This is a genomic window from Fumia xinanensis, from assembly GCF_014384905.1.
Taxonomy (GTDB): domain Bacteria; phylum Bacillota; class Clostridia; order Oscillospirales; family Ruminococcaceae; genus Fumia; species Fumia xinanensis.
The window spans coordinates 115,344-173,014 of sequence record NZ_JACRSV010000001.1 but is presented as its reverse complement, the minus strand read 5'-3'; the positions used below and the strand labels follow the sequence as shown (position 1 = coordinate 173,014).

General features: G+C 49.2%; 57 protein-coding genes and 1 riboswitch (2 of these 58 cut by a window edge). Of the genes, 9 read left to right on the top strand and 48 right to left on the bottom strand.

The features are described from left to right. Positions 1–463, bottom strand: partial view of a nucleotide exchange factor GrpE gene (gene grpE, locus H8710_RS00840; RefSeq protein WP_249293494.1) — the 5' portion only. 95 nt of this gene lie to the left of the window's left edge; only the first 463 of its 558 coding nucleotides appear in the window; its start codon is at positions 461–463; its stop codon lies off the left edge, out of view. A gap of 43 nt (positions 464–506) precedes the next feature. Further along, complete coding sequence (gene hrcA / locus H8710_RS00835; protein ID WP_249293493.1) at positions 507–1,592, bottom strand: heat-inducible transcriptional repressor HrcA; 1,086 nt, start codon at positions 1,590–1,592, stop codon at positions 507–509. 574 nt (positions 1,593–2,166) lie between these two features. Here hrcA and H8710_RS00830 point away from each other — a divergent pair. Beyond that, on the top strand, positions 2,167–3,039 hold the full coding sequence (locus H8710_RS00830) for a MurR/RpiR family transcriptional regulator (protein WP_249293492.1): 873 nt from the start codon (positions 2,167–2,169) through the stop codon (positions 3,037–3,039). Between the two features lie 10 nt (positions 3,040–3,049). Continuing rightward, positions 3,050–4,276, top strand: coding sequence for a BaiN/RdsA family NAD(P)/FAD-dependent oxidoreductase (locus H8710_RS00825; protein ID WP_249293491.1), 1,227 nt, complete (start codon positions 3,050–3,052; stop codon positions 4,274–4,276). Positions 4,277–4,297: 21 nt separating this feature from the next. On the opposite strand, the gene H8710_RS00820 is transcribed toward H8710_RS00825, so the two are convergent. From H8710_RS00820 to H8710_RS00795, 6 genes are all read right to left on the bottom strand, one after another. Beyond that, positions 4,298–4,540, bottom strand: coding sequence for a hypothetical protein (locus H8710_RS00820; protein ID WP_249293490.1), 243 nt, complete (start codon positions 4,538–4,540; stop codon positions 4,298–4,300). A gap of 147 nt (positions 4,541–4,687) precedes the next feature. Beyond that, positions 4,688–5,857, bottom strand: coding sequence for a [FeFe] hydrogenase H-cluster maturation GTPase HydF (hydF, locus tag H8710_RS00815; RefSeq protein WP_249293489.1), 1,170 nt, complete (start codon positions 5,855–5,857; stop codon positions 4,688–4,690). A gap of 16 nt (positions 5,858–5,873) precedes the next feature. Beyond that, entirely contained in the window at positions 5,874–7,322 is a 1,449-nt protein-coding gene (gene hydG / locus H8710_RS00810) for a [FeFe] hydrogenase H-cluster radical SAM maturase HydG (protein ID WP_249293488.1), read from the bottom strand. Between the two features lie 52 nt (positions 7,323–7,374). After that, positions 7,375–8,382 carry a [FeFe] hydrogenase H-cluster radical SAM maturase HydE gene (gene hydE, locus H8710_RS00805; RefSeq protein WP_249293487.1) on the bottom strand — a complete coding sequence of 336 codons (1,008 nt, stop codon included), beginning with the start codon at positions 8,380–8,382 and terminating at the stop codon, positions 7,375–7,377. Between the two features lie 3 nt (positions 8,383–8,385). Then, positions 8,386–8,631 (bottom strand): TM1266 family iron-only hydrogenase system putative regulator, encoded by a 246-nt coding sequence (locus tag H8710_RS00800; protein ID WP_249293486.1) that lies wholly within the window; start codon positions 8,629–8,631, stop codon positions 8,386–8,388. A gap of 301 nt (positions 8,632–8,932) precedes the next feature. Further along, complete coding sequence (locus H8710_RS00795; RefSeq protein WP_249293485.1) at positions 8,933–9,607, bottom strand: M48 family metallopeptidase; 675 nt, start codon at positions 9,605–9,607, stop codon at positions 8,933–8,935. Between the two features lie 209 nt (positions 9,608–9,816). On the opposite strand from H8710_RS00795, the gene H8710_RS00790 reads away from it, so the two are divergent. Genes H8710_RS00790 through H8710_RS00780 form a run of 3 tightly spaced genes read left to right on the top strand, consistent with a single transcriptional unit; the run spans position 9,817 to position 12,048 of the window. Next, the gene (locus tag H8710_RS00790; protein ID WP_249293484.1) at positions 9,817–10,383 is read left to right on the top strand and encodes a hypothetical protein; all 567 of its coding nucleotides are present in this window, start codon (positions 9,817–9,819) and stop codon (positions 10,381–10,383) included. A 25-nt stretch (positions 10,384–10,408) separates the two neighbouring features. Then, positions 10,409–11,164, top strand: coding sequence for a DUF8091 domain-containing protein (locus tag H8710_RS00785; RefSeq protein WP_249293483.1), 756 nt, complete (start codon positions 10,409–10,411; stop codon positions 11,162–11,164). Continuing rightward, the gene (locus H8710_RS00780; protein WP_249293482.1) at positions 11,161–12,048 is read left to right on the top strand and encodes a LysR family transcriptional regulator; all 888 of its coding nucleotides are present in this window, start codon (positions 11,161–11,163) and stop codon (positions 12,046–12,048) included. Before H8710_RS00785 ends, H8710_RS00780 begins: the two co-directional genes overlap by 4 nt. 232 nt (positions 12,049–12,280) lie before the next feature. On the opposite strand, the gene H8710_RS00775 is transcribed toward H8710_RS00780, so the two are convergent. The 4 genes from H8710_RS00775 to H8710_RS00760 all read right to left on the bottom strand — a co-directional run bounded on the left by H8710_RS00775 (position 12,281) and on the right by H8710_RS00760 (position 16,757). Next, on the bottom strand, positions 12,281–13,417 hold the full coding sequence (locus H8710_RS00775; protein WP_249293481.1) for a DHHW family protein: 1,137 nt from the start codon (positions 13,415–13,417) through the stop codon (positions 12,281–12,283). An 18-nt stretch (positions 13,418–13,435) separates the two neighbouring features. Continuing rightward, positions 13,436–14,815 carry an MBOAT family O-acyltransferase gene (locus H8710_RS00770; protein ID WP_249293480.1) on the bottom strand — a complete coding sequence of 460 codons (1,380 nt, stop codon included), beginning with the start codon at positions 14,813–14,815 and terminating at the stop codon, positions 13,436–13,438. Positions 14,816–15,389: 574 nt separating this feature from the next. Then, complete coding sequence (locus H8710_RS00765; protein ID WP_249293479.1) at positions 15,390–15,977, bottom strand: DUF4358 domain-containing protein; 588 nt, start codon at positions 15,975–15,977, stop codon at positions 15,390–15,392. A 114-nt stretch (positions 15,978–16,091) separates the two neighbouring features. Next, entirely contained in the window at positions 16,092–16,757 is a 666-nt protein-coding gene (locus H8710_RS00760) for an HAD family hydrolase (RefSeq protein ID WP_249293478.1), read from the bottom strand. A 202-nt stretch (positions 16,758–16,959) separates the two neighbouring features. Between H8710_RS00760 and H8710_RS00755 the strand changes: the two genes are divergently transcribed. After that, a complete protein-coding gene (locus H8710_RS00755; RefSeq protein WP_249293477.1) occupies positions 16,960–18,345 on the top strand; it encodes a sodium-dependent transporter in 1,386 nt (461 codons plus the stop codon). A gap of 730 nt (positions 18,346–19,075) precedes the next feature. Here H8710_RS00755 and H8710_RS00750 read toward each other — a convergent pair. Further along, on the bottom strand, positions 19,076–19,255 hold the full coding sequence (locus H8710_RS00750; RefSeq protein WP_249293476.1) for a hypothetical protein: 180 nt from the start codon (positions 19,253–19,255) through the stop codon (positions 19,076–19,078). Between the two features lie 381 nt (positions 19,256–19,636). Here H8710_RS00750 and H8710_RS00745 point away from each other — a divergent pair, with 381 nt between their 5' ends. Further along, on the top strand, positions 19,637–20,500 hold the full coding sequence (locus H8710_RS00745; RefSeq protein WP_249293475.1) for a pyridoxamine kinase: 864 nt from the start codon (positions 19,637–19,639) through the stop codon (positions 20,498–20,500). 42 nt (positions 20,501–20,542) lie between these two features. Then, a complete protein-coding gene (locus tag H8710_RS00740; RefSeq protein ID WP_249293474.1) occupies positions 20,543–21,124 on the top strand; it encodes an ECF transporter S component in 582 nt (193 codons plus the stop codon). Positions 21,125–21,312: 188 nt separating this feature from the next. Here H8710_RS00740 and H8710_RS00735 read toward each other — a convergent pair whose 3' ends face one another. The 30 genes from H8710_RS00735 to infC form a co-directional block, all read right to left on the bottom strand. Next, a complete protein-coding gene (locus H8710_RS00735; protein ID WP_249293473.1) occupies positions 21,313–23,121 on the bottom strand; it encodes a Na/Pi cotransporter family protein in 1,809 nt (602 codons plus the stop codon). A 397-nt stretch (positions 23,122–23,518) separates the two neighbouring features. Beyond that, positions 23,519–24,130, bottom strand: a complete 612-nt coding sequence (locus tag H8710_RS00730; RefSeq protein WP_249293472.1) for an ECF transporter S component — start codon at positions 24,128–24,130, stop codon at positions 23,519–23,521. 24 nt (positions 24,131–24,154) lie between these two features. Continuing rightward, positions 24,155–24,283: a hypothetical protein gene (locus H8710_RS13300; RefSeq protein ID WP_283242740.1), complete on the bottom strand. Its 129-nt coding sequence runs from the start codon at positions 24,281–24,283 to the stop codon at positions 24,155–24,157. After that, positions 24,268–24,387: riboswitch (FMN riboswitch) on the bottom strand. (Overlaps the previous gene by 16 nt.) 9 nt (positions 24,388–24,396) lie before the next feature. Further along, positions 24,397–24,819, bottom strand: coding sequence for a CD1247 N-terminal domain-containing protein (locus H8710_RS00725; RefSeq protein ID WP_249293471.1), 423 nt, complete (start codon positions 24,817–24,819; stop codon positions 24,397–24,399). A 69-nt stretch (positions 24,820–24,888) separates the two neighbouring features. Further along, entirely contained in the window at positions 24,889–25,446 is a 558-nt protein-coding gene (gene efp / locus H8710_RS00720) for an elongation factor P (RefSeq protein ID WP_249293470.1), read from the bottom strand. A 251-nt stretch (positions 25,447–25,697) separates the two neighbouring features. Beyond that, a complete protein-coding gene (gene aroQ / locus H8710_RS00715) occupies positions 25,698–26,132 on the bottom strand; it encodes a type II 3-dehydroquinate dehydratase (protein ID WP_249293469.1) in 435 nt (144 codons plus the stop codon). A gap of 34 nt (positions 26,133–26,166) precedes the next feature. Next, positions 26,167–27,024, bottom strand: coding sequence for a TIM barrel protein (locus H8710_RS00710; RefSeq protein WP_249293468.1), 858 nt, complete (start codon positions 27,022–27,024; stop codon positions 26,167–26,169). Positions 27,025–27,050: 26 nt separating this feature from the next. After that, positions 27,051–27,554: a YqeG family HAD IIIA-type phosphatase gene (locus H8710_RS00705; RefSeq protein WP_249293467.1), complete on the bottom strand. Its 504-nt coding sequence runs from the start codon at positions 27,552–27,554 to the stop codon at positions 27,051–27,053. Between the two features lie 253 nt (positions 27,555–27,807). Beyond that, on the bottom strand, positions 27,808–27,984 hold the full coding sequence (gene rpsU, locus H8710_RS00700) for a 30S ribosomal protein S21 (RefSeq protein ID WP_249294676.1): 177 nt from the start codon (positions 27,982–27,984) through the stop codon (positions 27,808–27,810). Positions 27,985–28,209: 225 nt separating this feature from the next. Beyond that, on the bottom strand, positions 28,210–30,621 hold the full coding sequence (gene leuS, locus H8710_RS00695) for a leucine--tRNA ligase (protein ID WP_249293466.1): 2,412 nt from the start codon (positions 30,619–30,621) through the stop codon (positions 28,210–28,212). 53 nt (positions 30,622–30,674) lie between these two features. After that, on the bottom strand, positions 30,675–31,031 hold the full coding sequence (gene rsfS, locus H8710_RS00690) for a ribosome silencing factor (protein WP_346727079.1): 357 nt from the start codon (positions 31,029–31,031) through the stop codon (positions 30,675–30,677). Positions 31,032–31,130: 99 nt separating this feature from the next. Continuing rightward, positions 31,131–32,195 (bottom strand): LCP family protein, encoded by a 1,065-nt coding sequence (locus tag H8710_RS00685; protein WP_249293465.1) that lies wholly within the window; start codon positions 32,193–32,195, stop codon positions 31,131–31,133. Further along, complete coding sequence (yqeK, locus tag H8710_RS00680) at positions 32,173–32,769, bottom strand: bis(5'-nucleosyl)-tetraphosphatase (symmetrical) YqeK (RefSeq protein ID WP_249293464.1); 597 nt, start codon at positions 32,767–32,769, stop codon at positions 32,173–32,175. Before yqeK ends, H8710_RS00685 begins: the two co-directional genes overlap by 23 nt. Continuing rightward, on the bottom strand, positions 32,766–33,359 hold the full coding sequence (nadD, locus tag H8710_RS00675; protein WP_249293463.1) for a nicotinate (nicotinamide) nucleotide adenylyltransferase: 594 nt from the start codon (positions 33,357–33,359) through the stop codon (positions 32,766–32,768). Before nadD ends, yqeK begins: the two co-directional genes overlap by 4 nt. An 8-nt stretch (positions 33,360–33,367) precedes the next feature. After that, entirely contained in the window at positions 33,368–33,661 is a 294-nt protein-coding gene (yhbY, locus tag H8710_RS00670; RefSeq protein ID WP_249293462.1) for a ribosome assembly RNA-binding protein YhbY, read from the bottom strand. 17 nt (positions 33,662–33,678) lie between these two features. Continuing rightward, the gene (gene rdgB, locus H8710_RS00665) at positions 33,679–34,257 is read right to left on the bottom strand and encodes an RdgB/HAM1 family non-canonical purine NTP pyrophosphatase (protein WP_249293461.1); all 579 of its coding nucleotides are present in this window, start codon (positions 34,255–34,257) and stop codon (positions 33,679–33,681) included. Between the two features lie 55 nt (positions 34,258–34,312). After that, a complete protein-coding gene (gene ftsY, locus H8710_RS00660) occupies positions 34,313–35,218 on the bottom strand; it encodes a signal recognition particle-docking protein FtsY (protein ID WP_249293460.1) in 906 nt (301 codons plus the stop codon). Positions 35,219–35,239: 21 nt separating this feature from the next. Continuing rightward, complete coding sequence (locus tag H8710_RS00655; RefSeq protein ID WP_249293459.1) at positions 35,240–35,599, bottom strand: ASCH domain-containing protein; 360 nt, start codon at positions 35,597–35,599, stop codon at positions 35,240–35,242. Positions 35,600–35,680: 81 nt separating this feature from the next. Beyond that, a complete protein-coding gene (gene smc, locus H8710_RS00650) occupies positions 35,681–39,259 on the bottom strand; it encodes a chromosome segregation protein SMC (protein ID WP_249293458.1) in 3,579 nt (1,192 codons plus the stop codon). 38 nt (positions 39,260–39,297) lie between these two features. Beyond that, entirely contained in the window at positions 39,298–40,311 is a 1,014-nt protein-coding gene (locus H8710_RS00645) for an elongator complex protein 3 (protein WP_249293457.1), read from the bottom strand. A gap of 9 nt (positions 40,312–40,320) precedes the next feature. After that, complete coding sequence (rnc, locus tag H8710_RS00640; RefSeq protein WP_249293456.1) at positions 40,321–40,998, bottom strand: ribonuclease III; 678 nt, start codon at positions 40,996–40,998, stop codon at positions 40,321–40,323. 20 nt (positions 40,999–41,018) lie between these two features. Continuing rightward, complete coding sequence (plsX, locus tag H8710_RS00635) at positions 41,019–42,026, bottom strand: phosphate acyltransferase PlsX (RefSeq protein WP_249293455.1); 1,008 nt, start codon at positions 42,024–42,026, stop codon at positions 41,019–41,021. 33 nt (positions 42,027–42,059) lie between these two features. Beyond that, on the bottom strand, positions 42,060–43,376 hold the full coding sequence (gene trmFO, locus H8710_RS00630; RefSeq protein ID WP_249293454.1) for a methylenetetrahydrofolate--tRNA-(uracil(54)-C(5))-methyltransferase (FADH(2)-oxidizing) TrmFO: 1,317 nt from the start codon (positions 43,374–43,376) through the stop codon (positions 42,060–42,062). Between the two features lie 46 nt (positions 43,377–43,422). Next, positions 43,423–45,507, bottom strand: coding sequence for a type I DNA topoisomerase (gene topA, locus H8710_RS00625; RefSeq protein ID WP_249293453.1), 2,085 nt, complete (start codon positions 45,505–45,507; stop codon positions 43,423–43,425). A gap of 113 nt (positions 45,508–45,620) precedes the next feature. After that, the gene (gene dprA / locus H8710_RS00620) at positions 45,621–46,832 is read right to left on the bottom strand and encodes a DNA-processing protein DprA (protein ID WP_249293452.1); all 1,212 of its coding nucleotides are present in this window, start codon (positions 46,830–46,832) and stop codon (positions 45,621–45,623) included. A gap of 13 nt (positions 46,833–46,845) precedes the next feature. Continuing rightward, a complete protein-coding gene (locus H8710_RS00615) occupies positions 46,846–47,307 on the bottom strand; it encodes an S-ribosylhomocysteine lyase (RefSeq protein WP_249293451.1) in 462 nt (153 codons plus the stop codon). A 22-nt stretch (positions 47,308–47,329) separates the two neighbouring features. Next, positions 47,330–48,112, bottom strand: a complete 783-nt coding sequence (locus tag H8710_RS00610) for a TrmH family RNA methyltransferase (RefSeq protein ID WP_249293450.1) — start codon at positions 48,110–48,112, stop codon at positions 47,330–47,332. Between the two features lie 102 nt (positions 48,113–48,214). After that, the gene (gene rplT, locus H8710_RS00605; RefSeq protein WP_249293449.1) at positions 48,215–48,568 is read right to left on the bottom strand and encodes a 50S ribosomal protein L20; all 354 of its coding nucleotides are present in this window, start codon (positions 48,566–48,568) and stop codon (positions 48,215–48,217) included. A gap of 40 nt (positions 48,569–48,608) precedes the next feature. Continuing rightward, positions 48,609–48,806, bottom strand: a complete 198-nt coding sequence (gene rpmI / locus H8710_RS00600; protein ID WP_249293448.1) for a 50S ribosomal protein L35 — start codon at positions 48,804–48,806, stop codon at positions 48,609–48,611. Positions 48,807–48,857: 51 nt separating this feature from the next. Next, on the bottom strand, positions 48,858–49,391 hold the full coding sequence (gene infC / locus H8710_RS00595; RefSeq protein WP_249293447.1) for a translation initiation factor IF-3: 534 nt from the start codon (positions 49,389–49,391) through the stop codon (positions 48,858–48,860). Between the two features lie 498 nt (positions 49,392–49,889). Between infC and H8710_RS00590 the strand changes: the two genes are divergently transcribed. Further along, the gene (locus H8710_RS00590; RefSeq protein WP_249293446.1) at positions 49,890–50,921 is read left to right on the top strand and encodes a CAP domain-containing protein; all 1,032 of its coding nucleotides are present in this window, start codon (positions 49,890–49,892) and stop codon (positions 50,919–50,921) included. 104 nt (positions 50,922–51,025) lie between these two features. Here the strand turns inward: H8710_RS00590 and H8710_RS00585 are convergent, their stop codons facing one another. The 5 genes from H8710_RS00585 to H8710_RS00565 all read right to left on the bottom strand — a co-directional run. After that, on the bottom strand, positions 51,026–52,024 hold the full coding sequence (locus H8710_RS00585) for a GGGtGRT protein (protein WP_249293445.1): 999 nt from the start codon (positions 52,022–52,024) through the stop codon (positions 51,026–51,028). Positions 52,025–52,043: 19 nt separating this feature from the next. After that, a complete protein-coding gene (locus tag H8710_RS00580) occupies positions 52,044–52,733 on the bottom strand; it encodes an iron-sulfur cluster assembly scaffold protein (RefSeq protein WP_249293444.1) in 690 nt (229 codons plus the stop codon). A gap of 135 nt (positions 52,734–52,868) precedes the next feature. Continuing rightward, a complete protein-coding gene (gap, locus tag H8710_RS00575; RefSeq protein WP_249293443.1) occupies positions 52,869–53,882 on the bottom strand; it encodes a type I glyceraldehyde-3-phosphate dehydrogenase in 1,014 nt (337 codons plus the stop codon). A gap of 205 nt (positions 53,883–54,087) precedes the next feature. Next, positions 54,088–56,007: an ABC transporter ATP-binding protein gene (locus tag H8710_RS00570; protein ID WP_249293442.1), complete on the bottom strand. Its 1,920-nt coding sequence runs from the start codon at positions 56,005–56,007 to the stop codon at positions 54,088–54,090. Beyond that, positions 56,004–57,671 carry the 3' portion of an ABC transporter ATP-binding protein gene (locus H8710_RS00565; RefSeq protein WP_249293441.1) on the bottom strand. 540 nt of this gene lie beyond the right edge of the window, so 1,668 of the gene's 2,208 nt are visible here — the last part of the coding sequence; its start codon lies beyond the right edge, outside the window; it ends in the stop codon at positions 56,004–56,006. Before H8710_RS00565 ends, H8710_RS00570 begins: the two co-directional genes overlap by 4 nt.

Genomic DNA, 57,671 nt, shown 5'->3' with positions numbered 1-57,671 from the left:
GGGTTTCGTCCTCGATACGACTCACCGCATAATGGAGTTCGGGGTCGAATGCCTGGCCTTCGGCTTCAATTTCCTCAACGCCCATTTTGCCCAATGTATCTTTCAGAGAAGTAAAAATCATCTCAACGCCTTTTTTAAAGTCGGCGTCCCCGCATTCCGCCTGCAAGGCCCGCTCAAAATTGTCCACAACGGGAAGAAGCTCTGAAATGCACTTGGTTTTAGCTACCGCGCCGATTTCCTCTTTTTCTTTTAGGGTCCGTTTACGGAAATTATCAAATTCCGCCATCTGCCGGAGCAATTTATCCTCCAGCTCTTTGTTTTTTTCCTTCAGAGTTTCCGTTTCATCGGCCGTTTGCTCTTCGGTGGCCGATTCCTCCGCAGTAGTTTCCTCCATCACGGTCTCCTCGATTTCTTCCACCTTTGTCTCTTTTGCTTTCTTATCCTGCTTAGCCACTTGAGCCATCCTTCCTTTCTGCCGCAGCGCTGACCGCCGCTTACTGTCTATCTTATACGTGATCTTCCGGGCCAATCACAATGTCTCTTCTCACTCCCCGGCTCGGTTTGTCACGGTCAGCTTCAAACGCTTCTGTCATCAGTCTGGACACAGTGTCCGACAAGTATTCCACATAGGGGATAATTCTGCTGTAGTCAAGTCTCAGCGGCCCCAACACACCGAACGAGCCCGCCGGTCTATCTCCCTGATTATAAGAGGATAATATCAAACTGGAATTGGTAATAGCAAAATCCCCGTCTTCCTCGCCGAATATAACGTTGATACCATCAAAGGCCTTGTCTAGCACCGCTTCCAAGTCGTCCTTACGACTCAAAAGCGCTGCCACATCGCGGTTTTGGAAATCGCTTCTCGCCAAGAGATTTGACTCGTTGCGGATTTCTACGCTCTTTTTACGAAGCTCGTTTGTAATGTCGTAAACGCCGTACAAAAGTGGTGCCAAGCCCACCATATAACTTCCCAGTGCCACGCCCAGCTCCAAAACCTTTTCGTTTGTCAAATCCTCCACCCGAAGCCCTGTGATGTTGGCCTGAATGAAGTTGACGAAATAATCGATTTGTTCGTGGCTCAAATCGAACTCCAACCGGCAGACCCTGTTTTCCACCGCACCGTTTGATGTGAGCATCAAAAGGGCGTACAGCCGCCTCCCTGCTGGAATGACTTCCACGTGGGTAATAACCGAAAAGCTCATCTGTTCCGACTTGCTGATGATGGCACAGCCGGTCAGGTCGGCCAGCAGCTCCATAGCGTTACTGATGACGGTTTTTGGGTTAAGGTCACCTTTCACGATTTTCTGATCGATTGCCGCCTTCTCTTCCTCTAACAAAGGAACCTTTTTCATGAGATGGGAGATGTAAAACCGATATCCACGATAAGAGGGAACCCGTCCCGCCGACGTGTGGGGCTGTTCCAAGTACCCCAGCTGTTCCAAAGCCGCCATGTCGTTTCGAATGGTGGCGGAAGAAACCGTGTTTTTGAATTCCTCAGCGAGAACCTTAGAGCCAACCGGCTCCCCAGTTTTGATATACCGCTCCACAACTGTTTTGAGAATCTGAAGCTTTCGCTCATTCAGCGCTTTCACGGTATCACCTCTTTTCGTTTTAGCACTCTTTGTCTTTGAGTGCTAAGTATAATTTAACACGGATTTCCAGAATTGTCAAGGGTGGTTTTTAAACGATTTATGAACTTTCATTGCCAAATTTATTTTTCTTTATTGGGAAGTTTAAAAAGCCTGTATCCTTTCAAGAATTTTTGCAATCTCCCCTTTTCCTTCTTGCAAAAATATGGGAACATGGTATAATTAACGCAATAGAAGCTGTCGCCGGCGAAAATCGCCGACCGTATAAGATGCGGTTTGTGAAACTGCAGTCATTTTAACATTATGTTTCCTGTATCACCATTGGGGCTTCCCGGCGAAAAATCAAAGCGGATAAATTCGCTCATGAGCCATTGTAAGCGGTATACAAGTCCTTTAAGGCGTATAGAAACCTCGCTGGCAAAAGGCATACTTTTAAAGGACGCCCATCCCTAACATCAATAAAACAAATTCTAAAGATCATTTCTCTTGAAGAAAAATTGTCCCATTCAATTATGAGCAGTTGAGATAGAACCGAAAATATCAGGCGGAAATCCGCCGGAAGAAAGGCTGTACTTTTATGGATATTCTCGAACAAATTACAGCAAAATGGCGCAACTTCTCCAAAGGGCAGAAGCGCATTGCAAACTACATTCAGGAGCATGCTGACAAGGCGGCTTTCATGACGGCGGCGAAATTAGGACAAACAGTAGGCGTCAGCGAATCAACAGTGGTGCGCTTTGCCTATGAGCTGGGGTTCAACGGCTATCCGGAAATGTCCAAGACCCTCCAGCAGACCATCAAGACGCAGCTCACATCGGTGCAGCGGATTGCCGTCACCAAAGAGCGGATCGGAAATGACGACATTTTAAATAAGGTATTGCAGTCCGATATGGACAAGATCAAACGGACGCTGGAAGAAACTTCCCACGAGGATTTTGAAAAGGCTGCTGCTGCTATTGCCAACGCCCGAAACATCTACATAATCGGCGACCGGAGTGCCTCCGCATTGGCCCGCTTTATGGAGTATTACTTTAACCTGATGTTCAACAATGTCCGAATGGTTCACACTTCCAGCTCCAGCGAGCTATATGAACAGATCATCCGCCTGGGGAGCAGCGACGTTCTCATAGGCATCAGCTTTCCTCGGTACTCCAATTTGACGGTGAAGGCCTTTGAGTTCGCCTCAAAAACTGGAGCACCCGTCGTCGCCATCACAGATGGTCCCAGCTCCCCCTTAGCCAAAGACGCAACCGTTCTGCTGGCCGCCCGCAGCGATATGACCTCCTTCGTCGATTCCCTGGTGGCGCCTTTAAGCCTCATCAACGCTCTCATCGCCGCTGTAGGACTGCAAAAACAGGATGAAGTCATGTCCACCTTCAACCATCTGGAAAACATCTGGGCGGAATACCATGTCTACCAGAACAGCGAAAAGAAAGAATCCGCCGAATAGAAAGGATTTTATGAACTACGATCTGATTGTCATAGGCGGCGGCGCCGCAGGAATGACGGCGGCCTGTATGGCGGCTGGACGGTATGGAAAATCCGTCCTTTTGCTGGAGCGGAATCCCCGGCTGGGAAAAAAACTCCTGATCACCGGTAAAGGGCGCTGCAATATCACAAACAACTGTGATGTAAACGGCCTTATTGCAAATATTCCCAGAAACCCCCGGTTTTTATACTCGGCTTTTAACAATTTCTCCCCGCAAGACACGATTTCTTTTTTTGAGAGCCTCGGCGTCCCGGTCAAAACCGAACGGGGCAACCGGGTGTTCCCCCAGTCCGACCGGGCTTATGACGTAGCAGCCGCCCTGGAGCAGGAGCTTCGCCGCCTCAAAGTGGAAGTCCGCACCGAACGGGCTCTCCGGCTGCTTCTGGAGGATGGCCGCGTCACCGGCGTCCGCTGTGAAAGCGGCGTGGAATATCTCGCCCCCTCAGTCCTAATCGCCACCGGGGGGAAATCCTATCCCTTAACCGGTTCTACCGGTGACGGCTACGAGCTCGCAAAGCAGGCCGGGCACTCTGTCGTTCCCCCTGTCCCCTCCCTCATTCCCATCCTCACCGAGGAAAAAGACGTGAAAGATATGCAGGGGCTGTCCCTCAAAAACGTCACCCTGACGGTTTCGGAAAGGGGCAAGCCCATCTACTCCGAGCTGGGGGAGATGCTCTTTACCCATTTTGGAGTCAGCGGGCCCCTCATCCTGTCCGCATCGGCCCATATGCGGGAGCCGGACAAGGGCCGGTATCTCATGGAAATCGACCTAAAGCCCGGCCTCACCGAAGAACAGCTGGACAAGCGGCTGCTCCGGGACTTTTCCCAAAACCTCAATCGGGATATTATCAACAGCCTGGGCGCCCTGCTCCCCCGCAAAATGATTCCGGTGGTTTTAAAACGCTCCGGCATTCCGTTTGAGACGAAAATCCACGAAGTCACAAAGGAACAGCGGCAGACGCTTCTCCGGGCCGTCAAGGCGTTTTCTCTCCACCCCACCGGCTTTCGCCCCATCGAGGAAGCCATTATCACCAGCGGCGGCGTGGACGTGAAGGAAGTGAATCCCAAGACCATGGAGTCGAAACTACTGGAGGGCCTGTTTTTCGCCGGCGAGGTGCTGGACGTGGACGGCTATACCGGCGGGTTCAACCTGCAAATCGCCTTTGCCACCGCCCATCTGGCGGCGTTATATGCGTAAATGAAGCACCCCGACGTCATTTTATAGGACGCCAGGGTGTTTTTTCCGTTCTTCTATCTCCTGATTTGGCAGATGCTCAATAATGGTATTTTTGATGCCGTATTCCAGCATCCGATTGATTAATTCATTTCGGGAACAATGCACCTCGTCAGCAAGCCGATCTAAATGCTGAATCAACCCTTCCCTGACCCGAATCTTCGTCACCCGATAACCATCCTCTCCACGAATTTTGATTGTCAACGGCTCTCTGCTGTTTTCACTCATTTTAAAAATCTGTCCTCATAAACATCACCGTTTTTATTATATTCCCTTTTTCTTTTAGTGCTAGGGGTATTCTGACCTAATGGAAAAATAAATATGAAACCCGGCAGGCGACGATTTTCATCGTCACCTGCCGGGTGTTAATTTCTTCTACCAGCAAATTCGCTCCAGTATCCCGTTCATATAGGCGATGGCAACGCCGAAGTTCGTCATCGGCACCCCGTACTGCTCCGCCTCGCTGATTTTGGAGAGCATGTTTTTCCGGTTGACCATGCAGCCTCCGCAATGGAAGATGAGCTTGTACCCCTCCATGTCGTGGGGGAACCCCTGTCCCGAAAACAGCTCGATTTGAAGCTTGCCTCCCACATATTTTTCGAGCATCCGTGGAAGCTTTTCCCTTGCGATGTCGTCGGGCAGGGCGTGATGAGTGCAAGACTCCATAATCAGCACCCGGTCGCCGGGCCTCAGCGATGCAATCGCCTTCGCTCCCTCTATAAAGCTCTCGATATTCCCCTTGTTTTCCGACAGGAGCACCGAAAAGGAGGTGAGGGGTATTTTCTTGGGAAGCATTTCATCCACTGCTTTGAACACCTGAGAATCGGTGATGACCAAAGCGGGCGGTTGTTTTAAAAGTTCCAGCATAGGCTTCAGATCGGCGGGCTTGAGCACCACCGTCCTGCAATCGTTGTCCAACAAATCCCGGATGGTCTGTACCTGAGGCAGGATGAGCCTCCCCTTGGGCGCTTGGATATCCTGGGGCGCTACCAAAACGACCAAATCGCCCGGCTTTACGAGATGTCCCGTAAGGGATGGCATCTCGAAATCGCAGCCGGCGTGCTGGATAAGAAATTTTTTAAACTTGCCCATCTCGGCTGGATCAGAAGCGTCGATGGACAGAGTGGGCAGTTCAAAAGGCAGAGCAAATTCCTCTCCTTTTCCAAACCGGTTCACCACGCAGACGGTTTTGACCTTATGCTCCCGCAAAAGGTTCAAATACCGCTGCTCCTCACCGAATTCTTCCCGTTCCGACGAGACTACTAAGACCGCCAGATCGGTTTTCCGCACCACCTCACGGGTCTTTTCAAGCCGCTGTTCCCCCAAAGCGCTGTCGTCACAGAATCCCGCCGTGTCAATGAGCACCACCGGCCCGATGGGCAGCAGCTCCATGGCCTTATAGACAGGGTCGGTGGTGGTTCCCGCCACGTCTGAGACGATGGAAACCTCCTGTCCGGCCAGTTGGTTTACGAGAGTCGACTTTCCGCTGTTGGTGCGGCCAAAAAAGGAAATATGCAACCGGTTGGCCCGGGGCGTATCCTGCATCTGTTTGTCCTCCTTTTTAGAACCGGAAGTCCCGCCGGTTAGACGCCTTGATATCTTCGATATTCTGGACGGCGATTTCTCTCACCTTGTCCTTTGGAATTTTTGTGAGCTCTTTGCCGATCAGCTCAAAACCGATTTTTTTCGTCTCCTCCGAAGCGTAATCGACCAGATACTCGGTCAGGGTCATCAACGCGTTTGGATGGCAGCAGTTTAAGATTTGCCCATTCTTACACAAGCTCATAAACCGGTCCCCTGTCCGGCCTTCCCGGTAACAGGCGGTGCAAAAGGACGGAATGTGCCCGTTTTCCATGAGCCAACGGACCACTTCGTCCAAGGTGCGCTGGTCGGAGACGTCGAACTGCTCAGAATCGTGAGGGCGTTCCTCCTCGGTGTAGCCGCCCACCGAAGTACGAGACGCGCCGCTGATCTGAGAGATACCCAGATTAAGCACCTTCCCCCGCACCTCTTCCGATTCCCTCGTGGAAATAATCATGCCAGTATAGGGCACCGCCAAACGGATGCAGGCGATGATTTTCTCAAACATTTCGTCGGGAATCGAGTTGTCGAATACATCCGGGTCGATGTCGTCGGCGTGCTTGACCCGGGGCACACTGATGGTATGAGGACCGACACCGTGAACGGCCTCCAGATGCTCGGCATGCATGATAAGCCCAGCAAACTCGTATTTATAAAGCTCCAACCCGAACAAAACCCCCAGTCCCACGTCGTCGATGCCGCCTTCCATCGCCCTATCCATGGCCTCGGTATGGTAGTCGTAATCGTGCTTCGGTCCAGTTGGATGCAGTTTTAAGTAGCTCTCCTTGTGGTAGGTTTCCTGGAACAGGATGTAGGTGCCGATGCCCGCTTCCTTCAGTTTGCGGTAATTTTCCACTGTGGTGGCGGCAATGTTCACGTTTACGCGTCGAATGGCCCCGTTTTTATGGTTCACGCTGTAAATGGTCTGAATGCAGTCGAGAATATACTCGATGGGGTTGTTGACAGGGTCTTCCCCCGCCTCAATGGCCAGCCGCTTATGCCCCATGTCCTGCAATGCAATAACCTCCTGCCGCACCTCCTCCTGGGTGAGCTTTTTCCGGGCGATGTGCTTATTTTTCAGGTGGTAGGGGCAGTAGAGGCATCCGTTTACACAGTAGTTCGACAGATAGAGCGGCGCGAACATGACGATCCGGTTACCATAAAAACTGAGCTTGATTTCCTCCGCAATGCGGTAGATCTCCTCCACCTTTTCCGGAATGTCACAAGCCAGTAGCACCGACGCCTCCCGATGGGTCAGCCCTTTGCAGACGGTGCCGCTCTCGGTTTTCTGAGGCCGCGCCTTGTTGAGGATCTCGTCGATCAGCTCAATATTGTTTTTATTTTTTTCCGCGTATTCCAGCGTCTCGAGGATTTCCCCGTCGTTGATAAATTCCTCCGCCCGGAGGGATTTTGGATTATATACTGCCATTTTGCTCGTCTCCTTATCAATTGTAACAATAAACTTTTGAAAATATTAAGTCTTACACACCTGTTCTTCCCATCTGGGCCAAGGCACACTTCAAATCGTCCAACTGCTTTTTAAAGTCCATATCTTTCGTCTCCCTGCCAGGATAGATATCGTACAGCTCCCGATACTGGTATGGAGTCACCTTCTGCATGATGACGTTGGCCCCGCAATTTAAGGCATCCCGCAGGCCGCCTTTGATGTTCAGAGCCGTCGTAGAAGGCAGATACGCATCTTTTAACACGATACGGGACAAAGCTACCGCCTTGAGGGTCAGCTCAGCGCTGCCGTCCCGGCTGCCCCGCAGCCTAGTCCCAGGATGGCAAATGTAAGGCCCAATACCCGCCATAGTCACCCTTAGCTCCTTCAAATGAAGAATATCTTTTGCAAGAGTCTCCACTGTCTGTCCGGGCAAACCAACCATAAACCCGCTCCCCAGCTCGTAACCAAGCCGGCTCAGCTCTTTTTGGCAGCTGAATCGCTGCTGGTAATCGCTGTGGGGGTGATACCAGTCGTAGAGCGCCCGATCCGCCGTCTCATGCTTGATGAGGAACCGGTCGGCGCCGCAACTCTTCCAATAGGCATAGTCGTCAAAAGGCCGCTCCCCCACGCTCAAGGTCAAAACGAGCCCGGTTTCAGCCTTGATTTCTCGGATAATCTCCCCCATGCGTTCCTTGCTGTACCACAAATCCTCCCCGCTCTGGAGCACCAGCGTCCGGTACCCGGCCTTTGCTGCCAGCTGTGCTGCCCCGACGATTTCCTCCGGCGTCATCCGAAAGCGAGTGAGATTTTTGTTTCCAGCGAACAACCCGCAGTAGGCGCAGTCACAGCGGCAATGGTTTGAAAACTCAAGAATCGCCCGGATGTGCACCGTGTCCCCGCAATATTGCCTCCGCACCTGGTCGGCGAATTCAAAAAGTTCACTTAGTTGTGAACCCTCCGCCTCCAAAACTGGGACAAGCAGGTCAGGTGTCAAATTTTCTGTTTCAAAAATCTTCTCTAAATTATCGGTAATACCGCTCATATCCTATCCTTTCGAAATGGCCGATTTGACCGAAACACCCGAAAGTTTCCCCAGCTTTCCAGTCATGGCGCTGATCTCGTCCATCGTCCCGTCAACGATGAGGGAAATCACCGCCACCTGCCGTTCCCGATAGGGCAAGCCCATTCTTCCAGCAATGATTTTGCTGTACTGATGAAGCAAATTGTTGATTTCATCGGACATGCTGTTGTCCTCCACTACGATCCCAACGACCCCCAGCCGTTTTTCCATAAAGTTATCCTTCCTTTCTGGAGCATTCCGTCACCGCACTCCCCGGCCAACGCGCATTCATCCTGGTTTCCGATCAAAAAATAAAAACTCCTTTTTGCCAAAGCAAAAAGGAGCGTACAATCATATGGGCAAAAATCCCCCTATTATAGGAGAAATCCTATGACGATACTGTTCCGTTTGCTCGGACAATCCTTGCAATTGGGTCAGAAATCAAAATTTTGAAAGAACCGACACACAGATGAAATCCATCCGCCCGTTTGTTTTTATTTTAACGCAAAAAAACTGCATTTGCAAGCCCTTTTTACCAATCTTCCATGACAAGGCGCTTTTGCAGTTGCCGTAGAAGCTTTTCCCGCTCCTTGTAGTCCGGCAGTACCCGCCCTACTTCCTGCCAAAATCGTGCCGAATGGTTGTGCTGTAAGATGTGGCAAAGCTCATGGACGACGACGTAATCCACCGCCGCCTCGGAAGCCAAAATGAGCTTCCAGGTAAAATTCAGGCTGTTTTTACCGGAACAGCTCCCCCATCTGGTATTGGCGCTCCCCACTTTCACCGCCGACGGCGTCACACCGACCAGTTTGCTGTAAAACCTTACTTTTTCGCCGATGCAGCCCTTAGCGAGGCTTTTATACAGCCCAATTATCAGCGGTTTGTTTTCGGAAAAATCCTTTTGGGGCAGGAGAAACCGCTTTCCATCAAAAAAGGGACTTTTGTGCTCGGATGACAGATATACCGGATATTCCTGACCGAGATACAAAAGCGCACTCCCATCTCCTACCGAAAATTTTGTCTGCTTTAAAAGTTCTCGCTTTCGCTGTTCTAAATGGTCCCGAATCCACGGTTCTTTTTCGGCAAGGAATCCTTCGATAAACGAAACGGAGGCCCGCATCGGCGCCCGCACTTCCACCCGAGCGTCTTTTGTAATGGAAACTGCTATGGTTTTTCGTTTAGAGCGAATCAGCTGATAAGGGATCATAATGGCACCTCTGTATTTTAGTCTTCCATCATTGTACCACAATTCCTTCGTTTCTCCAATTGCCGATTATGGGAATACATGGTATAATAACCTCACAAGCAAACGGAACAATTGCCTTTTTGACTGTCAACAAAGCTTTTAAAATCTTCCTTCTGAAAAAACCTGTCCGGTCAAATCGTTACCTATATAAAAGAAAGGCGGGTTTGACCATGAAAAAAGCTATTTGTGTTTTTATTGGCGCTCTGTGTTGCGTCGGAATGACCGCATGTTCCATTATAGAGGATTTGTCATCTTCCCTCTCCGATACCCAAAGCTCTGTTTCACAGATCGAATCGGGGGAATCCTCTAAACAACAAAAAACTGCTGGGAACCAAACCAGCATTTTCCGCTCTATTACCGCAAAAAATGGAGATCCAATCACCGGAGCCTTTGATGTATCCCTTTCGGAAACCGACGCGATATTCTTGTATATTGAGGCGCAGGAAGAAATGAATGTGAGGATGAATTTTACTTATACCACCCACGATGAGCCGGGCGTCACACTGGGATATTGCATGGAAGACGGCGAAAGGACCACCTTTGATTTAAAAAGTGCGACCGATCCGGCTTATGAGGGCCTTTGGACCACAAAAGAAGTGACGCTTAAAAAAGGGATGAACGTGTTTTACTTATCCGGAGACGACGTGAGCTGTAAAATGCGATTTAAAATCAGCGGAATCGATCAAACCAAGGTGACCTATATCGGCGCTTTCCCCAGGGAAGAATTGGTGGCGTAACCATCACACACAGAGAGGGATTTGGATGAATGAAGAAACATTTAAACAAGCCTGCCGGCGGGTACGGGACGGCAATCAGCAGGCTCTGGGCATCGGAACACTAGGGGAAAAAACGCTCCACGCCGTACTGAAATACGGTTACGAACCTCAGGAGGAAAACCACGAGACGAAAATTGGAGGATACGTGGCGGACATCGTGGGGGAAAACGGAATCATCGAAATTCAGACCCAAGGCTTTGACAGGCTCCGCAAAAAACTTTCCGCATTTCTGGAGGTCTGCGATGTTACAGTGGTCTATCCAGTGGCGGCTGTCAAATGGCTCAGCTGGATCGATTCGGAAACTGGCGCTATCTCCCCCCGTCGGAAATCTCCCCGCAGGGGCAAGCTCCAGGACTCCTGCACTGAGTTTTATAAAATCCGTAACTTTTTGGGACATCCCCGCCTTCATCTGAAAATCGTCCTGCTGGAATTGGAGGAATACCGCTATCAAAACGGCTGGGGAAACGGCGGGAAACGAGGATCTGCCCGCTGCGATCGAATCCCCATTTCCTTTTTGGGTGAAATCTCTCTCGATCGGTTGGAGGATTATCGCATTCTCCTGCCGAGAGGCCTGCCAACACCCTTTACGACAGCGGATTTTCGCAAAGCTGCGGCCATCCCGCCCAAGGCCACCCAATGTACCGTCAATCTGTTGTATCGGCTGGGTATTATCCAACGCGTCGGCAAACAGGGACGCTGCTTTTTATACGAAATCACTGCCAAGAAGGAGGTAACACCATGACCCTGCGGCACTTAAAGATTTTTGTCGCCGTCTGCGACCATAAGACCATCACGAAGGCATCGGAGGCACTTTACATTGCCCAGCCATCGGTCAGTCTCGCTATCAGCGAACTGGAAGAATATTACGGCGTCCGCCTCTTTGACCGGATTTCCCGCAAACTCTACCTGACCAAAGCAGGGGAACAGGTTTTGGGATATGCCCGACATATTACCGCTCTCTTTGACGAAATGGAAAAAGGCGTTAAAAATGCCGAGGCCTCTGGTATTATTCGAGTAGGAGCCAGCGTCACCATCGGCACCTGCCTGCTGCCCTTCTACGCACAGAAATTTGAAAATACTTTTCCTCACCTTTCCCTGTCGGCAACGGTGGAAAACTCCGACATTCTTGAGAAAATGGTCTTGGGCAACGAATTGGATCTGGCCCTCATCGAAGGAATTCCCCACTCGGACCAGTTGATCGTCTCCCCATTTTTGGATGACGAGCTTTTGGTCATCTGCGCAAAAGACAACCCTCTGGGGCATAAAAAGGAGGTCTCCGCCGAAGAACTGATCCGAGAACCGTTGATCCTCCGGGAAATGGGAAGCGGGACAAGACAGCTTTTCGACAACGCCATGATGCTCCACAACTTGTCTGTAAAGCCCCACTGGGAGTGCATCAGCACCCAAGCTATTCTCAACGCAGTGATGATGAATATCGGCATCTCAGTACTTCCCTCTCGCCTGGTAGGCAGTGAGCTTAAGGCCGGCGACCTACAAAAAATACCAGTAAAAGATTTGCAGCTCAAGCGAAAATTCTCTATCATCTACCATAAAAACAAATACCTTTCCGCAGCGCTGCAGGCATTTATTGAGCTCTGCCGGGAACAAACCGATCCATTAGCATAACAAAGCGGCAGACGAACTTGCGTCTGCCGCTTTCTTTATTCATTTTATAATTTGCTTTCCTTTACCCGCATTTTTGCGGGTAATTCCATCGCAGATGGCTTCAAATGGCATTCGCCTTTTGAAAAAGCAAATTGTTAAAAAATAGCTGTAATCCGTGTTATGGATTGCATATGCCTGTTTTATCAGGCATTCTGCGGGCATTCCATGCCCGCAGCGATACTATTTTTTATCGCTAGTATTTCAGCCGGTACAAGTTGGTGTCCGACTCTAGGTTCATAAAATTGTACATAATGAGGATATCGTCGAATGGGGTGCTCTCCAAAAGCTCCGTCATTCCCTTGGGGAAGGAGCGCAGATCCACCACATACACTTCGTCATAATTGTAGGTGAGAAAAGGCGCAAAACAGTTGGAAAAAGAATCCTTTACGATTAAAATCCGAGAAGTTTCTCCATCCTGATGGTTTTGATTGTTTCCGCTTTTCAGCACCGTCACACCGTTGTTCCCATAAAGAAAAGCGGCGTATTTGTCCCGGTTTTTGAACTGTGAAGTATCTAAATATCCTTCCTTATCTACCCCGTCTATAGTCACGCTGTCCATAGGAATCTCATAATAGGCAAGGGTGTCGGGCTTTGCGGAGGTATTTTTGCTCTTATTGAAGTAGGTGCCGTAAAACCCTTCCACCTCTTTTCGGCTGAGCGTATCAACGCTTACCGGAGTGTGGCCTTTTTCTTTGCAATATTGTACGTAAGCCAGATATGCACCGTCTGTCGTCCAGTGGTGGTCGGTACGATAATAGATATAGTTTTCCTTGTTCTCCGTCAGCGTTGGATATAAGTCAACGGTCTCCATCAGCGTGCCCAAGCGGCTGTAGATGGCCTCTATTTCGCTTTTCTGGTTTACCTGTTTGAGTCCATAGGGCAGGTTTTCAGGATAAATTTCGTAGGCGCTTGGAATGACTGCAAGAGTCAGGCTGTCTTTTCCCTGGGCGAACTCTTCAAGAAACCCAAGATTCTTCTCGAGCTGAGCCGGGTCAAAAGATTGATATTTTGCAAACATCATATTCTGTCTGCCGTACACGATGCCGTTGTTCTCCACCTTGAGAAGACCGATCTCGGCCTTCGATTTTAAATCGATCCACTGGTTACGCAAAACGAACTGGTCATTGATGAAGCCTTCGTAGCCCTGGGTATAGCTATTGTCCATAAGGCCCTCCCAGCTAAAGGTTGGACGCTGCTTCAAATACCGGTTTTCAAATTCAGAAAAATTTTTGGGCGGCGTCAGCAAATCCCATACTGTAAACACCCCAATAAAAATCCCAAACAGTAAAACCAGCCAGAGGCAGGAACGGTTTTGTTCACGCTGTTTCATAAATTGGCTGCCTCCTTGTTAGAATCTGAAATATAAAAATGGGTTATAGGATGCGTCGACTAGATAGGCCACCGAAAAGATGAGAACCACAGCCAACAGCACTGTCTTGAGAATGGGATGATACTGTATTTTTTTCTCGTACAGCTTCTTCAAAAGCGGTGTCGAGAAGATGCAGCATAGTATCAGCGTTACGCCATAGTTTCTCAGGTAGTAGAGCCAGTCTACGCCCCCTGTGAAATCGAACATCTTCTGGAAGTAAAGCCCCAGCTGAGAAAAATCGGTAATGGCGAACAACGTCCAGCTGAGAAGCAGCAAAACAATGACGTAAATGTGGGAAATGCATTTGCTTTTCTCCAGGTATTTGAGCAAAACCGTTTTCTCAATGACCAACACCACAAAGAAAAATAGGCCCCACAACACGAAATTCCAGCTTGCCCCGTGCCAAAAGCCGGTACAGGCCCACACGACCAACAGGTTAAAATACATCCTCAGCGGCTTTACCCGGTTGCCGCCCAGAGGGATGTAGAGATATTCCCGGAACCAGGAACTGAGGGTCATATGCCAGCGGCGCCAAAACTCGGTGATACTGCGGGAAATATAGGGGTAGTTGAAGTTTTGCGGGAACTCAAAGCCCAGCATTTTGCCCAATCCGATAGCCATGAGGGAATACCCCGAAAAATCGAAATAAATCTGGAAGGAGAAAGCGATGATCCCCAGCCAAGCGAGTCCCGAAGAGATGCCGGCCACATTGAGGCCTTCCACTTCGGTCCAAAGGGCGCCGATATTGTTGGCGATGAGCACCTTGCTTCCAAGTCCCATTATAAACAGCCGGATGCCATCCTCAATTTGACAGAGGTTCATCCTCCGGTTCTTAAGCTCATTTGAAATATCGGAATATTTGACGATTGGTCCGGCGATCAGCTGAGGGAACAGCACAACGAACGCTCCGAAGTTTATGATGTTGGTCTCCGCTTCAACCTTGCCTCGATAGACGTCGATGGAATAACTCATGGTCTGGAAGGTATAAAAGCTGATGCCCAATGGCAGTGTCAGCGACATAGCTGGAATCGCCAAACCGAACAGCCCGTTTATATTATCGATAAAGAAATTTGTGTATTTAAAGAAGAACAGCATTCCCAAGTTGCCGGTCATGGAAAAAATCAGGAACATCCTCCTGAGTGCCTTATTGTCTTTAAACCGCCGCATACCTAGTCCACAAGAATAGTCCAGCACGATGGAAAAAAGCATGATGGGCAGGTATTTCGGTTCCCCCCAGGCATAAAAAATGAGGCTTAGGACCATCAAAGAGAAATTTTTCATTTTTTTAGGGGACAAGTAATAAATCAAAAAGGCAATCGGCATAAACCGGAACAAAAATAAAATACTGCTGAAAACCAAAATAATTCCCTCATTTATTTAAAAGTTAGTATAGCTCTGCAGAAATTTTGTCTCTCCACAAAAGCCTGTCAGGGAGTTAGAGGACGCATTCACCTGAACAGGCCTTATACTGGCAGAATTGAAGATACAAAAAACTATCACTTTTTTCAAGTGACAATAAACGATAAGTCCGCTCAGTTATTATGACACAACATTTGACAAAAATACAGGGATTTTTTGTAATTTTACAAAAATTATACATAAGTTTTTGCGGTTTGTTTGCGTTTTCCAAATTTGAGCCTTTTCATATCTTTGAAAGTTAAAGCAGTCTATTACCGTATAATAGACTGCTTTAATATGCATAAAGTTTGCAAATACAATCAATATATCGTAATTTCTAACAAAAACCAAAGCGCTAGTTTAAGTAAGAATAGCATAAATAAAAAATTTTATCTATTAAAATACATAATAAAAAAAGCGTACCCCCAACTGTACGCTTTTTTTATCTTCGTTTTCATTTTATTTTAAAAACGCACCTCCCATTCTTTCCCAGATTATCTGACCGCTGTGTACTCACAGCTTCTGTTGACAATTGTTATTTCGTTTCGCCAATTGTCTTGTTAAAGGTGTCTTCCGCGAGTTTTACGTCGCTGTCGAAGTCCAGAGCCGCATCCGGGTCGTCAGGCAGAACCCCAACCATGATCAGAGCAGCGTAGTTGCCGTTTGTTACTACCTTTGCAGCCGCTGTCCTTTCAATGTTCCCCATAACTCCATAGGATGCGAATTGTTCTGTTTGTGCTTCCTTGGCACTTTCGAGAGATGCGCGGACAGAATCAATTTTTCCGTCCTTGGCCTTTACGATGAGCAGCATATCACAGTTGGTCATCATACCGGCAATTTGGCCCTTGTAGTCCTCAACATCGTTGACATCGATTCCGAATTTATCCTTAAGGATGGTGTCATCCACATCTTGCGGCATGTTTGGAATCACCGCTCCCGCATCAGGATACTTTTCGGCAAAAACCGAATTGATCGCGTCAAAAATCTCTGAGGAGGTGGCACTGCTTACAGCTCCTCCACCTGAGGATTCATTGGACGACCCGGATTCGTTTGACGAGTTGTTGCAGGATACAAATGTGACAGCGCACAAAGCGGCCATCAACAGAGCTACTATTTTTTTCATCTTTCGATTGTTCCTTTCACCACAGCCACACCGGCCGCGTTCATACTATAAGTGTACCCGTTATTCGGATTTGTTGCGGCCATAAATGTAAACAATATATGAATAGAAGCAAATCTACTGCCAATTTTTGGTAAATATGATGTTTTGACAATCTTTTGGTGTGTCCGCCAGTGATTCCGCTCCCGTCTGCTCCAGCTCTTCCCGGCCTCGAAAGCCCCAGCAGGCACCAATAGAATGAATCCCCGCGTTCTGCGCCGTCAGGATATCCACATTGGAGTCTCCAACTAATACCGTTTCTTCTGGTCGAACATGGAGTCCCATTAATAAGGAATAAACGCCGTCGGGGGCGGGTTTTTTTGGTATCTCTGGCTTTTGGCCGGACACTGCATCAAAAGCCTGTTCCCCAAAAATCTCCTTGCAGATAAATTTTGCAAATGGTTCCGCTTTATTCGATAGAACTGCCAAGGAAATCCCCTTTTCCCGGCAAGTATGAAGCAACTCCGAAACCCCGGGATAAGGCTTTGTTGCATCCAGGCAATGAGCTCGATACCTTTCGTCAAACCGCCTCCGAAAAGATGCCATTTGCTCTTCAGTTCGCTCCTCTTCCGGGAGAATCCGTTCAATGAGCTTGGGAATTCCATTGCCTACAAAATGGCGGTAAGCGTTCTGAGGATGGGGAGGAAATCCGCCCTCCTCCAGCACCCAATTGCAACAGTCCGCCAAGTCCTTTAGCGAGTCTATAAGCGTTCCGTCCAAATCAAAAATACACAGCCGAACCATAAATCTATCCTCCTGGGCACGCAGGATCTCCTGCAAAGCAATTATCCTTACAGCATCATCGTGTCCTTCTCATTATAGGGGCAGAGAGAACGGTCTGTCAAGCGTGGCCAACAAATCTGCCTAATGTATGAATTTCATTGACAAATATAGGAGGAACCTGTAAAATAATTGAGAACGATTATCCGATGAAAGGGGTATTTTTTTGCAGAGAGAAAAATTTTCGTCCCGTTTGGGATTTCTGCTGATTTCCGCAGGATGCGCCGTTGGTCTGGGAAACGTATGGCGGTTTCCCTTTATTACCGGTCAATACGGCGGTGCCGCATTTGTACTCATTTATTTGTTTTTCTTGATTATTCTCGGTCTGCCAATCATGGTTATGGAATTTTCTGTAGGTCGAGCCAGCCAGAAGAGTGCTGCTCTCTCCTTTGACGTTTTAGAACCGAAAGGAAGTAAGTGGCATTTATACAAGTATTTCGCTATTCTTGGCAATTACCTGCTGATGATGTTTTACACCACTATCGGTGGCTGGATGCTTATTTACTTTTTAAAAACTGTTAAAGGTGATTTCGCGGGACAGACTCCCCAGCAGGTCGAGGCTGCTTTTGGAGCTTTGACCGCTAACCCATGGCTGATGCTGCTGTTTATGCTAATTGTTGTGACAATTGGATTTTTTGTTTGCTCCTTCGGCCTGCAAAAAGGCGTCGAAAAAGTCAGCAAGGTAATGATGTGCAGCTTATTCATCATTATGCTGGTGCTTGTTGTACGTGCAGTGACGCTGCCCGGCGCCGCGGAGGGATTAAAATTCTATTTGCTCCCCGACTTTAACAAGATCGTAGAAAACGGCATTGGAAACACCATTTTCGCCGCCATGGGTCAGGCATTTTTTACATTGAGTCTGGGTATCGGTGCCATTGCCATTTTTGGAAGCTATATCGGTAAAGATCAGGCCTTAACCGGCGAATCCATAAATGTCACCCTATTGGATACCCTAGTCGCCATCATCGCGGGCCTGATTATCTTCCCCTCCTGTTTCGCCTTCAATGTGAAGCCGGATAGCGGACCCAATCTGATTTTCATCACCCTGCCCAATATCTTTAACGCTATGCCCGGTGGGCGTATCTGGGGTTCTCTATTTTTTATCTTTATGGCCTTTGCTGCCCTGACTACAATTATTGCAGTTTTTGAAAACATCATTGCTATGTCTACAGAACTTACCGGCTGCAGCCGTAAAAAAGCGGTACTGATAAATGGAATTCTCATTGCACTGCTTTCCATTCCCTGTGTACTGGGCTTTAACGCTTGGAGCGGTTTCCATCCTTTGGGAGCGGGCAGCAATATTATGGATTTGGAGGACTTCATTGTCAGTAATAACCTGCTGCCGTTGGGTTCCCTTGTCTACCTGCTGTTTTGTGTCTCTAAATACGGCTGGGGCTGGAAAAACTTTACCACCGAAGCCAATACCGGTAAGGGTGTCCGCTTCCCGAAGTGGATTCGGGTTTATGTCACCTATATTCTTCCCCTTATCGTTTTGGTCATCTTTGTACAGGGATACCTAGCCAAATTCTTCCCCAGCCTTTTTCACTCATAATATAACAGCTAAAAAGGCTCCGCCTTTTGTCTCCTATTAAAAAATAGGCCATATTATATGTGAAGTTTTATTTTTCTTTTCAGCATTTTTTCAAAAGCAACTTTTTTTCACAATATAAAATATATGATCTTTCCAGTTATACGAAACAGGGCTTGGGAGTTACCCAAGCCCTGTTGTATTATTTTATACACATGAAAAGATATAAAATATACAAATTGTGATAATAAATCACAATTTACATTTTGGAATACTACTTTAAGTATATAATCGACAAATTATCATTATATTAACTGGAAATCCCCATATTTCCGTATAAAGATATAGGATTATACAAATAGTATGTCCATAAACGCGTGCAAAAGGAGCACTCTGAGAATAATAAATTTTCTTCTCAGAACAAAAGCCCTTCTCTGGATCCTTATCCACCGATACTCGCCCACCGTTTCTAACCCCCAACAGAAAGAGCCGACAGTCAAATATCCGCTTCCAAAATCACCACATTAGTGCTCTTGCCCAAAAGGAAAACTTGATTTAAGTAGCGCTTATATAAAAACACTTTTCAGCATTTTTATATGAGTGCCCCTTAACTTGCGTATATTCATAATATACCACGGACAAACCATTTTGTAAAGAAAAAATTGTAAAATTGACCAATAAAATATAAACACTGTATATAAAAGGGTGGGTTAATAGGAAAATAAAAAAGGCTGGGATACGCCCAGCCTTTTTCCTACATCATGTAAGAAATATTTTCGAAAACATTCCCCACTGTTTTCATCGCTTTGGCAGCCTTTTTTTTCATCTGCTTGCCTTTAGTTTTGCTGGTGTGTCCTGCTACATAGGCCGCAGTACCCACTAACATACCGGCTGCGATTCCTTTGACCACATTGCTCATGCCTCTTGTCATCATTACACCTCCCAGATTTTCAAACGGTAGCTGCAAATAGGCGCCTAGTTCTATTTGCATTCCGTTATTATATTGTCCCCGGAAATCTTTCTTATAGTAAAGGCGATAATTGGAAGACATTTTTCTACCTAATATATAATGTTATCATAAATATTTTTTGATTTTTTATGCAATTTATCAATTGGTTTCTTAACCAATTTTGTAATGCGGTTTTTTGCCGGTGAAATTTGCCAACAGCGGTAATTTGCAGTATAATACTCTTGTTAATTTTGTGGGATTCTATGGCAAACGAATAGTGAAATGAGCGATTTGCTTCTGTCTCCTTTCTCATTTAAAATAGATTACAGATGCTGAGGTTTCTGTAATTCACGGAGGATATTCATTATGTTAAAAAGGCCGCCTCGCGTCATTGCAATTCAAGATTTGTCCGGTTTTGGCAGATGCTCCCTTTCGGTAATTCTGCCTACCCTCTCTGCCATGAAGGTTCAGGTCTGTCCCGTCGTTACGGCGGTGCTCTCCACTCACACCGGAGGGTTGGGAGAAGTGGTCTTCCGAGACCTCACCGATTACCTGTCCCCCGCCCTGGAACATTACAAAAAGCTGGAACTCAGCTTTGAATGCGTCTACAGCGGATTTTTAGGGTCGCTGGACCAAATCGATCATTGTCTGCAGTATTTTGCTGCATATCCCGACGCTTTTGCGGTAGTGGATCCAGTTATGGGAGACAATGGCAAAGCATACCGAACCTACACCCCAGATATGTGCCGACGGATGAATGAGCTAGTGGCAGTAGCGGATATGATTACGCCCAATCTCACGGAAGCTTCCATTCTGCTGGGGGTTCCCTATCCCAATGCACCCATGCGTCAAGCCGAGGCCAAAAGCCTGGTAGCCCGCCTTAGTGAGCTCGGTCCCCGATACGTCACCGTCACCGGTGTCGAGCTTGCGGACGGGAAGATCGCAAATATTGGGTACGACAGGGAGCGGGGGCAGTACTGGCGTGTAGACTGCAATTACGTACCGGCTTCCTATCCGGGCACAGGCGATATCTTCACCAGCGTAATGGTGGGAGCGATGCTAGGCGGCGACAGTCTTCCTATGGCTATGGAGCGGGCGACGCGGTTTTTAGAAATCGCCATTCGCACTACCTTTAGCTACGGTAGTGATACCCGTTATGGCGTTATGTTGGAATCCTGTTTATCCTGGCTCACGCAGGATCAAATGCTGGATCGTTACCGCCTTCTATGATTTACAGATGCCTTCAGCCTATTGGAGAAAGGCGTGAAGGTTTTGGAGCAAAATGTAAAACAAAAAAGAAAAATTACCGTGTACGACATTGTGGTCGTGGGATTGATGGCGGCAGTATGTTATGTTGCCACCAATTTTCGAATTGAAATTCCTACACCGGTAGGCAAAATGATGGTCCATATGGGGAATATTTTCTGCTTGCTTTCAGGCCTGCTGTTTGGAGGCCTGCGCGGAGGACTTTCGGCTGGACTCGGCTCTTGTATCTTTGACCTGTTGACCGGTTGGGCTACTAGTGCACCGTCCACCCTCATTAACAAGTTTGTCATGGGATTGTTGGCTGGCTGGATTCCCCGCTTGAAGGGAAAGGACGGAAAAAGTATTCCCTTTAATATTCTGGGGGCGGCCTGCGGCATATACGGCTACACCGTCTTGTATCTAAGCTATTCATTTGTCAAAGATATCGTTTTAGGGAGTGCTGTTGAAACCGCTTGGGCCGATATTGTCTTTAAAGCGCCAATTTCTTTGGCAAACGGCACTTTGGGGCTGGTCATTTCAGTAATCCTGGCGGCTTTGCTCCGTCCGGCACTGGAGAAAGCCGGGCTTTACAAAAAGTTCGCCCGTTAATCTAGCGAAAACCAAAATAGGAGATTTTTCCATAATTTCGCAATCATTTTTATAGACATATTAAAAGCAGTTGTCGGAACACAACCGGCAAAAATTTCTTCGACAAAATTCATTTGAACCATGTATTAAGAAATGCTAGCACTCTAAAATAAATAAAGTCCCATAGGATTTTTCCTATGGGACTTTATTTATTTGTTATCTTTTCCTGCAATCTCCAGCATGTACTTATCCATGTACTGCTGCATCAGCTGGTTGTAATCTCCAGTCGCGCCCTGATGCATCTTTTTGATGTATTCGTGGCGATTTAAGGACTCCTTATCTCTCTGATGTCCGATAAGATACACGCCAATATTGGAGCAGTGGTCGGAAATACGCTCCAAATTGGTGAGAACTTCCAGAAAAACCAGTCCTGCGTCAATGGTGCACTGCCCGTTTTTCAGGCGTTTGATATGTTTTAGCTTCAAGGTGTCTTCTAGCGTGTCAATGGTTTCCTCTAACGGTTCGATATGCACGGCTATGGAAATATCTTTTGTCCGATAAGCCTCCAAAGCCATCCCGACAATCTCCTCCACCGCATCACAGATAGTATGAAACTCCCTCATAGCCTTTTCGCTGAATTTTACCTGCTTGTCGTAGAGGACTTCTGCTCGCTCCATCAAATTAATAGCATAGTCGCCGATACGTTCAAATTCGGAAACAAGGCGTAGCAAAAGGGTAACATCTTTACTCTCGTCTTCGGTAATTTCCTCTTCGTTAATCCGCAGCAGATAGTTGTTGATATTGTCTTCCATCTTGTCGATGGAGTCCTCTATCTCGTTAATACGTTCCACTGTTTTCAAGTCATATTTATCAAAGAGTGTCACCACTTCGCGGAAGTTCTTTAAAGCATAACTGCCCATTTTGTCCAGCACATTTTCACTCTGCCCGATTGCCAACGCGGGGGAAACCAAAAAGCGCTCGTCCAAAGGTTCCAGAGCGTTCTCTTCTTCTTCCGCGCCAATCTTGGATTTGCTCTGACGCACCGTCCATTCGGCCAGCCGGGCCAATCCGCCTGCGAAAGGAATAAACAGCAAAGTCACAACGATATTAAAAATTGTGTGAATATTGGCGATGCCACCCTTATCAATATTGGTATACCAGAACGGGAAGCCCACAAAATGTTGAATCAGGTAAACACCCGCCAAAAATACAACGGTACCGATAATATTGAAATAAAGGTGTACCATAGCCGCCCGCTTTGCATTTTTATTGGCGCCGATACTGGCCAGAATCGGTGTAATACAGGTACCAATATTCTGACCCATAATAATGGGAAAAGCGGAAGAATAAGTGATGGCGCCTGTAGAGGAAAGAGCCTGCAAAATACCCACCGAAGCGGAGGAGCTTTGGATAATCGCAGTGACGACCGCACCAACAAGAACGCCCAAAAGCGGAAAATCCTGAATCTGTATAAATATCGATTTGAGCATTTCCGATTCCTGGAGTGGCCGTACCGCAGCCTCCATAGAAAACATCCCCTGAAAAAGGATGCCAAATCCAATTAAAATTTCGCCCACCACTTTCCGTTTGGGACGTTTGGAAATCATAAAAATTAGAATACCGATGATGGCAACCAAGGGAGCCAGCGTCGTTGGTTTAAAAAACTGCATCAATGTGCCAGCGCTGGCGCTGTTTTCCAAATCTCCCAAGCGGAGAATCTGCCCAGTAACAGTAGTACCGATATTGGCGCCCATAATCACGCCCACTGCTGAACGCAGTTTCAAGATTCCCGCATTTACCATTCCTACGACGATAACTGTCGTCGCTGAGGAACTTTGAATAGCCGCTGTTACCAAGGCGCCCAAAAGCACGCCAGTAAACACGTTATTGGTCAGTTTCTCCAGGGTTTTTTCCATACGGCCGCTGGATACCTTCTCAAGGCCAGTCCCCAAAATGTTCATACCGAACAGGAACAGCGCCAGGCCCCCGCCCAGGCTGATGATGTTGAATATGTCCATCAGTTTCCTCCGTTATTTTCATTTTCTATTTTAATTTTCCCACTAAATATATCACATCCGCTGTAGTTGTGCTCCAACAGAATCGGATAATGATAAAGAACAAACGCAATGTCATAAATTCAGTGGACGAAATTCACGATAGCGATTTAGCCGCAATAAGGGTAAGACTTTTTGAAATTTAAGATAAAATGCTCATATTTTTCAAGAAGCAGAACAAAAGCGCTTTCAGATATTTTCTCCGTTTGCCTGTGAAGTTATTATACCATACCCCCTATTGCTTTGCAAAAGATTATGGCAAATTTTACACAGACTTTACACACAAAACAGCGGAATACTGCTTTATCTTTAAAGAATTGACTGAAAAAAACAGCGGCTCTTAATAAACCGCTGTTTTTAACTATTTATGTAGGATTCCGGAGACTTTCTTATAAAGCAACACAGTAAATATGGAATCCAGTACACATTTTAACAGATTAAATGGAACAACCATAAATAACACAAACGTCCCCAGATTGTCTATAGCCGGGTTGATAGCCGTCCCCATTTCGACAATTTGATCCAGCGGCATTCCAAAGGCCGTAGCGTATACTGGTAGCAGTACGAAGGCATTTAATAGACTTCCGAAAATGGTCATGCACACCGTGCCGATTACCATACCCATAAGAGCGCCCTTCATGGTTTTATGCCCACGGTAGATAAGTGCCGCGGGGACGATATAGGCGCATCCAATGAAAAAATTAGCAAAATCGCCAACTCCTGCTGTTGTCGTGCCCTTTAAAATGAGATGCAGCACAATTTTGATAAACTCGATGGCGACACCTGGAATTGGTCCCAGAGCAAAAGCCCCTATCAGGACTGACACCTCACTAAAATCCATTTTGTAAAATTCTGGCGTGAACCATAGGGGAACTTCCAGATACATAAGGATAAAGGAGATAGCTCCCAAAAGTCCTACCTTTGCCATTATTTTTACGTTAAAAATCCTTTTTAACCCCGCATTTTCCTGCATGCCGTTTCTTCCTTTCTGATGCTTTTAAGGGGTGCTGGAATTTTTCATCTCCAGCTTGCAAAAGAAAAACGCCCACAGATATTCTGTGGGCGTATCACGCATCTGAGTGGAACTTCCGGCAGACGGAAATCCTTTGAGATGTGTTTCTTTCATCCGGACTATACCGTCGGTTTTGGAATTTCACCAAATCGGCACGCAGAGCGTGTTCGCGGACTGTCACCGCCGGTGGAGAATTTCACTCCGCCCCGAAACAACGTAACATAAAATTATTCTTCGCAGCCGCAATGATCGTCACAGCAATCATCGCATCCGCACTCGCCAAGGTCCAGATCGAACTCCAGCGCTTCCCCGCAGTTAGGACAAGTCATTTCGCCCTCATCAAGCATTTCCTCGTCGACACAGAGAACTTCGCCGCAAGTGGGACAGGTCACTTCGTACATTTCTTCCTCAAAGTCGTCCTCGTCTTCGTCGCCGAAAACAGCTTCCTCGACTTCGCCCAAATCCTCGTCCAAAACGTCGATGAGTTCGCACATTTCGTTGGTCTCTTCCTCCAAATCGGTAACGGAAGCAGCCAAATCGTCAATTACATCGATCATCGCAGTGATGAGACGGGTTTCTTTTTTATCGGAATCCAAATCCATGCCGTTGAGCATGCCTTTCAAATATGCAACCTTTTCCAATAATTCCATCTTACAGACCTCCTTATATTATATAGTATGACTCAGCTAACCATGCATTAATCAGCTGGGCTTTAAAAATTATGCACGGGACATATATTCACCCGTGCGGGTGTCCACGTTGATCATCTCTCCCTCATCAATAAACAGGGGCACCTTGATCTCAGCCCCGGTTTCCAGAGTAGCGGGCTTGGTGGCATTCGTCGCGGTATTGCCTTTTAAGCCCGGATCGGTCTTGGTGATCTGGAGGGTGACGAAGTTGGGAGCTTCTACACCGAACACCTTGCCTTTATAAGATAAAACCTTAACCGTCATGTTTTCTTTGACAAACTTAAAACTGTCGTCGAGATTTTTGGCATCGATAGCTTCCTGTTCATAGGTTTCGGTATCCATAAAGTAGTACAGATGCTCGTCATTGTACAGGTACTCCATCTCTCTGCGCTCGACAAAAGCGGGAGGGAATTTTTCCGTAGGGTTAAAGGTTCTTTCCGTCACTGCACCCGTAACAACGTTTCTGATCTTGGTGCGGACAAAAGCTGCTCCTTTACCGGGTTTTACATGCTGGAACTCGACAATCTGCATGACTTCCCCGTCCATATCAAAGGTCAAGCCGTTTTTAAAATCACCTGCTGATATCATTGATAAACCTCCATTTTGTTTGAATCTCTATGGGTTAGCAATCCCCGCAGAGGCAGGGCGCACCTATAAACAAAGAAAAGGGTTTCGAGCCGCAAGGACAGAAACCTCTGCATTTAACAGTTTACCGTAATTCCGGCGTTTTTGCAATAGAAAAATCAAAAAAAGTCCCTCAAATCCGTTGTTTTGAGAAAAATTACCGATTTTTTTACAAATTCCGCCCTCAATTGAGGTAATGAGCTGGAAAATTGAGGCTAGATCAGCTTATTAAGTCCCTCGATGGCCAACAGATAGCTATATTTTCCAAAGCCGCTGATCTGGGCGGCACAGACCGGGGCAATTACCGAAATCTTTCGAAACTCCTCGCGGTTGTGGACATTGGACATATGCACCTCTATGCAAGGCTTTTTCACGCTGGCAATAGCGTCCCGAATAGCGTAACTGTAGTGGGTATAAGCCCCCATGTTGGCGACAATACCGTCGTAATGCTGACGCTCTTTCTGAATTTTATCGATAATTTCCCCTTCAATGTTCGACTGGTAAATCTCACAGGAAAGCCCCAGACTTTCGGCAAAAGCCTGGATTTCCCTGTTGATGGAATCAAAGGATTCGCTTCCATAAACGCCTACTTCCCGTTCGCCGAGCAAATTTAGATTGGGCCCGTGGATAACTAAAATATGCTTTTTCATAGATGTCCTTTCCCAAGGGGCTGTCCCTTGTCCGTCATTTCAAGATGTTTTCGTAGTATTCCATCATGGTTTTGGCGTCCTCCGCTTGTGTTCCCGCTGACTCGGAAATAAATCGCGGAGTTAGTCCTTTTTCGGCCACCAAATCCATCAGCGGTTCAAAAGGAGGCCCGTAAACAGTATCTGCAAAGGTAAGATGGCATTTCTCCCCACCTTTTTCAGTGTATTCAATCCGGGAAAAATGGGAATGGAATACCTGGAGCCGGCTGCGGCCCAAACGGTTTTCAACCGCGTCGAGAATTTGCCGGTACTGTTCTTTGCCCTGGATTCCCCCGAAGGTACGGGCATAAAGATGCCCAAAATCGATACAGGGAATAAGTCGTTCGTCCAGCTCACAGAGGGAAAGCACCTCGTCAAGGTTTCCCAGCTGATTCACCTTCCCCATAGTCTCAGGGCAGACGGTGATGTGGCCGAGTCCAAGCTCATCTAATGTGCTGAGAGCCTTCTGTAAAGTGTCTTTTGCAAGTGTGAGCGCCTCTTCCCGGCTGAGTTTCCCACAGGAACCGGAATGGACAACAATACGGTCAGCTCCCATCAGTTCCGCGGCTTTGGCACTGTCCACAATGTAACGGACGCTGTTTTGACGCTTCTCCTCTTCCAGGGACGAAAGAGAAATATAATAGGGCGCGTGAAGGCTTAAAACGATATCTTTTTCCTGGGCGTCTGCCCCCAGCTGTTTCGCAGCGGCCTCATTGACCCGTACGCCTCTGCCACATTGATATTCAAAAGCATTGAGTCCAAACTGTTGCAAATAGGCAGGAATATCTGTAGTCTTTTTAAAGCCTAAAACGTCAAAACTGTCGGATTTGCCAGCTGTACCAAATCGAATCTTCATAGAATTCTCCCGCTCATCATTTTCTTTTAGGGTTTCCCGGAAAGGCGGCGATATTTGCGCAAGACTGGTTTTTCCAGCTTCCGCTTTAAACGGAAAAACCAACCCTGCTCCAATTCGTAGGGCTCTACTAAAACTGTACAGACACCCTTCAGATTTCCTCCCATGATATCAGTGAAAATTTGATCGCCGATTAAAGCCACCTGTTGAGGCGGTAGACTGTATTTTTTGCAGGCCCGGGTTACGCCAAAAGTTAGAGGCTTACAAGCCCGAGAAACATAGTCGAGACCTAGCTTTTTGGCAAAAGGGGCAACTCTTTTCCGACTATTGTTAGAAAGAATTGCCACCTCAAACCCGCAGTTTTTCAGTTGTTTGAGCCATTGGAGCACGCCCTCTGCCGGAACTGGATTGTTGTGGGAAGTGAGGGTGTTGTCCACGTCGAGAATAACAGCTTTGATATCATGCTCCACAAAAAAGGAAAGCGGAATATCGGTGATGTGTTTGAATATCTCCGTTGGCTGAAATACCGCCATAAAAATCTCCATCCCTTTTAATATGTTGCAGTTCGCAGCGTTTTACTGCAAATTCACCCATTTCATTGGGCGAAAGAAATAAATTTCGGTGTAAAATTTTTAGTACAAATACGAAGGACCTTTATCTAGACCATAAAAAACTAGTCAAACATCTAAGTTCATCCAAGAACAACCGCTATTGTTTGCACTTTCCTAATAAAAAATCCATACAAACGAAAAAGCGAGCATCACGCCCGCTTTTAAATTACGTAAATTATTTATACTTACGTTTTCTTGCCGCTTCTGATTTCTTTTTCCGCTTAACAGAAGGTTTCTCGTAATGCTCTCTTTTGCGGACTTCCGCGAGAACACCAGATTTCGCGCAAGATCTTTTAAATCTCTTGAGAGCGTTGTCCAGAGATTCATTATCTTTTACTCTGATTTCAGACATCATATTCCCTCCCTTTGCCTCAGAGGCAGAGGTCTAAAAGCCGGTTCCGCCACTGTGATTTGCTTTGCAAAGAGAACCTCTTCCCGCTTTCATACGGGCCCTTTTCAAGGCGAATCCACTTGCAAAACCAACATTTGTACTATATATTATACAGCAAACTCTTGTGCAATGTCAATAGGAAATACCGATTTCTCTCCCACAAAATTAATTTGCCGCTAAGGCCCATTATTTTGCAACAATGTTGACCAATTTGCCTTTGACATAAATCTCTTTGACGATGGTTTTTCCATTGAGTTCACTGCTGACTTTTTCATCGGCCTTAGCCAGCGCAATGGCATCCTCAGAAGAAATTTCTGCGGCCACGTTGATTTTTGCTTTGATCTTGCCATTAATCTGTACTGCGATCTCTACTGTGGACTCCCTGCATTTTGCCTCATCGTAAGTCACCCATTTCTGGGAGGTAATAGGGCCATTAAAGCCCATGAGCTCAAAGATTTCCTCCGTAATATGAGGAGCAAAGGGGTTTAAGAGGATCAGCAGGTCACGGTATTCCGCCCGATTGATAGAACCGGTCTTGTCAATGGCGTTTAAGAGCGACATCATGGCGGCGATAGCTGTGTTATATTTCAAGGTTTCAATATCCTCGGAAACCTTTTTGATGGTCTGATGGAAAATGGTTTCAACCTCTTTGCGGTAGCTGTCTCCGACGATGACATTTTCCTGCAGCGACCAGATACGGTCAAGAAAACGCTTACAGCCCTTGATACTCTTGTTGCTCCAGGGTGCGGTTTTTTCAAAGTCGCCGATAAACATCTCGTAAAGCCGCATGGTGTCGGCGCCGTACTCAGCGATGACTTCATCTGGATTAACGACATTGCCTCTGGATTTACTCATCTTCTGGCCGTCCTCACCGAGAACCATACCATGGCTGGTACGTTTTTGATAGGGCTCCTTACAGGAGACCACGCCGATGTCATAGAGGAATTTATGCCAGAACCGGGAATAGAGAAGGTGCAGGGTGGTGTGTTCCATACCTCCATTGTACCAGTCTACCGGCATCCAGTAGTCGAGAGCTTCCTTAGAAGCGAGAAAATCGTCGTTGTGCGGATCACAGTAGCGGAGGAAGTACCAGGACGAACCAGCCCACTGGGGCATGGTGTCGGTTTCCCGCTTGGCGGGCTTGCCGCACTTGGGACAGGTGGTGTTGACCCAATCGGTGATTTTTGCCAAAGGAGATTGGCCGTCGTCGGTGGGTTCATAGCTCTCCACTTCGGGGAGTTTTAAAGGAAGTTCGCTCACCGGAATTGGCACGTAACCGCAGTCGTCACAGTGAACGATAGGAATGGGTTCGCCCCAGTAGCGCTGACGGGCAAAGACCCAGTCACGAAGCTTGTAATTCACCTTGGGAACGCCCTTGCCGTTTGCCTGGAGCCATTCCTTGATTTTTTCTTTGGCTTCCTCGACGGACAGGCCATTGAGGAAATCGGAGTTCACCATAATGCCGGTCTCGCAGTCGGTAAAGGCTTCTTTTGTGACGTCACCGCCCTGCACCACCTCGATGATGGGCAGATCGAAAGCCTTGGCGAACTCGTAGTCACGGGTATCGTGGGCAGGCACCGCCATGATAGCGCCGGTTCCGTAGCTCACGAGAACGTAATCGGAGATAAAGATGGGAATTTCTTTGCCGTTGACCGGATTGATCCCCATAACGCCCTGAAGCTTCACGCCGGTCTTTTCCTTGTTGAGTTCGGTGCGCTCAAAGTCGGATTTCCGGGAGGCTTCCTGCTGATAAGCGCGCACTTCGTCCAAATTTGTGAGCTTGTCGGCCCATTTTTCGATAAAAGGATGCTCAGGGGCCAAAACCATATAAGTAGCGCCGAACAGGGTGTCCGGACGAGTGGTATACACTTTGAGACTATCGCCCGCGGTGGTGCCAAAGTCTACTTCCGCGCCGGTGGAACGGCCAATCCAGTTTACTTGGGTAGCCTTGATGCGGTCAAAATAATCCACATCCTGCAAATCGTCTAAAAGCCGCTGGGCGTACTCGGTAATTTTCAGCATCCACTGGCTTTTTACCTTGTGAATCACTTCGCCGCCGCAGCGTTCACAAACGCCGCCAACCACTTCTTCGTTGGCCAATACGACTTTGCAGGAAGTGCACCAGTTGACGTTCATCTCACTCTTGTAGGCAAGTCCCGCTTCAAACAGCTTGATGAAAATCCACTGGGTCCATTTATAGTAATTGGGGTCGGTGGTGTTAATCTCCCGATTCCAGTCGAAGGAAAGTCCCAAGGATTTTAACTGTCCCTTGAACCGCTCTACGTTTTGTTTGGTGACAATTTCCGGATGGATTTTATTTTTGATAGCATAGTTTTCAGTGGGCAGGCCAAACGCGTCCCATCCCATGGTATAGAGGACGTTATAACCTTCCAGACGACGCTTTCTCGCCACGATATCAAGGGCGGTGTAAGGGCGGGGGTGTCCCACATGAAGGCCCTGTCCCGAGGGATAGGGGAACTCCACCAGCGGATAGTATTTGGGCTTTGTATAGTCGTTTTCCGCCTTAAAAGTCTTGTTGTCGTCCCAGTATTTCTGCCATTTATGCTCAATGGCTTTGAAATCATATCTGCTTTTCATTACTCAGTAACCCCTTTTATTGAATATACGTGGTCAAAAACGCGCCAGAAAATTTATTTTGTCAGCAAATGGGAGATATCCACCTGCTCGCCGTCGGCCCAAAGCCGTTCGAGACCGTAAAACTCTCTCGTCTCTGTATGGAAGATGTGGACGATGACGTCGGTGTAATCGAGGACGATCCAGTTCTCCGAACGATAACCCTCGATTTTATGCGGCTCAATCCCCATCTGTCCCAGCTGATAGTCCACCTCATCGGTGAGCATTTTTACTTGAGTAGAACTGGTTCCCGTGGCGATGACAAAATAGTCCGCCAAAATGGTGAGATCCCCTATTTTAATTGCCTTTAGGTCTTGTGCCTTTTTGCTGTCGAGGATACTTACGATTTTTTCCATTAAAGCTTTTGAATCCAATTAAATCAACATTCCTTTCCAGATGTTTTGGCCTATTTTATGGCAAAGGCCCAAAACTTCATGTTTGAAAGCTTGCTTTCAAACAATATCCTCCTGTAATCAATTCGCACTGCTGGAGCTTCCGCTACCCAGCAAATCATCGACAGTAACGTCGTTATTATCGTAGTAGTTTGTGGTATTCCGCACCTCGGTGATGTTCAGCTCCGATGCGGGAACCGGATCGCTGAAGGGGCGGAAGTTATCGTTAAGGGTCTGAGCCAGCACCTCTTTATGCACCGTCCAGACAGAATATCCGTTGATGGTGGCACCTTCACCGGCTACCATGTGGAACTTCATGTTATCCATATCCAATTTCATCGCCTTTTCCGCAAAGGCGAGAAGAGTCTTGACATTCATATCGGTGGTAACGTTTTTCATCAGAGTGGGAGCCAAAGAGGTCAGCTCTCCCAAGGAAAGCCCTTTCAGCTTCTTGACAAGTGCTGCCATAAATTCCCGTTGGCCGTTGATGCGGCCGATGTCGCCGCCGCGGCTGTGACGTTCGCGGACAAACTTCTCCGCCTTAATTCCGTCCAACGTCTGAAGGCCCGGCTTGATGGTCACGCCTTCCAGAGTAAAGGATTCCTGAACGTTTACCTCTACTCCGCCAATAGCATCGACCACATTGACAAAACCGTCCATATTAATGGTGACATAGTGATCGATGGGAAGTCTGAACCGGTCATAGATGACCCGGGCCACATTTTCGATGCCGCCCTTATTCTTATTGCCGTAAACCGCGTTGATCTTTCCGGTAGGATATTCTGTTCCGATATAAGTATCGCGGGGAATCTGCAAAATATTGATTTCATTGGTCTCCATATTAAAACTAACCACCATAATGACATCGGTGAGCTTGGCCCGCCCGGTGCCCTCAGCATAGTCAATGCCGGTGACTAGGAAATTGGTCACCTTTTTCTTGATATTGACATCGTTTTGGATATCGTCATCAATGCTGGCGGCATTTCCTTCCTGGTCGAGCTCGCTTAAAGGCTGCCAGTTCATAACGGCTACATAACCGATAGAGCCTACCGATGCTACAATGAGAATCACCGAAATGATAGTCAGTATCCGGTCCATCAAGGACAGCTTTTTCTTTGCTTTCTTATCTTTCTGTTTTTTTGCCATTTTTATTCAACTCCTGGGCAATCAGCTCGTTGTAACAGTCAACGGTGTCCTGATGCAGCATGTTTCCCCTTTTCACCAAATCACAAATTAAAAAATTGATGGAATAAAGCATTCCGATGTGGAGGCTTTGCTCGGAACGCTTCCTCGTTTCCTCCACATCGAGGTAATCCCGATCAGAGGAAGTGAGGTCGGCCAGATACACCACCTGCTCAAGAGGCGACATATTGGCCCTTCCGGTTGTGTGATACCGGATCGCGTTTAAAACGTCCGCGTCTTCTATCTTTAATACGTCGCGGGCATACAAAAACCCTCCGATAGCGTGCCAGAGCGGCGGGCCGTTTTTTTCTGCAACTGATAAAAGTATATCAGAGTTACCAATGAATTGCAACAAATTAATTTTGTCCTCGTTCTTCATGATGTCATGAAGAAGCCCGGCAAGTCTCGCTTTGTCGACATCCACTCCATAGCGTTTGGCAAGCTCCACCGCACGCTCCATTACGGCAATGGAGTGCTCGTACCGCTTGGGGGAAAGTTTTTGCCGGAGCAGCGTATCATATTCCTGCCATGGTATCATCGGTATAACCCCTTTTGCTCGATATATCGTAAAACTTTGGGCGGCAGCAGCTCCGCCACGTCCTCCCCTGCTTTGAGCTTTCTGCGGATTTCGGTAGACGACAGGGGAAACGGTTGGGTTTTCAGGACAAGGATCCGCTCCCGATCCAGCTTCTGTGCTTTCTCACAAAGACGCTCATATTCGCCCTCGTCCCGGCTCGACGCCACCAGATAGGCGAGCTTTAAGATGTCACGCCACTGCTTCCACTCATCAAAGGTGAGAAGCATGTCGGTGCCGACGATAAAGTAAAACTCCGCCGTGGGAAAAAGCCGCCGCAGTTTCCTGAGCGTCTCGATGGTATAGCTTTTGCCGCTTTTGTGCAGCTCGATGTCGCAGACGCCCGCTTCGGGAATGTCCTCGACAGCCAGCGCGAGCATCTGGAGCCGGTCTTTGCCGGACGCCAGATCGGAGGCCTCTTTGTGGGGAGGAAGATGGGAGGGAATCAGCAGCAGTTCATCAAACTGCATCTGAGCCTGCACCTGCCGTAATAAATTGAGGTGCCCATTGTGCACCGGGTTGAAAGTCCCTCCAAATAATCCAATTTTCTTCATAACGTTCCTTATGCGTCCAGATTGATAACTGGCTCTTTGGGATTAGGCTTATAAAGCGTCACACGGCTGCCCATGACCTGCACCACTTCGCATTGAGCAGCCTCCGCCAATTCGGCAGCCGCTTCCTTGGCAGTGTAGATGCTGTTTTCCAGCACCCGGATTTTGATGAGTTCCCTTGCATATAACGCGTCAACCACCTGTTTGACGACATTTTCGTTGATGCCGCCCTTCCCCACCTGCAAGATGGTTTCCAGGCCGTTGGCCATTCCTCTCAGCTTTGCCCGCTGTTTACTGTTTAACATATCTGTCTCCTTCTATCTTACTTTTGCTCCGCGATGTAAGCGCAGAGCAGGCGGTTGGCTTTTCCCCGGTGGCTCAAAGCGTCTTTTTCAGCGCCGCTCAACTGGGCGAAACTTTTCTCCCCCACCAAAAACAATGGGTCGTATCCAAAACCGTTTTCTCCCTTTTCCTCAAAGCCGATTACACCCTCGCAGATGCCCTCAAAGCTGTGTTTTTCACCTTTGGCGTCAATATAAGCGATGGAGCAGACAAAGCGGCCTGTCCTATTGGTAACACCTTGAAGTTCCTCCAAAAGTTTCAGGTTTCTGCCGTGGTCATCAAGGCCCTCGCCGCCATACCGGGCGGAGTAGATGCCGGGGCGACCGTCCAGCGCGTCGACACAGATGCCGGAATCATCGGCAATAACAGGCAGATGCACCATATCGTAGATGGTCTGCGCCTTAATCATAGCGTTTTCAGCAAAGGTGCTGCCATTTTCCTCGATTTCAACCTGAATTGCCTTGTCCTTCAAGGAATAAACCTCATAGCCCATGGGGGTGAGGAGGCGTTTAAACTCCTCCACCTTGTGGGCGTTGTTGGTCGCGATAATGATATCCATACGAATAATCCTTTTCTTTCAAATGTGACGGGAGCCGCCCTTCGATCGACTCTCGTTATTCAAACAGCGCCTCTACAAAGTCCTGTGGTACAAAGGGCTGCAAATCGTCTATTTTTTCGCCCACGCCTACAAAGCGCACCGGCAGGCCCAAATGGTTTTTAATGGCGATGACAATGCCGCCTTTGGCGGTGCCGTCCAGTTTTGTGAGAACGATGCCGGTGATGTCGGCGGCTTCTTTAAACAGCTCCGCCTGGCTTACTGCGTTTTGGCCGGTGGTGGCATCTAAAACCAGCAGTACCTCTACGTCGCAGCCTTCCGCCTTCTGGCTGACGATGCGGAACATCTTGTGGAGCTCGTCCATAAGGTTTTTCTTGTTGTGGAGCCGTCCGGCTGTGTCGATAAGCAGCACATCGGCATGACGAGCTTTGGCGGCCTCAATGGAATCGAATACCACTGCCGCCGGGTCGGCCCCCTCCTGATGCTTCACAAGGTCGACGCCGCTTCTCTGAGTCCAGACTTCCAGCTGGTCGATGGCCGCCGCACGGAAGGTATCCGCCGCCGCCACGAGCACCTTTTTGCCCTGGGACTTGAAATTGGCCGCCATCTTGCCGATGGTGGTGGTCTTTCCCGCGCCGTTTACGCCGATAACAAAAATGATGGACGGCTGGGTGTCCATATGGAAAGGTTCTTCCTCAGTGAGCATATCGGAGATGATCTCCTTTAAAAGCCCCTTGACCTCCTGTGGGTCGGTGGCCCCGGTCTCCTTGATTTTCGCCCGCAGTTTTTCGCAGATGTCGGATGCGGTGGAAACCCCTACATCGGACATGATGAGGGTTTCTTCCAGTTCTTCCAAAAAGTCCTCGTCGATTTTGGTGAAGGAGTTTAAAACTGCGTCCACCTTGCTCATCATCGACTCTTTGGTTTTTTGGAGGCCCTCTTTAATTTTACTGAAAAATCCCATGATTTCACTCGCTTTTCTTTGTTATTCGCATTTTAAGTGGATGCTCAACACGCCCCATTGCCGTTCCCGCTCACAGGGATAAATTTCGTAGATTTCTTCGAGCATTTCCTCCATGGTGACGTTTTCAAAGCCGAACTGCTCTGCCGGAAATGCCTCCAAAAGCATCCGAAAAGTGGGAAAACAGCTGAGGTCCGTCACTACCGTTGTCAACTGCTCCGTCTTGTGCGGCAGCTTTGAAAAAACAATGGTATCACCCACGCAAATTTTCCGGCGCTTTTCGTCGTATAACCTGATTTCAATCTGCTTTTTCCCGCTTTTGATTTGCTCAAAGGGCGCGGGAAGCAGATGCATCTCGATGGTTTTCATATCTGCTTCACCCATCCTGTTTCGGAATCTTCACCATACCATAGGGACAGATGAAAGGTTCCAAAAAGTTGTGTTGATTTTGTAAAAATTCGTGGTTTAGGCCCCTTTTTCGCCGCCCAGCTTGCCTTCAATCTCCGAAACCTTCAATTCGAGGAGCTTTGAAACGCCTTCCTCCTGCATGGTCACGCCGTAGAGGACGTCTGCCTCTTCCATGGTGCCCCGCCGGTGGGTAATCATAATGAACTGGGTCTTGTCGCTGAGCATCCGCAGGTAGCTCGCGTATTTATTGACGTTTACGTCGTCCAGCGCCGCCTCGATCTCGTCCAGCACACAGAAAGGCGATGGGCGCACCTTCAAAATGGCGAAATAGATGGCGATGGCCACAAAAGACTGCTCGCCGCCTGACAGAGAGGCCAGATTTTTGATGATTTTTCCCGGCGGCTGGACGTTGATTTCGATGCCGGAATTTAAAATATCGTCCGGGTCGTTGAGGGTGAGGCTCGCCTTACCTCCGCCAAACAGCTCGACGAATATCCGGCTGAAATTCTCATTGATTTTCTGAAAGTTCTCTGAGAAGATGGTCTCCATCTCCTTGGTAAGGGCCGCAATCAACCGGGTCAGCTCGTCCTTGGAACGGGAAGCGTCTCCTACCTGCTCCTTCAAAAACTCGTACCGCTCGGAAACTTCCTTGTATTCCTCGATGGCGGAGAGATTGACCGTTCCCAGCACCTTGATTTTGTTCTTGATGGAATTCAGCTCTTTCTGGGCGGCGTTTTGGTCTTCGATCTCCACAGCGATGGCGGATGCCTCGCTGCGGGTCAGCTCGTAATCCTCCCAGAGCCTTGCGATAATGGTGTCGTAGTCCTTCTGCGCCGAGAGTTTTTGCTCTTCCAGCCGGGCCAGTTCCCCGGCCGCCGCTTCTTTCTTAGCTGAAACTTCCCGCTCTTCGGCTCTAAATTTCGTGGTCTCCCCTTCGATTTGCTGGCGTTTTTCCAATACCGCTTTGATCTTCTGATCGTATTCCAAAATCTGGGAAGCAAAGGTCTCGCCGTCTTTTTCTCGGGCGGCGATGGACTGCTTTAGTTCTTCCACAGCAGCAATATAGCCCTCTTTTTGCGCCTCCAGAGCCGCCCTTTCCGCTTCGGACTTCTGCTTGCGGGAACGGAGTTCATGGGTGGTCGCTGAAATAGCCTCCACATCCTTCTGCCATTCGATTTCCCGGTGAGCCAACTGGTTGAGCGCCTCGGACAGTTCCTGCCGTTTGAGGGTCAGGTCTCCCTGGCTTCCCTCAAACCCGCTCAGTTCCTCTTTGAGGGCCGCCTGCCGCTTCAAAAGCGCCTCGACCTGTTCCTTGGCATCGGCAATCCCAGCAGCAGACTCGTCGATGCGGCGGCGGCTTTCCGCCGTCTGGGCAGAAAGCTGTTCCTGTCGGCCCAAAAGCTGGACGCGGCTCTGCTCATACCGCTGCAAATCGCCTGAAAACCGGAGTTGATCCTCGTTTGCGACAATCATCTCAGAGTTTGTGCCTTCGATCTGCGCCTGTAATGAGCGGATCTGCTCTGACATTTCCCGGAGTTTCTGTTCCATCAGGGCTTTCTGTTCGCTTAACCGTCCTGCTTCAGCCTTTAACTGCTCCGCCTCGTTTTTACGGCTCAAAATCCCCTGATTTTTCGCCGCGGAACCACCGGTGAAACTTCCGCCGGCGTTGACCTGCTGACCGTCCAAAGTGACAATGCGGAATTTGTAGCCGTATTTTTTTGAAATGGCGATTGCCGTGTCTAAATCGTCCACCACGGCAATACGCCCAAGCAAAGAGCAGACGATACCCGCATATTTGTCGTCGTAGGAGACAAGCTCCGAGGCCAGCGCCACGTAACCGCCGTAGTTTGAAAGGCCCTGCACATCCAAAAGGTTCCCCTTCACCGATGTAAGGGGCAAGAAAGTTGCCCTTCCCGCTTTGCGCTCGGAAAGCAATCGAATCGCCGCTTTCGCCGCTGATTCGTCCTCGACGATCACCTGCTGCAAAGCGCCTCCCAAAGCGGTCTCCACCGCCACGGAATACTCTTTTTTGACGTTCACAAGCTGAGCGACAGTGCCGTGTACACCGCGTAAAGCGCCGTCCTTGGCGCTTTTCATCACCGTTTTGACGCTAAAAGCAAAGCCTTCGAGGTTTTGTTCCAAATCCGTCAGTAGCTTTGCCTTCTGGAGTTTCTCTTTCACTGACAGGTCGAGGGCCGCATACTCCTGCCGGCTCGCCTCGTACTTCTCCTGCCGGGATTTGAGCTTCATGGTCAGGCCGGAGAGGGCGTTGGAAAGCCCGCCCTTTTTGCCCTTGATTTCCTCCAAAAGCCCTTTTAATTCGGTCATTGTCTCCTGCTCGGACTGAAGCTGGGCTTCCAGCGTAGAAGCCTCCTGCTGGGCGTTGTGGAGCCTCTGCTGCTCATCAGCGGAGAGGTTTTCGAGATTTAGCACCGTCATGTTATAGCGAGACAAATCCAGTACAATTTGATTTCCCTCTGCGTTTAACGCCTGCAAACGGGAATCAAATTCGTCCCCCTGCTGGGTCAGCGACTGGAGCTCCTGCTGTTTTTCCTCCCGCTCGATAAAAAGGGCGTCTAAATCAGCCTTGATTTTCAAAAGTTGGGCCTCTTTGGCGGCGATTTCCGCCTCAGCCTCGGCGTCGCTTTCCTGCTGGCGCTTAAGTTCTTCCTCGACGCGGGCGATATGTTCCTCGTTATGGAGGATGTCGTTTTGCTTGACGGCGATTTCGGATTTCAGCTCACCGATGCGGTTTTGCAGGTTGCTTTTGATATTCTGGTATTCCTCGCTTTTGACAAGGCAGTCCTTCATCTGCTCGTAGGCGCCGCTGATTTTTTCCTCGATCCGCTCGATCTCTAAAGCGAGGCGCTCCTCGTCCCCTTTGGCAATGAGGTATTTATTTTCCTGAGCCTTTAAAGCCGCCTTGTATTTGTCCAGGGTTTTGAGCCAGAGGGAAACTTCCAGAGATTTCTTCCGGTCAGCCAGTTCGATAAACTGGGCCGCTTTTTCCGACTGGATACGCAGAGGCTCCACCCGGCCTTCCAGCTCGCCCAAAATGTCGTAAAGCCGCAACAGGTTTTCCTGTGCCTGCTCTAACTTTCGCTCTGCCTCCGCCTTGCGGTAGCGGTATTTGGAGATTCCGGCCGCTTCTTCAAAGATTTCCCGGCGCTCCTTGCTCTTTGCGCCGACAATTTCGGCGATTTTACCCTGCCCGATCATCGAATATCCGTCTTTTCCGAGGCCGGTGTCCATAAACAGCTCGTTTACGTCTTTCAGCCGCACCTGCTCCCCGTTGATGAGGTACTCGCTGTCGCCGGAGCGGTAGTATTTTCTCGTGATGGTCACTTCGTCGTTTTCGACCGAGAGCTCCCGCCCGCTGTTGTCGAAGCTCAGGGATACAGTCGCCGCGCCCTGGGGCTTACGTTTGGCGGTACCGGCGAAAATCACGTCCTCCATCTTGCCGCCGCGAAGGGTTTTGGTGGACTGCTCCCCCATGACCCAGCGCATAGCGTCACTGATGTTACTTTTACCGCTTCCGTTGGGGCCGACCACCGCCGTCATCCCCTGATTAAAGCTAATTTTTGTCTTGTCAGGGAAGGATTTAAACCCTTGTATCTCCAATGCTTTTAAACGCATCTGCACCGTTTCCTTTCCAGCGAGGCCTAGCTCTCTATTTATAATGTTTGCGAAGGCAACAGTTCTGCCTTCAATTCTCCTTTTTTGACCGACTGATCCGAGCGCACCGTCAGCCGGTATCCCATCTGCTCCGCCCAAATGATGTTCGCTTTCTTTTGCCCAATGGTTTTGGAGAGTTCCGATGCCGGAACTCGAACCAAAATTTCACTCCCCGCGGGAAACTGCCGTAATTTATCCTCCAACTGCCGCCGTTTAAGAAAACTCTCGCACAGCTCCCGGAAGGCGGGATGGTAAGCGCCCCCTGTCCGCCGACGTTCCAACGTCTCCGAAGCGTGCAGTCCCACCCGTATGACCCGGATGCCTCTTTGCTCGAACCGCCAAAGTAAAGGAGCGCAAAGTTCCACCGCGCGCTGAAGCGGCAACGGACTGTAAAGCCCCTTTCGCCGCAGCTCGTCAAGATATGTCCCCTCGATGACCACCGTCGGGTAAATCCGCACCGTATCGGGCTTTAGGGCGATGATTTTTTCCGCCGTCTCGTATAGACTTTCTTTACGGTCTCCATACAGGCCCGCCATCATCTGAAGGCCTAAAGAAAATCCATATTCTTTGATGAGTCCCGCCGCCTTTTCCACCTGTGCCGCCGTATGTCCCCGCCGATTTAACCGCAAAACACTGTCGTCCAAGCTTTGGGCCCCCAGCTCGATGGAGCGGACGCCATAGCGTTTCAAGACGTGTAAAATTTCTTCCGAGATGCCGTCCGGCCTGGTAGAAATACGGATACCGGAAGCTTTGCCTGCTTGCACATAGGGGGCGGCTTCCTCTAAAAATGCTTCCATCTCTTTCCGCGGAATGCAGGTAAAACTGCCGCCAAAAAAGGCAATTTCAGTATCTTTTCCGTCCAGAGGGCGACGAAAGGTCTCCGCTAGTTCCCTGCGGACATCCAAAGGCGTCACCTGCTTCTGTTCCCCGGAAATACTTTTCTGATCGCAAAAACTGCAAGCGTGGGGGCAGCCTTTATGCGGGATGAAAATGGCAATGTTGCTGTGGCTCATAAAAGCCCCCTAAAAGTCGTAACCCATGAGCTTTAACGCTTCTCTGGCGGCGTTTTGCTCGGCCTGCTTTTTGCTGCTTCCTTCTCCGACGCCGATGACGTTGGAGTTTAAGAGCACCTCGGCGGTAAACACCTTGGCGTGGTCGGGACCTTTCTCATCAGCCAGGACGTATTCAATTTTTTCCTCCCGGTTTTGCTGGATGATTTCCTGGAGGGTCGTTTTATAATCCGCCAGTTGATTGGCGCTTTTTACGTCCAAATTCTCGGGGATGAAGCTCAAAACAAACTTCTGAGCCGCCTGGTAACCGCCGTCCAGATAAAGAGCCGCGATCACCGCTTCAAAGGCGTCGGCTAAAATAGAGGGCCGACTTCTCCCGCCGGTCATCTCCTCCCCTTTTCCCAGACGGAGGTACTCCCCCAGCCCCAGCTTTTGGGCGAACACATCCAGCGCCTTTTCGCAGACAAGGCTTGCCCGGAGTTTTGTCAGCTCCCCTTCTGGAATGTCCTTGTATTTGAGAAAGAGGTGCTTCGCGACAATGACCGACAGTACCGAATCCCCCAAAAACTCCAACCGTTCGTTGTTGCGGCCGTGTTTTTTTCCCTCGTTTGCATAGGAAGAGTGGGTCAGCGCCTGCAAAAGCAAATTCTTGTTTTTAAATTGATAACCAATTTTATCTTCCAGTTCCAATGCCGTACCCTTCCTTCGTTTTATTCTTCGCCTGCATTTTTCATCTGTTGGACAGCCGCCTCAATTTCACCGATGAGGTTTCGTTCGGCAAAATCCCTCGCCTGCCGGATGGCGTTTTTAAACGCCTTGGGGTTGGAACTGCCGTGTGCTTTGATGACCGGTTTCATCACGCCCAACAAAGGTGCTCCGCCGTATTCAGTGTAGTCCATGGATTTTTTGAAATCCTTGATTTTACCCATCATCATCACGGCTGACAGCTTGCCGCCCAAGCCCTCCATGAACATATCCTTGATTTTTTTGGAGAACATGGAGCCCAGTCCTTCGGTGAGCTTTAAAATGACGTTTCCGGTAAAGCCGTCCGCCACCGCCACGTCGGCTACTCCCGCCGGAATGTCTCTCGCTTCAATATTGCCGATAAAGTTCATGGGAGCGTTCTGCATCATTGAAAAGGCCCCCTGCTGAAGCTCGCCGCCTTTGGTGTCCTCGGTCCCCACGTTAACAAGGCCTACCCGGGGCTCCCGGACATCCATGATTTTATTCATATAAATACTGCCCATCATGCCGAAATGGGTGAGGGTTTCCGGCTTGCAGTCCAAAGTGGCCCCTGCGTCCATAAGCATGTAGCATCCATTGATGGTGGGGATAACGGTGGCCAGCCCCGCCCGTTTAATGCCTTTTATCCGCTTGACGATGAAATTCGCACCGATGACGATGGCACCGGTGCTGCCGCCGCTGACAAAAGCGTCCCCCGCTCCCCCTTTGAGGAGGTTAAAAGCGGCTGCCATAGAACAGTCGGATTTTTCCTTTAAAAGAGCGGTGGGCTCGTCCTCCATGCCGATGACACCGGGGGCGTGATAAAAGGCGATCCGATCCAGAGAAATGTTGTTTTCCCGGGCCGTCTTTTTGAGGATTTCCTCGTCGCCAGTGACGAGGAGGTCGACTCCGTACTCCTTCACCGCCAGTTCGCAGCCCTGGAGCACCGCTAAGGGGGCGTTGTCCCCGCCAAAACCGTCTACAATAATTTTCATAAATTTTCCTTCTTTCCGCAAGGATACTCTACACTATTGAAAATTGATGGCCTTGAGCGCCTTTTGAAGGGCGTCAATTCCCCGCTCCGCCGTTAAGCGGTAGCGCTCTTTTTTATCTTTGATCCGCTGGGGCAATGGTGGAAGGATTCCCATATTGCTCCCCATAGGCTGAAAATCGGATTTGGTATCGTCGCTGATGTGGTCGGACAGGGCCCCCAGCATGGTCTCTCGGGGAAGCTCTATGAGGGGCAGATTCAGCATCGTCCGGGCCAGATTATGCCCTGTAATGAGGCCGCTGGCCGCCGATTCCACATACCCTTCCACGCCGGTGAGCTGCCCCGCAAACCAGATGGACGGATTTTTCTTCATCTGAAAGTGCCGGTTCAGGCAGCGGGGCGAGTCGAGGAAGGTGTTGCGGTGCATAACGCCGTACCGGACAAACTCGGCGTTTTGAAGGGAGGGAATCATCGAAAAAACCCGTTTTTGCTCCCCCCATTTGAGGTTTGTCTGAAAGCCGACGATGTTATATAAGCTTCCTTCGGCGTTTTCCTTGCGAAGCTGCACCACCGCCCAGGGACGGTGCCCTGTCCGCGGGTCAATAAGCCCCACAGGCTTCAGCGGCCCGAACCGGATGGTGTCGGAACCCCGCTTTGCCATGACTTCGATGGGCATACAGCCCTCGTAGACCTTGAAATGCTCCTGCTCAAAGGACTTGAGCGGGACGCTCTCCGCCTGGACCAGAGCTTCCAAAAATGCCTCGTATTCTTCTTTATTCATGGGGCAGTTTAAATAATCGTCGTCTCCCCTGCCGTAGCGGGAGGCGGCAAAGGCGATACTCCTGTCCACACTCTCCGCTGTGACGATGGGGGCCGCCGCGTCATAGAAACTCAGGTGCTCGCTGCCGGTAAAGCTCAAAATCACCTGAGCCAGATTATCGCTGGTCAAAGGCCCTGTCGCCACCACCACGGGGCCGTCAAAATCAAGGCTTGTGACCTGCTTTTCAATGATGTGGATCAGCGGGTTTTCCCGAATTTTTTGGGTGACGAGATTGGAAAACCGCTCCCGGTCCACCGCCAACGCTCCCCCCGCCGCCACCGCTGTTTGTTCCGCACAGGGAACGATCAGAGAATGAAGCAAACGCATCTCTTCCTTGAGCATACCAGAAGCCGATTCTAATCGGGAGGCTTTCAGGGAGTTGGAGCAGACAAGCTCGGCAAACCCGGGGTATTTGTGAGCGGCGGAATAATTTTCCGGTTTTTGTTCGTATAAGTCGACCTGGATTCCATAGGAGGCAAGGATATTTGCGGCTTCGCAGCCGGCAAGTCCCGCCCCGATGACAGTTGCCTTCATAGGGACTCCTTTTTTAAGATATTTGGTAAACGCCCCACGGAGACGTCTATTTTTCCGTATCCTTGCGCTCATAGTCGCACTCGGAATTGGAGCAGTAGATTTTTGCTGCCCGCCCCACTTTTTTCAAGAGACTTTTGCCGCATTTGGGGCATTTTTCTTCAATGGGAGCATCCCAGGACAGGAAGGAGCACTCTGGATTGTGTTCACAGCCGTAGAATTTTTTGCCCTTTTTGGATTTTTTCTCCAAAATCTTGCCGCTGCACAGAGGGCAGGTGCCTGGGGTCTCTACGACGATCCGCTTGGTATTGCGGCACTCGGGGAAGCCGGGACAGGCCAGGAATTTCCCAAAGCGACCGTTTTTAATGACCATATTGCGTCCGCATTTTTCGCAGACAACGTCGGTCTCCTCATCGGGCACCTTCATATAGGTGCCTTCCAGATTCTTTTCCGCGTCCTCCAGGGTTTTGGCAAAGCCGCCGTAGAATTCCTCCAACGTCTTGACCCAGGGCTTCTTTCCCTCTTCCACCAGGTCCAGATTGCTCTCCATCTGGGCGGTGAACCTCTCGTCTACGATAGAAGAGAAGTGGTCTTTCATCAGTTGGGTAGTGATTTCTCCCAACTGGGTGGGTTTCAGCTGCTTGCCTTCCCGCTCGATGTAGTTGCGAGCCAAAATTGTCGTAATAGTTGGCGAATAGGTCGAGGGACGGCCGATGCCGTTTTCCTCCAAAATCTTGATGAGGGAAGCCTCGGTAAACCGTGGGGGCGGCTGAGTAAAGTGCTGGTTGCCCTCCAAGCTCTGGACTTTGAGGACGTCGCCCTTCACAAGCGGAGGCAGAGCGCCCTCCTTCTCCTCTTCCTCGTCTTTTCCCTCGACGTATAATACGGTAAAGCCGTCGAACTTGACGGTAAAGCCGCTGGATTTGAAATTATAGCCGTTGGCGTCGATGTCCACCGAAACGGTGTTGTACTCAGCATTTGCCATCTGACTTGCGATAAAACGCTCCCAAATTAGCTTGTAAAGCTTATACTGATCGCCGGTGAGACTGGGTTTTAACTGCTCCGGCGTCAGGTTCGGCATAGTGGGACGGATGGCCTCGTGAGCGTCCTGGGCGTTGTTTTTGGTCTTATAGACCCGGGGCTCCGGCGGCAGGTAATTGTCGCCGTACTTCTCCCCAATATAAGCGTTTGCCGCCTCCCGGGCGTCGTTGGATATCCGCAGGGAGTCGGTTCTCATGTAGGTGATGAGACCTACCGCCCCCATCTTGGGAATTTCCACGCCTTCGTAAAGCTCCTGAGCCGCTTTCATCGTCCGCCGGGACTGAAAGCCCAGCTTACGGGAAGCTTCCTGTTGCATGGTAGAAGTGGTAAAGGGCGGCGCAGGGGACTTTTTACGGACGCCGGTTTTGATTCCGGAAACGGTGAAAGCGGCATCCCGGATATGGGAGAGGACTTCATCGGTTTCTTCTTTGGTTTTCAGCTCCATCTTTTTGCCGTCTTTGCCGTAGAATTTTGCGCCAAAGGCTTTTTTGGAGGTTTTCGCCAAAAGTTTCGCGTCGATGCTCCAGTACTCTTCCGGTACAAAATTGCGAATCTCGTTCTCTCGATCCACGATAATGCGCACCGTCACCGACTGGACGCGCCCGGCGCTAAGGCCTGGACGCACTTTTTTCCAAAGAAAAGGGCTTAGCTTATAGCCCACGATACGGTCCAAAATCCGGCGCGCCTGCTGGGCGTCAAACAAGTCCATGTCGATCTGGCGCGGATGGGCCATGCCCTCCTTGACGCCGGTTTTGGTAATTTCGTTAAAGGTAATCCGGTTTTTAGCGGCCACGTCCAATTTCAACAGGTTCGCCAGATGCCAGGAAATAGCCTCTCCTTCCCGGTCGGGGTCAGTCGCCAGATAAATTTTATCGCACTTTTTGGCCGCATCCTTTAAGGCCTTGATGGTGTCGGACTGCTTGCGGATGTTAATATATTTCGGGGTAAAGCCGTTTTCCACATCCACACCCAGGGTGCTCTTAGGAAGGTCGCGGACATGTCCCATGGACGCCACGACCTCGTAATTTTTGCCCAAATATTTTTTAATGGTTTTCGCCTTTGCAGGCGACTCCACAATTACCAAATTTGACATTCAATCAAACCTTTCTCATTTCTCCAATTGGTTTTCTTCATTACATAATGGTTGCTGAACAGCAAACGGCATGCGCTTGTTGTTCAGCAGACACTATGCTGCTGTTTGGCGATTTATGCCAGAGAATATCTCCTGCCTGAATGAGCGGTGACCAGTTCCAGCAGCTCCAGCTCGGTCAAAACGGACAGAATCTCGTATATTTCCCATCCCACTTCGCGGGCCAAATCGTCCGCGTGAATGGGCTCAACAGTCAGGATTTCGTACAGCGCCTTCTGCTTTTCTGTCAGGCCATGGGGAGCAGGCGGTTTCTCTCTGGGGACGTCAGCGCCTTTGGGAACCGTCTTTTGGGAACTGCGGTAGACGCTTTCGCTCGCCACCTTCAGTTCCGGTTCGCCGCCGGTGACGGTGATGGCCGGTCTTTCCAGCCGCTCCAAATCAAGCCTTCCCTCATATTGGACGGTATATTCTTCCAAAATATCGGTCACGTCAAAAACAGCTTTAGCGCCCTCCCGCAAAAGCGGAACGACGCCGGTGTATCTCGTATCGTAAATATTGTAGGGCGGCACGCAGAAAACATCTCGGTCAAGGTCGTTGGCAAGCCGGGCGGTGATGAGTGCTCCGCTTTTAACAGGGGCTTCAGTGACCAGCACCCCGTTTGCTAGTCCCGCCATAATCCGGTTTCTAACGGGAAAATACTTGCCGTTTACAGAGGTTCCTGGCGGGAGTTCGCCGATAAGCGCCCCTCCTCGGTTGAGGATTTCCTGTTTGAGCCTTTTATTTTTCGCCGGATAATCGATGTCGTGGCCACAGCCCAAAACACCGACAGTTCTACCTCCTGCTTTTAAGGCACCCCTATGGGCGTATTCGTCGATACCCACGGCGCATCCGCTAACGACAACAGCCCCCGCCAGGGCCAGCTGGTAGCTCAGGTTCCCAGTAACGCTCTTTCCGTAGTCGGAGGCCTCTCTGGTACCCACCACCGTGATGGCCGGAGTATCATTTAAATAGGAAATGTTCCCCTGGACATAGAGCACCAAAGGCGCGCCGTATACATGACGAAGCTTTTCGGGGTAGCCGGGATCGCTTATGGGCACCACTCGTACGCCTAATTCATCACAGCGTTCTAAAATCAACTGAGCTCGCTCGAGAGAAATTTTCCGAAGCCTGTCCCCGTCCCGAGGCGTGAGGTAATCAACGGATTCGCAGATGGTCTCACGGTTTTCATAAATGGAAATAATATCCTCTGCTTCCGCCAGCTGCTGCGGTTTCCCGCTGCCGTAGGAAAAGCAGAGAGAAAGCCAAATCCAATAGGCACGGTCGTCCATCGTTATCACTTCCTTACACTTCGTATTGGAGCTGCTCCACGGTCCAATTTTCCAGCACTTTGCACATATCCGCACCATAGGCCTTGGCCTTTTGCAGGTCGTGCTCCAAATAATTACCGCATTCTATGGCGCTGACGCCGGGGATTTCCCCTTTATAGTCAGCGATAAACCTGCAGGCATCCCGCACCAAGGCGATTGCCTCTTTATGAGAAACACGGTCTCTTACAATGAAGTAAAATCCGGTCCGACAGCCCATGGGGCCCGCGTAAATCACTGAGTCAGAAAATTTTGAGTTGCGGACATAAGTGGCAAACAAGTGCTCAAAGGTGTGTATACCAGCGTTTTCGAGATAGCATCCGCTGTTGGGCACCGCCATGCGGATGTCATAGGTCACAGCATCCCCGTCCACCCGGGACAGGTACATTCCCTTTTTCAGTTTATTGTGGTTGACGCAAAAACTCTTGATTTTTTCCATAATTTTCGTTCCTATTCCCCGGTTATCGGCCTTTCGCCATCTCCCAGATAATAATCGTAGCCGCCATGGCGGCGTTTAGGGACTCGGCGCTTCCCGGCATGGGAATGGTCAGCTTGTCCCGGCAACAATTTGCCTGCTGTGACGAAAGTCCATTCCCCTCGTTGCCAATAACGACAACGCTTCCACCGGAAAAGTCGACAGATGGGAGAGGCAGGGCGTCCTTGTCGACCACCGCCGCATAAGAATGGAGTATATCCCGATATTTCTCCAGGAAAGCATCCAGGTCAGTTATTAAAAACGGCATTCGAAACAGCGACCCCATCGCTGCGCGAATTGTCTTGAGGCTATACACATCACAACAGTTTTCACTCACAAGGATACCGGAAATACCCATCGCTTCGGCAGCCCGGAAAATCGTGCCCACGTTACCAGGATCCTGAAGGTCCCAAAGGGCGATAAACTTGCCGTTATTGTCTATTTTACCAAGGTTTAACGGTTTGTCAAGCTTTTTGCAAACGGCATAAATCCCCTGAGGAGAAGGAGAACCGGCAATTTTGTGTTCCACCGCTTCTCCAATCAGAAAGACCGGAGGCATAGAGGAAGGCTTTTGCAGATGCTCAAAACGAGGCAAAAAGCTCTCGGAGAGGAACACCTGCTCCACCTGTACGTCAGAACGGGCCGCTTCCTCGAAAAGCTTTGCCCCCTCGATGACGAAAAGGCCCTGCACATCCCGTGCCTTTTTCTGAGAGGCAAGTTTTGCATACCGCTTAATTTTTTCGTTATCTTTAGCCGTAATTTTCTCCATTTGAACCCCCGCACCAAATTTTCTCCTACAGGATCCGTCACTTTTCGAAAGATGCCAAAATGAGCAAACGCCCAGGCCAGAAGGCCGGGCGTAAGAATCTCATTATAATGCTGCTTTTGCTTTTTCGACCAAAGCGGTAAATGCAGCAGCGTCATGAATAGCGATCTCGGAAAGCATCTTGCGGTTTAAGGTGATGTTTGCTTTTTTGAGGCCGTTCATGAACTGGGAGTAGTTGATGCCGTTCATTTTGCAAGCGGCAGAAATTCTGGTAATCCAAAGTTTTCTGAAGTCACGTTTTTTCTGTCTGCGGCCAATGTATGCATACTGGCCGGATTTCATTACTGCTTCTTTTGCAGTTTTAAAGAGTTTGCTCTTGCCGCCCCAGTAGCCTTTTGCCAGCTTCAGGGTTTTATTTCTTCTCTTGCGAGTTGCCATCGCGCCCTTAACACGAGCCATAGTTTTCTACCTCCAAATTCGGTTTCAATAAAGTCTTTCCTTATTTATAAGGAATCATGGTTCTGATGGTTGCCTGTACAGTCTTATCCGCATAGGCGCCTTTGCGCAGAGCTCTTTTGCGCTTGGTGGATTTCTTTGTCAGGATATGACGTTTACCCATCTTGCCGCGTTTTACCAAACCGTTTTTGGTGACGCTGAAACGCTTTTTCGAACCGCTGTGAGATTTGATTTTAGGCATATCGTAAGTCCTCCTTATCGTTTTGTGATCTCCCTCGGTGGCGGGTAAGCCTTATTTTGCAATCTTAGGCGACATAAAAATCGCCAGGCTTCTGCCTTCCATTTTGGCTGGCTTATCAACCGCACCAAATTCGGCGCACGCGTCCTTAAACCGGTCGAGCAAATCTCTGCCCAAATCGGTGTGGGCCATTTCTCTTCCACGGAAGCGAACAGATACCTTGACCTTATCGCCGCCTTTTAGAAACTTGTTCGCCTGGTTTATTTTGGTTTCAAAGTCATGGGTATCGATGTTCATCGACATCCGCACTTCCTTCACTTCAACCGTTTTCTGATTTTTTCTCGCTTCTTTTTCGCGCTTTGCCTGCTCATAGCGGTATTTTCCGTAGTCCATGATGCGGCACACATTTGGTGTCGCCTGCGGCGCGATATCGACGAGATCCAATCCTTTTTCGATTGCCAGAGAAAGCGCCTGTTTGGTAGGCATGATCCCCAACTGACTTCCATCTGCGTCTACAACGCGGACTTCTCTTTCGCGGATTTCTTCATTGATAAGCAAGTCTTTTTTGCTAATGGTAAGCACCTCCACAACCTAATGGTATCATCTTACTGCCAAAACAAAAAATGCACGAACCAAATACCGTCCGTGCTCAATACAACCAAAAAAATACATCTTTGGATTTTATATTGACCCATCTAACACAAAAGCGAAGGGTGAGAACGGAATGTTCTGCTTTATTGTTCTGGTCTATTATAACATAAGCTTATCTAGCTGTCAACTATTTATTCTGCCAAAGGTTTTTGTCTTCATATGTTGATATTTTGTTACAAATTTCTTCAATCTGTTGACGAATATGAAAATGCAATGCTATAATATTATAATAACAAAAGTACAAAAAATGTCAAAACCTCCAAGCAAAATTCTCTCTTTTACATAAGAAAAGCCGGATAGGCTGACTTTTACCCTAAACAACCCTACAAACACCTAGATGCCTTTTCGTAAATCGGCACCGCAGAATCAATTGAACCGCCGGGTTGCAGCCGGTGTGTTCTATGATGGTAATGCTCTGCGAAAGGATGAAAACTGATGAAACGACTCACTAAAACTCTGATTTCTATAGCCGCAGCGGCTTCCGTCGCCCTTTCTGTCAGCGCATCGGTATCCGCAGGCTGGGTTAAACGCAATAACGGAACCTGGTCTTATTATGATTCCTTAAACTATAAAGCCACAGGCTGGCTTAAGCTCGGCTCTGTCTGGTATTATCTAGATACAAACGGCATTATGGCCACTGGTTGGAAGCAGATAAACGGTATCTGGTATTATTTTAACAGCAGCGGTTCTATGAAAACCGGTTGGCTGTTGGACAACAGAAAATGGTATTACCTGAATGGCGATGGCACTATGAAAACCGGCTGGCTCAAACTCCAAAACACCTGGTATTATTTAAATGGCGACGGTTCCATGAAAACCGGCTGGCTGCTGAACGATAATAAATGGTACTTTTTCAGTGACGGAGGGGCCATGAAGACCGGTTGGCTACTGAAGGACGGAAGATGGTACTATCTGAACGGCGACGGCTCTATGAAAACCGGCTGGCTCAAATTAGGTGACAAACAGTACTACCTGGCCTCGGATGGAAAAATGGTTACGGGGCGCCAGTCCATTGACGGCACCACTTATGTTTTTCAGGATGACGGAGCGCTGATGCCCAACACCACTTCTATAGAGGATGCCACCGAATATGAACAGCAGGTCCTCAAAGAAGTCAATCAAATTCGTATAAATGCCGGGCTTCATCCTCTTGCATATTCAAGTTCCCTTACCCTAGGCGCTAAAATACGTGCCGGGGAAATTGCTCTGAAATTTGACCACGTCCGTCCAAATGGCACCAACTGGTATACCGTTTTTACCGAAATCGGTCAGTCGGCCGATGGAACGGGGGAAAATATCGCCCGGAATTACTCGACACCGAAAGCGGTAGTACAGAGCTGGATGGACTCTTCTGACCACCGAAAAAACATCCTGGACCCGGATTTTCGGTATATGGGCATCTGCTATCTAAAAAAAGTCTCGGGCGATGAATACTGGGTACAGCTTTTTTCCAATACACTTTCCTAAGTAAATTGAAAAAAGAGGTCGACAGTTTGCCGACCTCTTTATTATAACAAAACAGCCGAGAGCAATGTTCTCGGCTGTTTTTCTAAAAATATCACGGGGTATGATTATTTGCCTGCTTCTTCTACGGCAACTGCACAAGCAACGGTGGCGCCGACCATGGGATTGTTACCCATGCCGATAAGACCCATCATTTCAACATGTGCGGGAACGGAGGAAGAACCGGCAAATTGGGCGTCTCCATGCATACGGCCCATAGAATCGGTCAAACCGTAGGAAGCGGGGCCGGCAGCAACGTTGTCGGGATGCAGGGTACGGCCTGTACCGCCGCCGGAAGCAACGGAGAAGTATTTTTTGCCGTTTTCCATAGCCCATTTCTTGTAAGTGCCTGCAACCAGGTGCTGGAAACGGGTGGGGTTGGTGGAGTTACCAGTGATGGACACGTCAGCTTTTTCATGTTTCATGATAGCAACGCCTTCCAAAACGTCGTTGGCGCCATAGCAGCGAACTTTCGCTTTATCGCCGTCAGAATATGCTTTTTCACGGACGATCTTCAGATCGCCGGTAGCGAAATCATACTCTGTTTCCACATAGGTGAATCCATTGATTCTCGAAATGATCATTGCCGCGTCTTTGCCCAAGCCGTTCAGGATGACACGCAGAGGTTTCTTTCTTGCTTTGTTAGCAGTTCTGGCGATACCAATTGCGCCTTCCGCAGCGGCGAAGGACTCGTGTCCAGCCAGAAAGCAGAAGCAGTCGGTCTCTTCTCTGAGGAGCATTGCGCCCAAGTTACCGTGGCCCAAGCCAACCTCACGCTGCTCCGCAACAGAACCAGGGATACAGAACGCCTGCAGTCCGATACCAATCGCTTCAGCAGCGTCAGCTGCTTTAGTGATACCTTTTTTCAGTGCCACAGCAACGCCCAAGGTGTAAGCCCAGGAAGCATTCTCAAACGCGATAGGCTGAACGCCTTTGACGATTGCATCTACGTCGATACCTTTGCTGAGGCAGAAATCTCTCGCTTCGTCCAGAGTTTTAAAGCCGTATTCCGCAAGGCAAGCCTCGATTTTAGGCATTCTTCTCTCTTGACCTTCAAATTTTGCCATAATCTTAGAACCTCCTTACTTATTCTTCTCTGGGGTCGATATGTTTGTAACCTTCATAACGACCATATGTACCAATGTTGTTCTCGTAAGCTTCTTTGGGGTCTTTGCCGTGACGGATGTCCTCGAGCATTTTGCCCAATTTTACGAATTTATATCCGCAGACTTCGTTGTCCTCGTCCACAGCGATTTTCAGGATATATCCCTCGGCCATCTCCAGGTAACGAACGCCCTTTGCACCGGTGGAAAAGATGGTTCCAACCTGAGAACGGAGTCCCTTGCCTAGATCCTCGAGGCCTGCGCCGATGGGCAAGCCGCCCTCAGAGAAAGCGGTCTGGGTTCTGCCGTAAACAATCTGCAAAAACAGCTCTCTCATCGCAACGTTGATGGCGTCACAGACGAGGTCGGTGTTCAGTGCTTCCAGGATGGTTTTGCCGGGGAGAATTTCACCTGCCATAGCGGCGGAGTGGGTCATACCGGAGCAGCCCAGTGTTTCAACCAGCGCCTCTTCGATAATACCATCTTTGACATTCAGAGTCAGCTTGCAGCAGCCCTGCTGGGGTGCACACCAGCCCACACCGTGAGTCAGGCCGGAAATATCTTTTACATCATACGCTTTGACCCATTTGCCTTCTTCCGGGATGGGAGCAGGACCGTGTTTCGGGCCTTTGGCAATCGGGCACATTCTCTCTACTTCATGAGAGTAAATCATATTTTTTACCTCCCTTAATGATTTGAATGACTTGCCATAAAAATAGGCGTTTCATATTCTCAAAAAAATGTGCTGCCGCTTTTCGTGGCAGCACATTCTGATTTGTGAAGAAGTTAACCTTCCAAAACGCACAGATTATGCGAGTTCAGCGAAGTATTTGATGGTTCTGACCATCTGGCTGGTGTAGGAGTTCTCATTGTCGTACCAGGAAACGACCTGTACCTGGAAGGTATCGTCGTCAATCTTGGTAACCATGGTCTGAGTAGCGTCAAACAGAGAACCATAGGTGATGCCGATGACATCAGAAGAAACGATTGCGTCCTCATTATAGCCAAAGGAAGCGGAAGAAGCAGCTTTCATTGCGGCATTGATGCCTTCAACGGTAACGTCTTTGCCCTTAACGACAGCGACGAGGATGGTGGTAGAACCGGTGGGAACGGGAACGCGCTGAGCGGAACCGATCAGCTTGCCATTCAGTTCGGGGATAACGAGGCCGATTGCTTTCGCAGCACCGGTGGAGTTAGGAACAATGTTAGCAGCGCCGGCGCGGGCACGGCGAAGGTCGCCTTTGCGGTGCGGACCGTCCAGAATCATCTGGTCTCCGGTGTAAGCGTGAACGGTTGTCATGATGCCGCTCTCAATGGGAGCGTAATCATTCAAAGCTTTCGCCATAGGAGCGAGGCAGTTAGTGGTGCAGGAAGCAGCGGAAATAACAGTGTCGTCCTTCGTCAGGATGTTCTCGTTAACGCTGAAAACAACAGTTTTGGTCTCTTTGTCAGCGGGAGCGGAAATAACAACCTTTTTCGCACCTGCGTCAATGTGAGCCTGAGCTTTTGCTTTGGTAGCAAAGAAGCCGGTGCACTCCAAAACAACGTCTACACCCAGCTGGCCCCAAGGGAGTTCAGCGGGGTTGGGGTTTTTGTAAATGGTGATTTTCTTGCCGTCAACGGTGATAGAATCTTCACCAGCGGTGACGGTGTGGCCCTCATAGCGGCCCTGAGCGGTGTCGTACTTGAGAAGGTGAGCCAGCATGTCAGGGCTGGTTAAGTCGTTGATGGCAACGATTTCATAACCTTCTGCGCCAAACATCTGACGGAATGCCAAACGGCCGATACGGCCAAAGCCATTGATTGCAACTTTAACTGCCATAATAATAAAACCTCCAAAATTTTATTCTGGTATTATTCTATACCAAAACCGCGGAAGATACAAGTATTTGTTATAAATTTAACGCGATTAAAGTATTAAATTTTTATGAATCTTCGGACACATTTTTTGTGGATTTCTTCCCGATTCGCTTAAATTCGGGAAAAAAGCAGAAAAAGCGTCGGCCTTTTCTGCTTTTACTGGTTTGTTAAGATGCTTCTTCCGCCGACTCGAACTGAGCGTTGTAAAGATTTGCGTAAAAGCCGTTTTGTCGGAGCAGTTCTTTATGATTGCCCTGTTCCACGATGTCTCCGTTGTTCATGACGAGAATCAGGTCGGCGTCGCGGATTGTGGACAGCCGGTGGGCGATGACAAAGCTGGTGCGGTGCTGCATCAGCTTATCCATGGCCTTCTGGATGTCCAGTTCGGTCTTGGTGTCGACGGAACTGGTCGCCTCGTCGAGAATCAGAATCTTCGGGTCAGCAAGAATAGCTCGGGCGATGGTGAGCAGCTGTTTCTGCCCTTGGGAGACGTTCGTGGACTCCTCGTTCATCATCACATCGTATCCATCCGGCATGGTTTTGACGAAATGATCCACCCGCGCCGCCTTGGAAGCCGCCAGTACTTCGTCATCGGTGGCGTCTAATCGTCCGTAGCGGATGTTTTCCCGAATGGTGTCGTTATAGAGCCAGGTTTCCTGCAAGACCATGCCGAAGAGACTTCTCAGGTCGTGGCGGGTAAACCGTTTGATATCGTGGCCGTCGATAAGGATACGTCCGCTGTTCACGTCGTAAAAACGCATGAGCAATTTGACCATGGTGGTCTTTCCCGCACCGGTAGGGCCGACGATAGCCACCTTCTGCCCGGCTTTAACCTCGGCGGAAAAATCATTGACGATGATCTTATCGGGATTATAGCCGAAGCTCACATGCTGGAAGCTCACATTCCCGTGGAAGGGCTCGGAAACAGCCTTCCCGTTTTCATCGGTATAATGGAGGATAAAGGCACCGTTTTCCGCCGTCACGCGGATGGGGTTTTCCGCCTCGGGAGATTCCTCCTCTTCGTCGAGAAACTCAAAAACCCGCTCGGCGGCGGCCGCTGTCTGCTGGAGGATATTCGTGATGTTCGCCAATTGGGAGATGGGTTGGGTAAAGGTGCGGACATACTGGATAAACGCCTGGATGTCGCCGACTGCAATGCTTCCGCCCGCAGCCAGCGTGCCGCCTAAAATACAAACTGCCACATAGCCTAAATTTCCCACAAAGTTCGTCGCCGGCATGATAAGGCCGGAGAGAAACTGGGACTTCCAGGCGGATTTATAGAGGGTATCGTTGTACTTTTCAAAAGTTTCTGCGCACTCTTTTTCACCGTTAAATGCCTTCATGACCACATGACCGCCGTAAACTTCCTCCACCTGACCGTTGACATGGCCCAGGTAATCCTGCTGGTCGACGAAATAATGCTGGGACTTTTTGACGATGAGCATGACGAAGACGAGGGACAAAGGCACGATACAAAGGGCCGTCAGCGTCATGGGAACGCTGATGGTGAACATCATAATGAGCACGCCGATGATGGTCGTCACCGAAGTAATGATCTGTGTCAGGCTCTGCTGGAGGGAGTGGGACACCGTGTCCACGTCGTTGGTAATACGGGAGAGGACCTCGCCCTGACTGGTGCTTTCAAAATACTTGAGAGGCATCCGATTAATTTTTTGGGAAATGTCTTTTCGAAATCGGTAGGTCACCTTCATCGAGATGTTGTTCATGACCCACCCCTGGACAAAGCTGAATCCGGAGCTAAAGAAGTACAGCGCCACCATGATGAGGACAATCATGCCGATATAGCCGAAATTGATGCCGCCGGTACCGCGAATTTGAGCGAGGATGCCATTAAAGACTTCTGTGGTCGCCTGCCCTAGAATTTTCGGTCCGATAATATTAAAGGCAGCGCTGAGTACCGCGAAAAATAACACCAGCGCAATGGCCAGCTTGTATTTCCCGAGATAAATGAGCAGTTTTTTGATGGTTCCCTTGAAATCGTGGGCTTTCTCTCCGGGAATTGCCGCAGCGCCCGGCCCGTGGCCCATTGGGCCGCGCATTCTGGGAGGACGTTTTTGCTCACTCATGCCAATTCCTCCTTACTGAGTTGAGAATAAGCAATCTGCTGGTACACTTCGCAGTTTTCCATCAGTTCTTCGTGGGTGCCTTTGCCGACAATTTTTCCCTCATCCAAAACGATGATCTGCTCGGCGTGGCGGATGGTTCCCACCCGCTGGGCCACCAGCAAAACAGTGGCGTTTCCGGTCTGTTTTTTCAGCGCCCTGCGGAGAGCGGCGTCGGTCTTGAAGTCCAAAGCCGAAAAGCTGTCGTCAAAAATATAGATAGGAGGCTGCTTTACCAACGCCCGAGCAATGGAAAGCCGCTGCTTCTGGCCGCCGGACACGTTGGTGCCGCCCTGAGCAATAGGTTCATCGAATTTGTCGGGCTTGCTTTCAATAAATTCCATTGCCTGCGCCGTTTCCGCGGCAATCCGCACCGCTTCTTCCGAAGCGTCAGCATCACCGTATTTTAAGTTGGAGTCGATGGTACCGCTGAACAAAATCGCTTTCTGAGGCACGTAGCCGATCTGCTCTCGCAAGTCATGCTGTGCGGCATTGCGGACGTCTACTCCGTTGACGGTAACGGTTCCCTCCGTTGCATCATAAAACCGAGGAATTAGGTTCACAAGGGTGGATTTGCCGGAACCGGTGGAGCCGATAAAAGCCGTGGTCTCCCCTGGTTTTGCCGTAAAGCTGATGTGGTGGAGGGTGTCTTCCTCCGCACCGGGGAAACGGAAGGTCACATCTTTGAATTCCACAATGCCGGTTCTGGAAAGATCGCTGTCCATTCCGACGGGATGCTCCGGATCCCGAATGGAAATTTCGGTATCGAGGACCTCCGCAATCCGGTCACCGGAAACGGCCGCCCGGGGGAACATGATAAACATCATTGAAAGGGCCAGGAAAGACATAACCACCTGCATCGCGTACTGCATGTAGGCCATCATGTCGCCCACCTGCATAGAAGCGGCGGCAATCTGATGGGCGCCCACCCAGATAATCAGAACGTTGACGCCGTTCATTATAAGCATCATCACCGGCATCATGGCCGCCATGACCCGGTTGACAAAAAGCTGGGTCTTCATCAAATTCTGGTTTGCGCCATCAAAGCGCTGTTCCTCAAATTTTTGAGTATTGTAGGCTCTGGAAACCATTAAGCCCGACAGGTTTTCACGGGTCACTTGGTTTAATCGGTCGATGAGCTTCTGAATGGATTTGAATTTTGGCATAACTGTGATAAAAATGGTCAGCATCAATCCCAGGAGCAAAATGACCGCCAATGCGATAATCCAGGACATAGACACGCTCTTTTGCAAGGCGTAGATGGTACCGCCGATGCCCATAACTGGGGCGTAGATCACCATTCGGATGGCCATGATCACGAGCATCTGCACCTGAATCACGTCGTTTGTAGTACGGGTAATCAGAGACGCCGTCGAGAACTTGTCGAACTCCGCATTGGAGAAGTCTTCCACCTTGCGGAAAACCCGTTTACGCAGGTCTCTAGCCAGCCCGGAACCGATTCGGGCTCCCAAAAATCCTACTACGACGGTGCAGGCTGCTGCTAAGAGCGAAACAAGCAGCATCGCCCCGCCAGTGCGAATGATATAACTCCGCTGGAGGACGACGGTATCCAGTTGAATCGCCTCATATTCTTCTTTGACGAACTGAACCGCCGCCTGGGTCAGCAT

Excerpts from the sequence above, each read along its gene's own strand:
- H8710_RS00830 (WP_249293492.1), top strand. The coding sequence starts at position 2,167 with ATGGATATTCTCGAACAAATTACAGCAAAATGGCGCAACTTCTCCAAA.
- H8710_RS00825 (WP_249293491.1), top strand. The coding sequence starts at position 3,050 with ATGAACTACGATCTGATTGTCATAGGCGGCGGCGCCGCAGGAATGACG.
- H8710_RS00820 (WP_249293490.1), bottom strand. The coding sequence starts at position 4,540 with ATGAGTGAAAACAGCAGAGAGCCGTTGACAATCAAAATTCGTGGAGAG.
- hydF (WP_249293489.1), bottom strand. The coding sequence starts at position 5,857 with ATGCAGGATACGCCCCGGGCCAACCGGTTGCATATTTCCTTTTTTGGC.
- hydG (WP_249293488.1), bottom strand. The coding sequence starts at position 7,322 with ATGGCAGTATATAATCCAAAATCCCTCCGGGCGGAGGAATTTATCAAC.
- hydE (WP_249293487.1), bottom strand. The coding sequence starts at position 8,382 with ATGAGCGGTATTACCGATAATTTAGAGAAGATTTTTGAAACAGAAAAT.
- H8710_RS00800 (WP_249293486.1), bottom strand. The coding sequence starts at position 8,631 with ATGGAAAAACGGCTGGGGGTCGTTGGGATCGTAGTGGAGGACAACAGC.
- H8710_RS00795 (WP_249293485.1), bottom strand. The coding sequence starts at position 9,607 with ATGATCCCTTATCAGCTGATTCGCTCTAAACGAAAAACCATAGCAGTT.
- H8710_RS00790 (WP_249293484.1), top strand. The coding sequence starts at position 9,817 with ATGAAAAAAGCTATTTGTGTTTTTATTGGCGCTCTGTGTTGCGTCGGA.
- H8710_RS00785 (WP_249293483.1), top strand. The coding sequence starts at position 10,409 with ATGAATGAAGAAACATTTAAACAAGCCTGCCGGCGGGTACGGGACGGC.
- H8710_RS00780 (WP_249293482.1), top strand. The coding sequence starts at position 11,161 with ATGACCCTGCGGCACTTAAAGATTTTTGTCGCCGTCTGCGACCATAAG.
- H8710_RS00775 (WP_249293481.1), bottom strand. The coding sequence starts at position 13,417 with ATGAAACAGCGTGAACAAAACCGTTCCTGCCTCTGGCTGGTTTTACTG.
- H8710_RS00765 (WP_249293479.1), bottom strand. The coding sequence starts at position 15,977 with ATGAAAAAAATAGTAGCTCTGTTGATGGCCGCTTTGTGCGCTGTCACA.
- H8710_RS00760 (WP_249293478.1), bottom strand. The coding sequence starts at position 16,757 with ATGGTTCGGCTGTGTATTTTTGATTTGGACGGAACGCTTATAGACTCG.
- H8710_RS00750 (WP_249293476.1), bottom strand. The coding sequence starts at position 19,255 with ATGATGACAAGAGGCATGAGCAATGTGGTCAAAGGAATCGCAGCCGGT.
- H8710_RS00745 (WP_249293475.1), top strand. The coding sequence starts at position 19,637 with ATGTTAAAAAGGCCGCCTCGCGTCATTGCAATTCAAGATTTGTCCGGT.
- H8710_RS00735 (WP_249293473.1), bottom strand. The coding sequence starts at position 23,121 with ATGGACATATTCAACATCATCAGCCTGGGCGGGGGCCTGGCGCTGTTC.
- H8710_RS00730 (WP_249293472.1), bottom strand. The coding sequence starts at position 24,130 with ATGCAGGAAAATGCGGGGTTAAAAAGGATTTTTAACGTAAAAATAATG.
- H8710_RS13300 (WP_283242740.1), bottom strand. The coding sequence starts at position 24,283 with ATGAAAGAAACACATCTCAAAGGATTTCCGTCTGCCGGAAGTTCCACT.
- H8710_RS00725 (WP_249293471.1), bottom strand. The coding sequence starts at position 24,819 with ATGGAATTATTGGAAAAGGTTGCATATTTGAAAGGCATGCTCAACGGC.
- efp (WP_249293470.1), bottom strand. The coding sequence starts at position 25,446 with ATGATATCAGCAGGTGATTTTAAAAACGGCTTGACCTTTGATATGGAC.
- aroQ (WP_249293469.1), bottom strand. The coding sequence starts at position 26,132 with ATGAAAAAGCATATTTTAGTTATCCACGGGCCCAATCTAAATTTGCTC.
- H8710_RS00710 (WP_249293468.1), bottom strand. The coding sequence starts at position 27,024 with ATGAAGATTCGATTTGGTACAGCTGGCAAATCCGACAGTTTTGACGTT.
- H8710_RS00705 (WP_249293467.1), bottom strand. The coding sequence starts at position 27,554 with ATGGCGGTATTTCAGCCAACGGAGATATTCAAACACATCACCGATATT.
- rpsU (WP_249294676.1), bottom strand. The coding sequence starts at position 27,984 with ATGTCTGAAATCAGAGTAAAAGATAATGAATCTCTGGACAACGCTCTC.
- leuS (WP_249293466.1), bottom strand. The coding sequence starts at position 30,621 with ATGAAAAGCAGATATGATTTCAAAGCCATTGAGCATAAATGGCAGAAA.
- H8710_RS00685 (WP_249293465.1), bottom strand. The coding sequence starts at position 32,195 with ATGGCAAAAAAACAGAAAGATAAGAAAGCAAAGAAAAAGCTGTCCTTG.
- yqeK (WP_249293464.1), bottom strand. The coding sequence starts at position 32,769 with ATGATACCATGGCAGGAATATGATACGCTGCTCCGGCAAAAACTTTCC.
- nadD (WP_249293463.1), bottom strand. The coding sequence starts at position 33,359 with ATGAAGAAAATTGGATTATTTGGAGGGACTTTCAACCCGGTGCACAAT.
- yhbY (WP_249293462.1), bottom strand. The coding sequence starts at position 33,661 with ATGTTAAACAGTAAACAGCGGGCAAAGCTGAGAGGAATGGCCAACGGC.
- rdgB (WP_249293461.1), bottom strand. The coding sequence starts at position 34,257 with ATGGATATCATTATCGCGACCAACAACGCCCACAAGGTGGAGGAGTTT.
- ftsY (WP_249293460.1), bottom strand. The coding sequence starts at position 35,218 with ATGGGATTTTTCAGTAAAATTAAAGAGGGCCTCCAAAAAACCAAAGAG.
- H8710_RS00655 (WP_249293459.1), bottom strand. The coding sequence starts at position 35,599 with ATGGGTGAAGCAGATATGAAAACCATCGAGATGCATCTGCTTCCCGCG.
- smc (WP_249293458.1), bottom strand. The coding sequence starts at position 39,259 with ATGCGTTTAAAAGCATTGGAGATACAAGGGTTTAAATCCTTCCCTGAC.
- H8710_RS00645 (WP_249293457.1), bottom strand. The coding sequence starts at position 40,311 with ATGAGCCACAGCAACATTGCCATTTTCATCCCGCATAAAGGCTGCCCC.
- plsX (WP_249293455.1), bottom strand. The coding sequence starts at position 42,026 with ATGAAAATTATTGTAGACGGTTTTGGCGGGGACAACGCCCCCTTAGCG.
- trmFO (WP_249293454.1), bottom strand. The coding sequence starts at position 43,376 with ATGAAGGCAACTGTCATCGGGGCGGGACTTGCCGGCTGCGAAGCCGCA.
- topA (WP_249293453.1), bottom strand. The coding sequence starts at position 45,507 with ATGTCAAATTTGGTAATTGTGGAGTCGCCTGCAAAGGCGAAAACCATT.
- dprA (WP_249293452.1), bottom strand. The coding sequence starts at position 46,832 with ATGGACGACCGTGCCTATTGGATTTGGCTTTCTCTCTGCTTTTCCTAC.
- H8710_RS00615 (WP_249293451.1), bottom strand. The coding sequence starts at position 47,307 with ATGGAAAAAATCAAGAGTTTTTGCGTCAACCACAATAAACTGAAAAAG.
- H8710_RS00610 (WP_249293450.1), bottom strand. The coding sequence starts at position 48,112 with ATGGAGAAAATTACGGCTAAAGATAACGAAAAAATTAAGCGGTATGCA.
- rplT (WP_249293449.1), bottom strand. The coding sequence starts at position 48,568 with ATGGCTCGTGTTAAGGGCGCGATGGCAACTCGCAAGAGAAGAAATAAA.
- rpmI (WP_249293448.1), bottom strand. The coding sequence starts at position 48,806 with ATGCCTAAAATCAAATCTCACAGCGGTTCGAAAAAGCGTTTCAGCGTC.
- H8710_RS00590 (WP_249293446.1), top strand. The coding sequence starts at position 49,890 with ATGAAACGACTCACTAAAACTCTGATTTCTATAGCCGCAGCGGCTTCC.
- H8710_RS00585 (WP_249293445.1), bottom strand. The coding sequence starts at position 52,024 with ATGGCAAAATTTGAAGGTCAAGAGAGAAGAATGCCTAAAATCGAGGCT.
- H8710_RS00580 (WP_249293444.1), bottom strand. The coding sequence starts at position 52,733 with ATGATTTACTCTCATGAAGTAGAGAGAATGTGCCCGATTGCCAAAGGC.
- gap (WP_249293443.1), bottom strand. The coding sequence starts at position 53,882 with ATGGCAGTTAAAGTTGCAATCAATGGCTTTGGCCGTATCGGCCGTTTG.
- H8710_RS00570 (WP_249293442.1), bottom strand. The coding sequence starts at position 56,007 with ATGAGTGAGCAAAAACGTCCTCCCAGAATGCGCGGCCCAATGGGCCAC.